Origin of the sequence: Streptomyces sp. NPDC127038 (assembly GCF_042725875.1) — a bacterium.
Lineage (GTDB): Bacteria > Actinomycetota > Actinomycetes > Streptomycetales > Streptomycetaceae > Streptomyces.
The window spans coordinates 46,044-103,714 of the sequence record NZ_JBHXDQ010000022.1; the positions used below are offsets into that span (position 1 = coordinate 46,044).

The following is a 57,671-nucleotide window of genomic DNA, read 5'->3' on the forward strand; positions in this document are numbered from 1 at the left end:
GCACCGGCTTCGAGTCCGCCCCCGGCTTCGGGTCCGGGACCGGCCTCGGGTCCGCCCCCGGCGCGGACCGCGGTGGCGCGCGCGGGCACGACTGGCTCGACCGGGGCGCCCTCTCCTTCCTCGCCGAGGCCTCGGACCTGCTCGCCGGGCAGCTCGACGAGGACCTCGTCGCCGCGCTGGCCGGACAGCTCCTCGTCCCGCGTCTCGCCGACTGGTGCGCCGTATGGCTGGAGGACGAGGCCACCGACCGGGCCGGTGGCTTCGGGCTCGCGCTCGGACCCAGGCTCGCCCGCGTCTGGCACGGCAGCGAGAACCTCATCGAGGGGCTGCGCGACGCCCTGGAGAAGGACCCGCCGCGGCTGCCCGACGCGGTGCGCTCCCGGGCCGTCCCGGTCCCCTGGCCCGGCGAGGTGCTGGGTGCCCGCGGAGCGAGCGGGGCGGCACTGGCGTACCGGCTGATCGCGGGCGGCCGCCCGCTGGGCACGCTCGTCATCGGCAGGGCCGGACCGCCCGACTTCCCCGACGAGGTCACCGGACTGGTCGAGGACCTCAGCCGCCGGATCGCCCTGGCCATCGGCGCGGCCCGGCAGTACGCGCGCCAGGCCACCATCAGCCGGGTCCTCCAGCGCGGGCTGCTGCCCGGCGCGGTCGCCGAGATCCCCGGGGTGCGCAGCGCCCTCGTCTACGAGCCGCTCGACAAGGGCGGGCCGAGCGGCGACTTCTACGACGTGTTCCCGGCCGGTGACGGGCGCTGGTGCTTCGCGGTCGGCGACGTCCAGGGCAAGGGGCCCGAGGCCGCCGTCGTCATCGGGCTGGCCCGGCCCTGGCTGCGGCTGCTGGCCCGCGAGGGCTACGACGTCGCGGACGTCCTGGACCGGCTCAACCAGCTCCTCCTCGACGACGCGACGGAGGCCGCGGACGCGGCGGCCCGCGCGCTCGTGGCCGCGGGCGGACCCGGGCTCGGCAGCGACCTCGGCCCGCAGACACGTTTCCTTTCCATGCTCTACGGCGAGCTCGTCCCCTTCGACGGCGGAGTGCGCTGCACGCTCGCCTCGGCCGGACACCCGCTGCCGCTGCTGCTGGGCCCCGACGGCGTGGTCCGCGAGATGGCCAGGCCGCAGACCCTGCTCGGCGTCTTCGAGGACCCCGAGTACATCTCCGAGTCCTTCGAGCTGTACCCCGGCGACACCCTCCTGTGCGTCACCGACGGGGTGACGGAGCGGCGCGACGGATCCCGTCAGTTCGACGACGACGACGGCCTCGCGCACGCCCTCGCGGGCTGCGCCGGTCTGGACGCCGAGCTGATCGCGGAACGGATCCGCGCGCTGGTCCACGCCTTCGGCCCCCGCCCGCCGGAGGACGACCTGGCCCTGCTGGTGCTGCAGGCGGAGTAACGGGGCTCACCCGGAGCGGGGCCGCCGGACCCCGCCGGTGCTGGACAATGGAACGCATGCCTTCCGCACTTCCCGACGGTGAGCCCGTCCCCGACGACGGGGCGCTGCCCGCGCACGCCCTGGCCGGGGCCGCCGAGCGGCCCCTCGGGTTCTACCTCCACGTTCCGTACTGCGCGACCCGGTGCGGCTACTGCGACTTCAACACCTACACGGCGACCGAGCTGCGGGGCAGCGGGGGCGTGCTCGCCTCCCGCGACAACTACGCGGACACCCTGACCGACGAGATCCGGCTCGCCCGCAAGGTCCTGGGCGACGACCCCCGCCCGGTCCGCACGGTCTTCGTCGGAGGCGGCACGCCCACGCTGCTGGCCGCCGACGACCTCGTACGGATGCTGGGCGCGATCCGGGACGAGTTCGGGCTCGCGGACGACGCGGAGATCACGACCGAGGCGAACCCCGAGTCCGTCGACCCGGAGTACCTCGCGACCCTGCGCGCCGGGGGCTTCAACCGGATCTCCTTCGGCATGCAGAGCGCCCGGCAGCACGTCCTGAAGGTGCTCGACCGCACGCACACCCCGGGCCGCCCCGAGGCCTGTGTCGCCGAGGCCCGCGCGGCCGGATTCGCACACGTGAACCTGGACCTGATCTACGGCACGCCGGGGGAGTCGGACGACGACTGGCGGGCCTCGCTCGAAGCGGCCCTCGGCGCGGGACCCGACCACATCTCCGCGTACGCGCTCATCGTCGAGGAGGGCACCCAGCTCGCGCGCCGCATCCGCCGCGGCGAGGTCCCCATGACGGACGACGACGTGCACGCGGACCGCTATCTGATCGCGGACGAGGTGATGTCGGCGGCGGGCTTCGACTGGTACGAGGTGTCCAACTGGGCGACCGCCGGCTCGCCGGAGAGCCGCTGTCTGCACAACGAGCTCTACTGGCGGGGCGCCGACTGGTGGGGTGCGGGCCCCGGCGCGCACAGCCACGTGGGCGGCGTTCGCTGGTGGAACGTGAAGCATCCGGGGGCGTACGCGGCGGCGCTGGCCGAGGGCCGCTCCCCGGGGGCCGGCCGTGAACTGCTCTCCGACGAGGACCGCCGGGTCGAGCGGATCCTCCTCGAACTGCGGCTGCGCGAGGGCTGCCCGCTGTCCCTGCTGCGCCCCGACGGCCTCGCCGCCTCCCGCCGCGCCCTGGCCGAGGGCCTCCTCGAATCCGGCCCCTACGAAGCCGGCCGCGCCGTCCTCACCCTCCGGGGCCGCCTCCTCGCGGACGCCGTCGTCCGGGACCTGGTGGACTGAGGACCGCCCGGGCCGGGCGCGGCACCGAAGCGGCGCCCGGTCACTCCGGGGCGGCACCGGGGCGCCCGGTCACTCCGGGGCGGTGACGAAGTCGATCAGTTCCTCCACGCGGCCCAGGAGGGCCGGTTCCAGGTCCTTGTAGCTGTGGACCCGGGACAGGATGTGCTGCCAGGCCGCGCCGGTGTTCTCCGGCCAGCCCAGGGCCCGGCAGACGCCCGTCTTCCAGTCCTGGCCGCGCGGGACCCGGGGCCAGGACGCGATGCCCACGGAGGACGGCTTCACGGCCTCCCAGACGTCGATGTACGGGTGGCCGAGGACCAGGGCGTGCTCGCTGGTGACCGCCTCCGCGATCCGGGACTCCTTCGAACCCGGGACCAGGTGGTCCACGAGGACGCCGAGCCGGGCGTCCGGGCCCGGGGCGAACGCGTCGACCACGGCGGGAAGGTCGTCGACGCCCTCCAGGTACTCCACGACGACGCCCTCGATGCGCAGGTCGTCGCCCCAGACCCGCTCGACCAGTTCGGCGTCGTGGCGCCCCTCGACGTAGATGCGCCCGGCGCGCGCAACCCGGGCGCGGGCGCCCGGGACCGCCATCGAACCGGATGCCGTACGGCCGGGGCGGGCCGGTGCCGCCGCGGCCGGGCGGACCAGGGTCACCACCCTGCCCTCCAGGAGGAAGCCGCTCGGCTCCAGCGGGAACACCCGGTGCTTGCCGAAGCGGTCCTCCAGGGTCACCGTGCCCGCCTCGCAGCGGACCACCGCGCCGCAGAAGCCGGTGCCGGGCTCCTCGACGACCAGACCCGGGTCCGCCGGGACCTCGGGAACGGACCGGGGCTTCTTCCACGGCGGGGTCAGGTCCGGAGAGTACTGGCGCATTCGGATGACGATAGGAGAAGCCCGCCGGGGCTCACGGCGACACGCCGAAACGCCCGGCCAGGGCGTCCCGCTGGGACCGGACGAACCCGGCGTTCACCACCGAACCGTGCCCGGGGACGTACAGCGCGTCCTCGCCGCCCAGGGCGAGCAGCCGGTCGAGGGCCGCCGGCCACCGTGACGGCACGGCGTCGGGGCCCGCCTGCGGTTCGCCCGACTCCTCGACCAGGTCGCCGCAGAACACCACCGCCGGGTCGCCCGGCACGACGACCACCAGGTCGTGGGCGGTGTGGCCCTCGCCCGTCCGCACCAGACGGACCCCGACCCCGCCGGCGAGCTCCAGCTCCCGGGTGTCCCGTACGAAGTGCCGCGGGCGTACCAGGGTGTCGGCCGCCTCCTCCGCCGCCCGCGCGCCGAGACCGTTGCGCACGGCGTCCGCGCACAGCTCCTCGCGGCCCCGCTCGTACACCTCCGCGGAGCCGTCCGCGGCGAAGATCTCCGCGCCCGCGAACGCCGCCGCGCCGAAGACATGATCGAAATGCGGGTGGGTGAGCGCGACATGGGTCACACGCGCGCCGGTGAGAGCCCGCGCCTCGGCGCACAGCCGGGCGCCCTCCGCCAGACTCGATCCGGCGTCGATCATCAGCGCCGCCCCGTCGCCGACGACGAGCCCGGCCGTGCAGTCCCAGCCCGGAAGCCGCCGCCGCCCAACCCCGGGCGCCACCCTTTCCCACCCGAGCTCTTCCCAAGTCAGCCTCATGCGGCGACGCTAACGGTGAGGGGGCACCGCGCACGACATCGCAGGCCCGCCCTTGCCCGGGTCGTGCCTCACCGCCGTACACTGGCCGGGGAACGTTGGCACTCGCGTGCGCTGAGTGCCAGGCGAAAGCCACGAAGGCCACGAAGACCACCGAGTCGACTTCTGGAGGTGCGCGATGCTCAGCGAACGCAGGCTCGAGGTACTGCGCGCCATCGTCCAGGACTACGTGGGCACCGAGGAGCCGGTGGGCTCCAAGGCGCTCACCGAGCGGCACCGCCTCGGCGTCTCGCCCGCGACCGTCCGCAACGACATGGCCGTCCTGGAGGACGAGGGGTACATCGCCCAGCCGCACACCAGTGCCGGGCGCATCCCCACGGACAAGGGCTACCGCCTCTTCGTCGACAAGCTCGCCGGCGTCAAGCCGATGACCGCGCCCGAGCGCCGCGCCATCCAGAACTTCCTGGACGGCGCGGTCGACCTGGACGACGTCGTCGGACGGACCGTGCGGCTGCTCGCGCAGCTCACCCGGCAGGTCGCCGTCGTGCAGTACCCCTCGCTGACCCGCTCGACCGTGCGTCACGTGGAGCTGCTCTCCATGGCCCCCGCGCGGGTGATGCTCGTGCTGATCACGGACACCGGCCGGGTCGAACAGCGCATGATCAACTGCCCGGCGCCGTTCGGCGAGACGTCGCTGGCGGACCTGCGGGCCCGGCTCAACAGCCGGGTCGCGGGACGTCCCTTCGCGGACGTCCCGCAGCTCGTCCAGGACCTCCCGGACGCCTTCGAGGCGGACGACCGGGGTACGGTCTCGACGGTGCTCTCCACCCTGCTGGAGACACTGGTCGAGGAGACCGAGGAGCGGCTGATGATCGGCGGTACCGCCAATCTCACCCGCTTCGGACATGACTTCCCTCTCACCATCCGGCCGGTGCTCGAAGCGCTGGAGGAGCAGGTCGTGCTCCTCAAGTTGCTTGGAGAGGCCGGGGATTCGAGCATGACCGTGCGAATCGGGCACGAGAACGCTTACGAGGGACTCAACTCCACGTCCGTGGTCTCCGTCGGCTACGGTTCGGGCGGCGAGGCAGTAGCCAAACTCGGCGTGGTCGGCCCGACCCGCATGGATTACCCGGGAACGATGGGAGCGGTACGAGCGGTGGCACGGTACGTCGGACAGATCCTGGCGGAGTCGTAAGTGGCCACGGACTACTACGCCGTACTCGGCGTGCGCCGCGACGCGTCCCAGGACGAGATCAAGAAGGCGTTCCGGAGGCTCGCTCGCGAGCTGCACCCGGACGTCAATCCCGATCCGAAGACGCAGGAGCGGTTCAAAGAGATCAACGCCGCGTACGAGGTGTTGTCGGACCCGCAGAAGAAGCAGGTCTACGACCTCGGCGGCGACCCGCTGTCCCAGCAGGGCGGCGGTGGCGCCGGCGGCTTCGGCCAGGGCGGCTTCGGGAACTTCTCCGACATCATGGACGCGTTCTTCGGCACGGCGTCGCAGCGCGGACCGCGCTCGCGCACCCGCCGCGGCCAGGACGCCATGATCCGTCTGGAGATCGAGCTCGACGAGGCTGCCTTCGGCACCACGAAGGACATCCAGGTCGACACGGCCGTCGTCTGCGGCACCTGCAACGGCGAGGGCGCGGCCCCCGGCACCGCGGCGCAGACCTGTGACATGTGCCGCGGCCGCGGCGAGGTGTCCCAGGTGACGCGGTCCTTCCTCGGCCAGGTCATGACCTCGCGGCCGTGTCCGCAGTGCCAGGGCTTCGGCACCGTCGTCCCGACCCCGTGCCACGAGTGCGCGGGCGACGGCCGGGTCCGCTCCCGCCGCACCCTCACGGTCAAGATCCCGGCCGGTGTGGACAACGGCACCCGCATCCAGCTCGCGGGCGAGGGCGAGGTCGGCCCCGGCGGCGGCCCCGCCGGCGACCTGTACGTCGAGATCCACGAGCTGCCGCACTCGACCTTCCAGCGGCGCGGCGACGACCTGCACTGCACGGTCACCATCCCGATGACGGCGGCGGCCCTCGGCACCAAGGTGCCGCTGGAGACCCTCGACGGCATGGAGGAGGTCGACATCCGCCCGGGCACCCAGTCCGGCCAGTCGATCCCGCTGCACGGCCGGGGCGTCACGCACCTGCGCGGCGGCGGCCGGGGCGACCTCATCGTGCACGTCGAGGTCATGACCCCGACCAAGCTCGACCCGGAGCAGGAGCGGGTGCTGCGCGAGCTGGCGCAGATGCGCGGCGAGGAGCGGCCCACCGGTCAGTTCCAGCCCGGTCAGCAGGGGCTCTTCTCCCGGCTGAAGGACGCCTTCAACGGCCGATGACCACGGCGGGGCACGGGACGGGAAACCGCCCCGTGCCCTTCGCCGTGAGGGCCGGAATCCGGGCGGACGACCGGATTCGGACTTGCCCGGGGGACGTGACAACATGCCGTCATGTCCACCGCGCTGACCGATCTCTTCCCTCACCCGATCGTGCAGGCCCCCATGGCGGGCGGCGTCTCCGTCCCGCAGCTCGCGGCCGCCGTGTCCGAGGCCGGCGGGCTGGGCTTCCTCGCCGCCGGGTACAAGACCGCCGACGGCATGTACCAGGAGATCAAGCAGCTGCGCGGGCTGACCGGCCGTCCCTTCGGCGTCAACCTGTTCCTGCCGCAGCCCGAGCACGCGGACGCGGCCTCGGTCGAGGTGTACGCCAACCAGCTGGCCGGCGAGGCCGCCTGGTACGAGACCGAGCTCGGCGATCCGGACAGCGGCCGTGACGACGGCTACGACGCCAAACTCGCCGTCCTCCTCGACAACCCGGTGGCGGCCGTCTCCTTCCACTTCGGCGTCCCCAAGCCCGAGGTGCTCCAGTCGCTGCGCCGCGCCGGCACCCTCACCCTGGTCACCGCCACCACCGCCGAGGAGGCCCTGGCCGCGGAACGGGCCGGCGCCGACGTGGTGATCGCGCAGGGCATCGAGGCCGGCGGACACCAGGGCACCCACCGGGACAACCCGGAGACGGACGGCACGGGCGTCGGACTGCTCACCCTGGTCGCGCGGGTCCGCGAGAGCGTGGGCATCCCGGTCGTCGCGGCGGGCGGCATCATGCGCGGCAGCCAGATCGCCGCCGTCCTCGCCGCCGGCGCCGACGCGGCCCAGCTCGGCACCGCCTTCCTCGCCACCCCCGAGTCCGGCGCGAGCGCCGTGCACAAACAGGCGCTGACCGACCCCCTCTACGTACGCACGGAGCTCACCCGCGCCTTCACCGGGCGTCCGGCGCGCGCGCTGGCCAACCGCTTCATGCGCGAGCACGGCCCGTACGCCCCCGCCGCCTACCCCGAGATCCACCACCTGACCCTGCCGCTGCGCAAGGCGGCCGCGAAGGCGGGAGACGCGCAGGGCATGGCACTGTGGGCGGGCCAGGGTCACCGCATGGCGCGTGACCTGCCCGCCGGGCAGCTGGTGGACGTACTGAACGCAGAAATCGCGGCCGCCGAGACAGCGTTGTCGGCCGCCGCCGAGATCCCGGAAGAGGGTGCGCCCCGATGACGGCACCGGTGTTCCTGGTCGAGCACTTCGACACCGACGGCGAAGGACGCCATGTCCTCGACGGACCCGAGGGACGGCACGCCGTCTCCGTGAAACGGCTGCACAGCGGCGAGGACGTGGTGCTCACCGACGGCGCCGGGCGCCGGGCGGACTGCGTGGTCCTCGGCACCGAGGGCAAGGACCGGCTGATCGTACGGATGGGCGCGGTCACCGAGGAACCCGCCGAGGAGCCGCGCATCACGGTCGTGCAGGCCCTGCCCAAGGGCGACCGGGGCGAGCTGGCCGTCGAGACCATGACCGAGACCGGCGTCGACGCGATCGTCCCCTGGGCCGCCTCCCGCTGCATCACGCAGTGGAAGGGCGAGCGGGGCCTGAAGGCGCTCGCCAAGTGGCGGGCCACCGCCCGCGAAGCGGGCAAGCAGTCCCGCCGGGCGCGGTTCCCCGAGGTCGCGGACGCCATGACGACCAAGCAGGTTGCCGCACTTCTCGCCAAAGCCGACCTCGCCGCCGTGCTCCACGAGGACACCGCCCTGGGCACCGAGCCCTTCGCGACCGCCGCGCTGCCCGCCTCCGGCGAGATCGTCCTCGTGGTCGGCCCCGAGGGCGGGATCTCCGCCGACGAGGTCGCGCTGTTCACCGAGGCCGGGGCGAGGACCTTCCACCTGGGGCGCACGGTGCTGCGCACCTCGACCGCCGGGACCGTGGCCACGGCCCTGCTGCTGGCCCGCACCGGCCGCTGGTCCTGACCGCCGCCCGCCGGACCCGCCCCACCGACCGCACCTCAACCGGGGAACCCATGGAACTCGCCCAGGTACGACTGCTCGTCTCCGACTTCGCCGCCTGCTACCGCTTCTACTGCGAAGTCCTCGGCCTCAAGCCCCAGTCGGGCGCCGCCGAGGGCCCGTACGAGAAGTTCAGCCCCGTCATCGGATCGGCGGGCATCGCCCTCCAGGACCGGGCCATGATGACCGAGATCCTCGGAGAGCTCGGCGACACCGTGACCGGACACCGGTCGCTGGTCGTGCTGCGGGTCGACGACCTGGACAGCTACTGCGAGCAGATCGTCGCGCGCGGCGCCACCCTGCTGCACGGCCCGGCCCCCATGACGGACCGCATGCGCGTCGCCCATCTCAAGGACCCCGAGGGCAACCTGGTCGAACTCCAGGAATGGCTGCTGATGCTCGGCTGACGGCAACTCCTTCGGGTGGTTGTGCCCCCGATGGCCGCATGCGGTCTACCGCGCTCCGCCGCGCGGTGGCACGCTGCCGTCCATGGGGGCTTTGAGGCGTTTCAGGAACCGTGGTCGGCAAGGACGGGTACTCACGGCCCTCGGGCTGGGCGCGGCCGGGGCGTTCGCGATGACCGCGTGCCAGCCCGTGGACGGGCTCAGCACCGCGACCGTGTCCTACACGACCGACCGGACGGCGACCAAGGAACTCGAACGGCAGCACGTGGACGTGAGCTGGCTCACCTGCACCGCCCGCGTGGGCGGCGCGGGCAAGGCCTCCACGGCCGGGAGGTCGCCCTCGCCGAGCGAGAACACCGTGGCCACCGTCGACTGCCGGGGCAAGACCCGTGACGGCCGGGCCATCGTCGTCAAGGGCGAGGTCACCCGTGCCGTCAACGGCGCCTGCGTACGCGGGGACCTGCGCGCCACCGTCGGCGGCCGGCAGGTCTTCCACGTGAAGGGCCTCGGCGACTGCACCACGGGACCCACCGCGCCGGTCACCTACCGCCCCACGTACGGCGGGCCCAACCCCACCGTCACCGTCACCGTGACGAAGACGATGTGGTGCAAGGGCGACCCCACCTGCTGGCCCTCGCAGGGCAAGTGACCTGCCGGGTCGTACACGGATCAAGGGATCCAAACCCCTGTCGGGCCGCGCGTGGGCTGCATAGGGTGACCGGGTGACTGAGTCCGCAGCCTCCGCGTACATCCGGTTTCCGCACCTGCACGGCGAGTTGGCCGTCTTCACGGCCGAGGACGACATCTGGGCCGCGCCGCTCGACGGCGGAGGCCGCGCCTGGCGGGTCAGCGCCGACAACACACCGGTCAGCCATCCACGCATCTCCCCGGACGGCACCACCGTCGCCTGGACGTCCACACGGGACGGAGCCCCCGAGGTCCACGCCGCCTCCCTCGACGGCGGACCCGCGAAACGGCTCACGTACTGGGGCAGCGTGAAGACCCAGGTGCGCGGCTGGACCCCCGACGGACAGGTGCTCGCCCTCAGCACCCACGGCCAGGCCAGCCTGCGCCGCACCTGGGCCCGGGCCGTCCCGCTCGACGGCGGCCCCGCGACGACCCTGCCGTACGGGCCCGTCGGCGACGTCGCCCACGGCGCGGGCGGCGTCGTCCTGCTGTCCGCCCCGATGGGACGCGAGGCCGCCTGGTGGAAGCGCTACCGGGGCGGCACGGCCGGCAAGCTGTGGATCGACCGGGACGGCGACGGCGAGTTCGTCCGGCTGCACGAGGACCTCGACGGCAACCTGGAACACCCCCTCTGGGTGGGCGAGCGGATCGCCTTCCTGTCGGACCACGAGGGCGTCGGCGCCCTGTACTCCTCCCTCGCCGACGGATCCGGCCTGCGCCGCCACACCCCGCTCGGGGGCTTCTACGCCCGCCACGCGGCCACCGACGGCACCCGCGTGGTGTACACCTCCGCCGGTGAACTCTGGCTCCTCGACGACCTCGACGGCGCCGAGCCGCGCCGCCCCGGCATCCGGCTCGGCGGCCAGCGCGTCGACCAGCAGCCCTACCCCGTGAGCGCCGCGCGCTGGTTCTCCGCCGCCGCCCCCGACCACACCGGACGCGGCAGCGCGGTCTCCGTGCGCGGCGCCGTCCACTGGGTCACCCACCGCTCGGGACCCACCCGCGCCCTCGCCGCGGAACAGGGCGTCCGCGCCCGGCTGCCCCGCACCTTCCGCGCCGAGGGCGAGGAACACGTGGTGTGGGTGACCGACGCCGAGGGCGACGACGCCCTCGAATTCGCCCCCGCCACCGGGGCCGCCCCCGGAGCCACCCCGCGACGGCTCGCCGCCGGCGCGCTCGGCCGCGTCCTCGGCCTCGCCATGGCACCCGACGGCAGCCGTGCCGCCGTCGCCTCGCACGACGGACGCGTGCTGATCGTCGAGCGCGAGAGCGGCGAGGTCCGCGAGGTCGACCGCAGCGAGGACGGCGAGGCCACCGGACTCGTCTTCTCGCCCGACTCGGCCTGGCTCGCCTGGTCCCACCCAGGACCCCGCCCGCTGCGCCACCTCAAGCTCGCCAACACCACCGACCTGTCGGTCACCGAGGCGACCCCGCTGCGCTTCCGGGACTACGCGCCCGCGTTCACCCTCGACGGCAAGCACCTCGCCTTCCTGTCGGCCCGAGCCTTCGACCCCGTCTACGACGAGCACGTCTTCGACCTGGCCTTCGTCGGCGGCTCCCGGCCGTATCTGATCACCCTGGCCGCCACGACCCCGTCCCCCTTCGGACCGCAGCGCCACGGCAGGCCCTTCGAGGCCCCCGACAAGGACGAGACGCCCGACAGCGAGGGCGCCCCCAGCACCCGTATCGACCTGGACGGACTCGCCGACCGGATCGTGCCGTTCCCCGTCGAGGCCGCCCGCTACTCCACCCTGCGCGCCGCCAAGGACGGACTGCTGTGGCTGCGCCACCCGCTGCGCGGCGTCCTCGGCTCCTCCCGCGCCACCCCGGACGACCCGGAGCCGAAGACCGAACTGGAACGCTACGACCTCGCCCAGCAGCGCATCGAGCATCTCGCCGCCGACGCCGACCACTTCACCGTCACCGGCGACGGCAAGCGGGTCCTGCTGTGGACCGACGGCAAGCTCAAGGTCGTCCCCAGCGACCGGCGCGCCTCGAACGACGACGAGAGCGACACGAACATCACCGTCGACCTCTCCCGGGTGCGCCAGAGCGTCGACCCGGCCGCCGAGTGGCGCCAGATGTACGACGAGACCGGCCGCCTCATGCGGGACAACTTCTGGCGGCCCGACCTCGGCGGAGTCGACTGGGACGGCGTCCTCGACCGCTACCGGCCGGTCCTGGACCGGCTCGCCACCCACGACGACCTCGTCGACCTGCTGTGGGAGGTGCAGGGCGAACTCGGCACCTCGCACGCCTATGTCACCCCGCGCGGCGGCTGGGGCGGCGGCGACCGGGCGCAGGGACTCCTCGGCGCGGACATCTCCCGCCACGAGGACGGCAGTTGGCGCATCGACCGGATCCTCCCCTCGGAGACCTCCGACCCCGACGCGCGGGCCCCGCTCGCCGCGCCCGGCGTCGCGGTGCGCGCCGGGGACGCGATCCTCGCGGTCGGCGGCCGGCCGGTGGACCCGGTGGCCGGGCCCGCGCCGCTGCTCGTCGGAACCGCGGGCAAACCCGTCGAGCTGACGGTCTCGCCCTCCGGCGGCGGCGATCCGCGCCACGCGGTCGTCGTACCGCTCGCCGACGAGGAGCCGTTGCGCTACCACGCGTGGGTGGCCGACCGGCGGGCCCACGTCCACGCGCGGTCCGGCGGGCGTCTCGGCTATCTGCACGTGCCGGACATGGTCGGCGCCGGCTGGGCGCAGCTCCACCGCGACCTGCGGGTCGAGGTGGCCCGGGAGGGCCTGGTCGTGGACGTCCGCGAGAACCGGGGCGGCCACACCTCGCAGCTCGTCGTGGAGAAGCTCGCCCGCCGGATCGTCGGCTGGGACCTGCCCCGCGGTCTGCGCCCCTACAGCTACCCGGAGGACGCGCCGCGCGGTCCCGTCGTCGCCGTCGCCAACGAGTTCTCCGGCTCCGACGGCGACATCGTCAACGCGGCGATCAAGGCGCTCGGCATCGGCCCCGTGGTCGGCACCCGGACCTGGGGCGGTGTCATCGGCATCGACAGCCGCTACCGCCTCGTCGACGGCACCAGCGTCACCCAGCCCAAGTACGCCTTCTGGATGGAGGGTTACGGGTGGAACGTGGAGAACCACGGCGTGGATCCCGACGTCGAGGTCGTCCAGAGGCCGCAGGACCACGTGGCCGGGCGCGACACCCAGCTCGACGAGGCGGTCAGGATCGCGCTGGCCGCGCTGGAGGAGAACCCGGCGAAGACGGCGCCCACGCTGCCACCCCTGTGAGCGTGTCACGGCGGGCGGACGGAGGTGGGCGCGAGCCGCGCACGAGCCGTCCGGCCCGCCGGGCGGCTAGCATGCGGAACGGCAGATGATCGGCTGGCGTGAGGAGGCACACGCATGGCGCAGGAGCCGGGGCGGGACACGGGCGGGGAACCGCAGGACGACTGCCTGTTCTGCAAGATCGTGGCGGGGCAGATCCCGGCGACGCTGGTGCGCGAGAGCGACACGACCGTGGCGTTCCGCGACATCAACCCGCAGGCACCCACGCACATCCTGGTCATCCCCAAGGTGCACTACCCCGACGCCGCGTCGCTCGCCGCCGCCGAGCCCGCCGTCGCGGCGGACGTCCTGCGCGAGGCCGGCGAGGTCGCGGCCGAGGAGAAGCTGGAGAGCTACCGCATCGTGTTCAACACGGGCAGCGGCGCCGGCCAGACCGTCTTCCACGCGCACGCCCACCTCCTGGGCGGCCGCGGCATGCAGTGGCCTCCGGGATAACCGGCCTTGTCCGCACGTGAACTGGTGGTGCTCGGCACCGCCAGCCAGGTCCCGACCCGGCACCGCAACCACAACGGCTATCTGCTCCGCTGGGACGGCGAGGGTCTCCTCTTCGACCCCGGCGAGGGCACCCAGCGCCAGATGCTGCGGGCCGGGGTCGCCGCGCACGACCTGAACCGCATCTGCGTCACCCACTTCCACGGCGACCACGCGCTCGGGCTCGGCGGGGTGATCCAGCGCATCAACCTCGACCGCGTTCCGCACGAGGTGACCGCGCACTACCCGCTCTCCGGGGCGCACTTCTTCGAGCGGCTGCGGTACGCCACCGCCTACCGCGAGACCGTGCGGCTGACCGAGGCGCCCGTCGCGGACGACGGCGTCCTCGCGACGACTCCCGCGTACACCCTGGAGGCCCGCAGGCTCTCGCACCCCGTCGAGTCCTTCGGGTACCGGCTGGTCGAGCCGGACGGCCGGCGGATGCTGCCGGAACTGCTCGCCGAGCACGGGATCAAGGGGTCCGACGTCGGGGTGCTGCAACGGGAGGGCTCCCTGCGGGGCGTCACCCTGGACGACGTCAGCGAGGTCCGGCCGGGACAGAAGTTCGCGTTCGTCATGGACACCCGGCTGTGCGAGGGCGTGGACGCGCTCGCCGCGGGCTGCGACCTGCTGGTCATCGAGTCGACGTTCCTCGACGGCGACCACAAGCTGGCCGCCGACCACGGTCATCTGACGGCCGGCCAGGCCGGCCGGGTGGCCAGGGAGGCGGGGGTGCGGCACCTCGTGCTCACCCACTTCAGCCAGCGCTACCCCGACGCCGGGGAGTTCGAGCGCGAGGCCCGCGCCGCGGGCTTCGAAGGAGAGCTCACGGTGGCACAGGACCTGGTGAGGGTGCCCGTACCGAAGCGGCACTGAGGACCCGGCGGACGGGGGCCGGGACGCCGGTGCCGGGAAGCCGGCGTTTTCGGTACGTCGGGGGAGGAACCGTACGATGCTTCGATGTCCCTCCCCAAGGCTGAACTGCACCTCCACATCGAAGGCACCCTCGAACCCGAGCTGGCCTTCGCCCTCGCCGCGCGCAACGGCGTCACCCTGCCGTACGCGGACACCGAGGAGCTGCGCAAGGCGTACCTCTTCGACGACCTCCAGACCTTCCTGAACCTGTACTACGAGCTCATGGCCGTCCTGCGGACCGAGGCGGACTTCGCCGACCTGGCCGACGCCTACCTCGCCCGCGCTGCCGCGCAGGGCGTACGGCACGCGGAGATCTTCTTCGACCCGCAGGCCCACATCGTCCGTGGCGTGCCGATGGGGACGGTCGTCGAGGGGCTGTGGCGGGCGCTCGGGCGCAGCGAGGAGACCCACGGCGTCTCCACCCAGCTGATCATGTGCTTCCTGCGCGACGAGTCCGCGGAGTCCGCCATGGACACCCTGGAGGCCGCGAAGCCCTACCTCGACCGGATCACGGGCGTCGGCCTGGACTCCGCCGAGGTCGGCCACCCGCCGGTCAAGTTCCGCGCGGTGTACGAGGCCGCCGCCGCGCTGGGTCTGCGGCGCGTCGCGCACGCCGGTGAGGAGGGGCCGCCCGCGTACATCACCGAGGCCCTGGACATCCTCGGCGTCGAGCGCGTCGACCACGGGCTGCGCTGCATGGAGGACCCCGAGCTCGTCGAGCGGCTGGTCCGCGAGCGGGTGCCGCTGACCCTGTGCCCGCTGTCGAACGTACGGCTGCGCGCCGTGGACGTCCTGGCGGAGCACCCGCTGCCGGCCATGATGGACGCCGGTCTGCTGTGCACGGTCAACTCCGACGACCCGGCCTACTTCGGCGGTTACGCCGGGGACAACTTCGGCGCGGTGCGCGAGGCCCTCGGTCTCGGCGAGGAGCGGCTGCGGGAGCTGGCCCGCAACTCGTTCGAGGCGTCCTTCCTGGAGCACGACGAGGAGCGGCGGGCGCGGTACATCGCCGAGGTCGAGGCGTACGTGTTCCCGTAGCCGGACGAGCACCCGGCCACGGGTCCGCTCAGCCGGCGAGCGCCCGCCCGGCCTCCCCTCCATCGGGTCGGGCGGGCGCTCGCGGCGGTCAGGTGGCGACGGGTCCGAGCGCGGCCGTCGCCCGCAGGGGCCCCGCCGCCCCGTACGCCTCCCGCTGGGCGGGCACGCCCTCCAGCGGAATCTCGATGAGCGGGATCTCGGCGAGCGGGATCTCGGCGAGCGGGATCTCGACGAGGGGGATCTCTGCGACGGGGACCTCGGCGACGGAGATCGGGACGACCGGGATCTCCGGCACCGCGCGCACCGCGAGGGGGGTCTCGGCCACGGAGATCTCGATGACGGGGATGTCCGCCACCGTGGCCTCGGCCGTGGGGAGTTCCACGATCTGCGTGGTGGGCCGGGTGCGCAGGGCCACGAAGGTCATCGGGACCCCGACCAGCAGCAGGCCCGCCGCCAGGACCGCTCCCATCGCCGGATAACCCTCCCGGGCCGACAGCAGGCTGCCGGTGAGCGGGCCGCAGGCCGTGCCGAGCGAGGAGGCGGAACCGACGAGGACCGCCCACCGGCCCCGCGGGTCCATGGACGCGGCGAGACCGATCACGTACGACAGCACGACCGGGTACAGCGCGTTCCAGGCGATCTCGCCCGAAGCGAAGGACGTCAGATCGGTGGCCGCGGCGCTCAGCGCGATACAGCCGGCTATCAGCGCCGTGCCCAGGCCGATCGGCAGCGCCCGGCCGAGCCGGGGGCCGAGGGCGCCCGCCACGAGGGTCCCGAGGAGTCCGGCGCCGAGCGCCACCGCGAAGACCGCGCCGACCTCGACCTCGGAGAGACCGGCCTGGGTCAGACCGATCCGGCCGCTCACCCCCCACAGCGAGTTCTGCGCGAGGGACCAGAGGAGCAGGGCTCCGGCGAGGAGCAGACCGGGGCGGCGGTGTGGGAGCGGGGCGGCGGCGCGCCGCGCGTGGGCGGCCGGGGTGCGCGCGGGAAGCCGGCCCGTCAGGGTCAGGGCGAGCAGCGCGGTGCAGGCGATCGCGGCGAGCGGGTAGCCGTGCCCCGGGCCCAGGTGGGGGATGGTCAGGTACAGGGCGCCCGCGAGTCCGGAGACGCCGAACAGGCCCAGGGTGGTGACCCGGTGGGGATCGGGCCGGCCGGCGATCCCGGTCGCGGCGACCGTGGTGGCCGTACCCGATCCGAAGCCGCCGACGATCGCGCCGCCGATCACGAGGGGCAGCGCCGACGCCAGCGCGGCGGTGCCGTAGCCGGCGGCCGCGAGGAGCAGTCCGGCGCGGGCCAGGGCGCGCGGGCCGAAGCGGTCGACGCGGGAGGCGAGCAGGAAGCCGGCCGAGGCCGAGCTCAGCAGCAGGACGCTGCCGACGGCCCCCGCCTGGGTGGCCGACAGCGGGAGGCCCGCGTCGAGGCGGCCGACGGTGGTGGGGAGCAGATACGCGGCGAGGTACCCGGCCGTGAAAAGGGCGACGAGGGGCCAGGGCGTGGGGGTGCGGGCGGACACGGGCGTTCCCAGGGCAGGCGAGGGCGGCTCAAGAAGAGAGGGGGGAGGGGCGGCCGTCGAAGGACAGGAACGCGCGGGCAATTTGTATCAAGGTGGGGGGTCCGCGAAGAAGGCGTGGCGATGTGATCTGGGGCACTCTTTGTTTGCCGTGGGGGACCCGGGGTAGGCGCTGCGCACTCTCCGCCCGGAGGACGGGGAACGGAGCCGGATGCCCGGCCGGTGCGGATGCCGTGCCCGAGGCGGTCGTGGGGTGTCGTGGGGCTGTCCGCGCAGGTGGGCGGCCCGGAGCGGGCCCCGGTCGGAGTCCTGGCACGGGGGCGGGCGCGGAGCGGGCGTGGACGGGCGGGACGCACCCGTGCGCCCCACCGGACGCGGACGCCACGGCGTGATCCGAGGTCCCCGTGGCCGGTGTGGTGCACACTGGCCAGATCCGGACCACCCCCAGGGAGCGCACCGTGATCAACGGCGAGGGACCGTTCCGCCAGGCCCATGTCGACCCGCTCGCCGGGCTGCGCACGGCCGACGACCCGCCCTGGGACGTCTATCTGACCGGCACGGTCTTCCTGGACATCATCTTCACCGGGCTCGACTCCGCGCCGGTGCGCGGCACCGAGTCCTGGGCGCGGGGCATGGGTTCGAGTCCCGGCGGCGTCGCGAACATGGCGACCGCCCTCGCCCGTCTCGGCCTGCGGACCTCCCTGGCCGCCGCGTTCGGCGACGACCACTACGGGGAGTACTGCTGGGACGCCCTGGAGCAGGGCGAGCACATCGATCTCACGCCGTCGCGGACCGTGCCCGGCTGGCATTCGCCGGTCACCGTGTCGATGGCGTACGAGGGCGAGCGGACCATGGTCAGCCACGGTCACGAGCCGCCGCCCGAGGAGGCCGCGCCCGGGTGCCCGCCGCGCGCCCGTGCCGCCGTCGCCTCGCTCACCCCGGGGGTCCGCGCGCCCTGGATCGAGCAGGCCGCGAGCCGGGGCACCCGGATCTTCGCCGACGTCGGCTGGGACGACACCGGCCGCTGGGACCTGGCGGGCCTCGCCGACCTGGCGCACTGCGAGGCGTTCCTGCCGAACGCCGAGGAGGCCATGCGCTACACCGGCGCGGACTGCCCCCGCGCGGCGGCGCACGCGCTGGCCGGACACGTGCCGCTGGCGGTCGTCACCCTCGGCTCCGAGGGCGCCTACGCCGTGGACGGACGCACCGGGGAGAGCGCCGAGGTCCCCGCCATCGCCGTCGAGGCACTGGACCCCACCGGCGCCGGGGACGTCTTCGTCGCCGGTTTCGTCACCGGGACCCTGGCCGGCTGGCCGCTGGCCGACCGGCTCGCCTTCGCCGGGCTGACCGCCGCGCTCTCCGTCCAGGAGTTCGGCGGATCGCTGTCGGCGCCCGGCTGGTCGGAGATCGCCGCCTGGTGGCGCCGGGTGCAGTCGGTCGCGGACCAGGACCCGGCGGCCCTGAGCCGGTACGCCTTCCTGGAGGGCATGCTCCCCGAGGTCACCCGCCCCTGGCCGCTGCGCCGGGCGGTCCCGACGATCGGCTTCGGCCGCTCCGCCTGAGGGCCAGGGGGCCTCCTCAGGTCACGACCTCGTCACCGCGGGAAAAGCCCTACGGGTCCATGAGCACCGCGACGTACGCTGGGAACCGCAAGGCTGCCCGTGTGGCAAGCGTGCCGACCGAGGAGGATACGCAGGCCTACAGAGCCGGCCCATGACTCAGACACCCACAGCTCACGGCCCCGTCCAGGGGCAGGCGCGCGCGCACTTCACCGTCCCGGCCAAGCACCCCATGGTGACCGTTCTGGGTTCCGGCGACTCCCTGCTGCGCGTGATCGAGAAGGCCTTCCCGGCGGCCGACATCCACGTCCGGGGAAACGAGATCAGCGCGGTGGGCGACGCGGGTGAAGTCGCCCTCGTCCAGCGCCTGTTCGACGAGATGATGCTGGTGCTCCGCACGGGGCAGCCCATGACGGAGGACGCAGTGGAACGCTCGATCGCCATGCTCAGGGCGAGCGGGAACGGGGAGGGCGACGGCCAGGAGACTCCGGCCGAGGTGCTCACGCAGAACATCCTGTCCTCGCGAGGCCGCACGATCCGCCCCAAGACCCTCAACCAGAAGCGTTACGTCGACGCCATCGACAAGCACACGATCGTGTTCGGCATCGGCCCCGCCGGCACCGGCAAGACGTACCTCGCCATGGCGAAGGCCGTCCAGGCGCTCCAGTCCAAGCAGGTCAACCGGATCATCCTGACCCGCCCGGCGGTCGAGGCCGGCGAGCGTCTCGGCTTCCTGCCCGGCACGCTCTACGAGAAGATCGACCCCTATCTGCGCCCGCTGTACGACGCGCTGCACGACATGCTCGACCCCGACTCGATCCCGAAGCTGATGGCCTCGGGGACGATCGAGGTCGCGCCGCTGGCGTACATGCGCGGCCGCACCCTGAACGACGCCTTCATCATCCTGGACGAGGCCCAGAACACGAGCCCCGAGCAGATGAAGATGTTCCTCACCCGGCTCGGCTTCGACTCGAAGATCGTGATCACGGGTGACGTGACGCAGGTCGACCTCCCGAGCGGCACGAAGTCGGGTCTGCGGCAGGTCCAGGACATCCTGGAAGGTGTCGAGGACGTGCACTTCTCGCGGCTCACGTCCCAGGATGTCGTCCGGCACAAGCTGGTCGGCCGTATCGTCGACGCGTACGAGAAGTACGACAGCGAGAACGGCACCGAGAACGGCTCCCACAAGAGCCGGGGCCACAAAGGGAAGTAGACCAGCACAGCCATGTCGATCGACGTCAACAACGAGTCCGGAACCGAGGTCGACGAGCAGGCGATCCTCGACATCGCCCGCTACGCGCTCGCACGGATGCGCATCCACCCGCTCTCCGAGCTCTCGGTGATCGTCGTGGACACCGACGCCATGGAGCAGCTCCACATCCAGTGGATGGACCTCCCGGGCCCCACGGACGTCATGTCCTTCCCGATGGACGAGCTGCGTCCGCCGTCGAAGGACGACGACGAGCCGCCGCAGGGTCTGCTCGGCGACATCGTGCTCTGCCCCGAGGTCGCCGAGCGCCAGGGCAAGGACGCCCCGACGGAGCACTCCATGGACGAGGAGCTCCAGCTGCTCACCGTCCACGGAGTGCTGCACCTGCTCGGCTACGACCACGAGGAGGCCGACGAGAAGGCCGAGATGTTCGGCCTCCAGGCCGCCATCGTGGACGGCTGGCGCGCGGAGAAGGGCATCACGGGTCCGTCTCCGGCCCCGACCGTGTCATGAGTCCGCAGCTCGTCGTCGGTGCCATCGTCCTGGTCGTCATCGCCTGGCTCGCCGCGTGCGCGGAGGCGGGCCTCGCGCGCGTCTCCAGCTTCCGCGCCGAGGAGGCGGTCCGCGGCGGCCGGCGGGGCAGTGCCAGGCTCGCGCAGGTCACCGCGGACCCGACGCGCTATCTGAACGTGGCGCTGCTGGTCCGCGTGGTCTGCGAGATGGCGGCCGCCGCGCTCGTCGTCTTCGCCTGCCTCAAGGAGTTCGACAGGACCTGGCAGGCGCTGGCCGTCGCCATCACCGTCATGGTCCTCGTGTCGTACGTGGCGGTCGGGGTCTCGCCGCGCACCATCGGCCGCCAGCACCCGCTGAACACCGCGACCGCGGCGGCGTACGTCCTGCTGCCGCTGGCCCGGATCATGGGCCCGATCCCGCCCCTGCTCATCCTCATCGGCAACGCGCTCACCCCCGGCAAGGGATTCAGGCGCGGCCCGTTCGCCTCCGAGGCCGAACTGCGGGCGATGGTCGACCTCGCCGAGAAGGAGTCGCTCATCGAGGACGAGGAGCGCCGCATGGTGCACTCCGTCTTCGAGCTCGGCGACACCCTGGTGCGCGAGGTGATGGTGCCCCGCACCGACCTCGTCGTCATCGAGCGCTACAAGACCATCCGGCAGGCCCTCACCCTGGCCCTGCGCTCGGGCTTCTCCCGCATACCCGTGACCGGCGAGAACGAGGACGACATCGTCGGGATCGTCTACCTCAAGGACCTGGTCCGCAAGACGCACATCAGCCGCGAGGCCGAGGCCGAGCTGGTCTCCACCGCGATGCGGCCGGCCGCGTTCGTGCCCGACACCAAGAACGCCGGCGACCTGCTGCGCGAGATGCAGCAGGAACGCAACCACGTCGCCGTCGTCATCGACGAGTACGGCGGCACGGCGGGCATCGTCACCATCGAGGACATCCTGGAGGAGATCGTCGGCGAGATCACCGACGAGTACGACCGCGAGCTGCCGCCCGTCCAGGAGCTCGGCGACGACCGCTTCCGGGTGACCGCCCGCCTCGACATCGGCGACCTCGGCGAGCTGTACGGCTTCGAGGCCTACGACGACGAGGACGTGGAGACCGTCGGAGGCCTGCTGGCCAAGGCGCTGGGGCGGGTCCCGATCGCCGGTGCCTCCTCGGTGGTCGAACTGCCCGACGGACGCGAGCTGCGCCTGACCGCGGAGGCCGCCGCCGGCCGCCGGAACAAGATCGTCACGGTACTCGTCGAGCCGGTCGGACCGGCGGGCTCCGAGCAGGAGGAGAAGCCGGAGTGACCCCGCAGCAGCTGCGCGCGTTCTGTCTGTCCTTCAACGCGGTCGTCGAGGACTTCCCCTTCAATCCCGAGACCTCGGTCTTCAAGGTGCTGGGCAAGCTCTTCGCGCTGACGAACCTGGACGGGCGCCCGCTCACGGTCAACCTGAAGTGCGACCCGGACGACGCGCTGCGGCTGCGCGAGCAGCACCCGGGGCTGATCGTCCCGGGCTATCACATGAACAAGCGGCACTGGAACACGGTGACCGCCGACGGCGAGCTCCCGGACTCTCTGGTCCGGGAGCTCGTCGAGGATTCCTACGATCTCGTCGTGGCCGGTCTGCCGCGCGCCGAGCGCCTGCGCCTCGACCGCCCCTGAGGCCGGGGGCCGGCGCCGCCTCAGCGGGTGCGTGCCGGGTCCCGCCGCCCGAGTCCGGCCGCGATCAGCGCCGCCGCCGCGAGCACGATCGCCGCGTCCAGGGCGAGCACCACGTGGACGCCGCCGAGCAGGTCGCCCGACGTGGTCGCGAGGACCCCGAGGAGCGGGATGCCGACGGTGATGCCGACCTGCTGGGTGGAGGTCACCAGACCGGTGGCCAGCCCCTGCTCGTCGTCGGGGACGCCCGAGGTGACGGTCAGGCCGTACGAGATGATCGCGCCCAGGTGGCACATGCTGGCCAGCGACACCCCGGCGACCGCGATCCAGACGGACCAGGGGTGCGCGTTCAGCGGCAGCATCCCCGCCACGAACACCCCCTGTCCGGCCAGGGAGCCCGCCAGCGTGCGCCGGGCGCCGAAGCGGCCGATGACCTTGGGGGCGTAGATCCCGGCGACGGCCGACAGGACGCCCTGCACGCCGAAGACCAGGCCCGTCTCGAAGGCGGAGAGGCCGAGCGTCTCCTGGAGGTAGAGGGTCAGCACGAAGACGACCGTCGACATCATCGAGAAGGTGACCAGACCGCCCAGGTTGCCCCACGCCACCGTGCGGCGGCGCAGCATCCCCAGGCTCACGAGCGGGGCGTCGGCGCGGGACTCGGTCCGGACGAACGCGAGGAGCAGCAGGACGCCCACCACGAGGGTCGTCACGACGTCGGCGCGGCCGAAACCGCTGGCCGCCGCCGTCGACAGGGCGTAGATCAGGGACAGCAGGCCGCCGGTGACGGTGACCGCGCCGGGGACGTCCAGCCGGGGGCGGTCCGCGGTGCCCGTGTTCCGGGGGCCGGACGCGGGCAGCAGGCCGGTCGCGAGCGGCAGCGTGACCAGCGCGAACAGCGACAGCAGGCCCATCGTCGAACGCCAGCCGAGCACGTCGGTCAGGACACCGCCCGCCACCATGCCGACCGTGAAGCCGAGCGACAGGAGCGTGCCGGAGATGCCGAGCGCGCGGTCACGTGCCGGGCCCTCGGGGAACGTCGTGGTCAGCAGCGACATGCCGGTCGGCACGATCGCGGCCGCGGCGAGCCCTTGCAGGGCCCGTCCGGCGAGGAACGACGCCGGGTCCCAGGCCAGGGTCGCGAGCAGCGAGGCCGCCCCGAACAGGGTCAGCCCGGCGAGGAACAGCCTCCGGCGGCCGAACAGGTCTCCGACCCGCCCGAAGAGGAGCAGGAACCCGCCCGAGGGCAGCGCGAAGGCGGTGACGGCCCACTGGAGCGCCGACGGGCTCATGCCGAGGTCGTGGCCGAGGACGGGCAGCGCCACGTTCAGGACGGAGAAGTCCAGCGCGACCATGAACTGGGCGGCGCACAGCACGAACAGCACCAGCGCGTCCCGCCCGGACAGCCGGTCCTGGCGTCGGGGCCGGTCGTCCTTCCCGGGGGCGGGTGACCCGGCGGAGGTCGTGGCCCGGGGGCCGTTCGTGGGGGAGGGATCGATGCCCGGCGTGCCGGCGCCGGGGCCTGGGAGGGTGGACTCGGTGGTCGCGTTCGTGGTCATGGCACGAGCCTGCGGCGGCCGGAATATCCGTGGGGAGCCGGAACTTATGCTGGTGGCCGCACCACCAGTCACCGAAGGGGGAGACACGTGACGGAGGACGCGCCGAAGGCCCAACGACGTCCGGAACTCCGCGAGTTCCTGATGAGCCGGCGGGCGCGGGTGTCACCGGCCGAGGCCGGGCTCCCGGACGGCGGTGCCCGCCGCCGCACACCGGGGCTGCGCCGCGAGGAGGTCGCCGTCCTCGCGGGCGTGGGCGCCTCCTGGTACCAGTGGCTGGAACAGGGGCGGGACATCTCCGTGTCGCCGCAGGTGCTGGACGCCGTGGCGCGCGTGCTGCGGCTCAGCAACACCGAGCGGCGCCATCTGTACACGCTGGCGGGACTGAACCCGCCCGCGCCCGAAGTCGCCCCCGGGCAGCGGGACATGTGCGACGGGCTGAGGCGGCTGATCGACACGTGGATGCCGTATCCGGCGCACATCATGGACCCGTACTACAACTGCGTCATGTACAACGACGCCGCCGCCGTGGTCCTCGGCATGCGTCCGGAGAACACCCAGAACTGCATCGTCGACTTCTTCACCGACCCGCTGTACAGGGGCCGTTCACGGACCTGGGAGCACAACGCCCGTACGGTCGTGGCCCAGTTCCGCGCCTCCTGCGCCGCGGCCCCCGACGACGAGGGCTTCCGTGAGCTGCTGGCCGAACTGACCGGGGCCAGCCCGGAGTTCGCGGAGCTGTGGGAGCGGCGGGACATCGAGGACGCCGGGCAGATCCGCAAGGAGCTGGACCATCCGCTGGTGGGGCTGCTCGCCGTCGAGTCCACCGCGATGAAGGTGCCGGCCAGGCCCGACCTCACGATCGTGCTGCACACCCCGCTGCCGGAGGAGAACACGGCCGCGAAGCTGGAGTGGCTCGCCTCGCCCGAGGGCCGCCGCGGCTCGATGTACCCGGTGGCGGGGTGACCCTTCGGCGGGGGACGGCGCCGGGACTTCGTATGCTCTGGTCATGACCGACAGCAGCGCGCTCGACCCCGAGGACCGCAAGATCGTCACCCTGGCCCGTTCCGCGCGGGCCCGCAACGGCGTGCCCGAGGGCGCGGCCGTACGCGACGAGACGGGGCGTACGTACGTCGCCGGGACCGTGGAGCTGGAGTCCCTGCGGCTGAGCGCCCTGCGGACGGCCGTGGCGATGGCCGTGGCGTCCGGGGCGAAGTCGCTGGAGGCCGCGGCCGTGGTCTCCGAGGCCGGGGCCGTCGCCGACGAGGACCGCGCGGCCGTACGGGATCTCGGCGGGCCCGGGACGCCGGTGCTGCTGGCCGGACCCGACGGCGTCGTGCACACGACCGTCACCGCGGGCTGAGCATGACGGTGCCCCGGGGGGACTGATCTCCCCCGGGGCACGGCCGTGCCTCTTCGGGCCGCCTCAGAAGCCGAGCTTGCGCAGCTGCCGGGGGTCGCGCTGCCAGTCCTTGGCGACCTTCACATGGAGGTCGAGGAAGACCGGCGTGCCCAGCAGGGCCTCGATCTGCTTGCGGGACTTGATGCCGACGTCCTTCAGGCGCTTGCCCTTGGGGCCGATGATGATCCCCTTCTGGCTGGGGCGCTCGATGTAGACGAAGGCGTGGATGTCCAGGAGCGGCTTGTCCGCGGGACGGTCCTCGCGCGGCAGCATCTCCTCGACCACGACGGCGATGGAGTGCGGGAGCTCGTCCCGGACGCCCTCCAGGGCGGCCTCGCGGATCAGCTCCGCGATCATGACCTGCTCCGGCTCGTCCGTCAGGTCGCCCTCGGGGTAGAGGGCGGGCCCCTCCGGCAGCAGCGGCACGATCAGGTCGGCCAGCAGACCCACCTGCTTGTCGCCGACCGCCGACACCGGGACGATCTCGGCCCACTCGAACCCGAGCTCGCGGCCGAGCTGGTCGACCGCGATGAGCTGCTCGGCGAGCGTCTTGCTGTCGACCAGGTCGGTCTTCGTGATGATCGCGATCTTCGGCGTCTTCTTGATCGACGCCAGTTCCTTCGCGATGAAACGGTCGCCCGGGCCGAGCTTCTCGTTCGCGGGCAGGCAGAAGCCGATCACGTCGACCTCGGCCCAGGTGGTGCGCACGATGTCGTTGAGCCGCTCGCCCAGCAGCGTGCGCGGTTTGTGCAGGCCGGGGGTGTCGACGAGGATCAGCTGCGCGTCGGGCCGGTGCACGATGCCGCGGACGGTGTGCCGCGTGGTCTGCGGCTGGTTGGCGGTGATCGCCACCTTCTGGCCGACCAGAGCGTTCGTGAGGGTGGACTTGCCCGCGTTGGGGCGGCCCACGAAACAGGCGAAGCCGGCGCGGTGGTTCCCCATCGCCTCGGAGGCGTCAGGGATGCCCCCGTCCTCGGACGGCTCGGATGACTGGTTGCGAACGCTCATGGCGCCCATTGTCCCTGATCGTCGGGTGCCCGCCGTACCAAGCTGTTCGAGAGCCGCGAAGCCGTCGCCCCGGCGCCGCTGAAGCCTTCGTTCCGCTCCTCGCGCGGGTGTCGTCCCGGGGGCCGGGAGCACGCACCTCCCCGGTGAGGAATCGGAAATCACGGCGCAATGAAACACGGCGGAAACGCCGGTGTGCGCAACCGGAAACGCGGGACCACGACGCTCTGACGACACCCCGCCCCGTGCCCCCCACTCCGTTGGAGAGACCGTGACTCTGGCCGCTTCCCGGATCGACACCGGCGACACCGCCTGGCTGCTCGCCGCCACCGCGCTCGTCCTCCTGATGACCCCGGGCCTCGCCCTGTTCTACGGCGGCATGGTCCGTGCGAAGAGCGTGCTCAACATGCTGATGATGAGCTTCGTCTCGATCGCCCTGGTCACGGTGGTGTGGCTGACCGCCGGCTACTCCCTCGCCTTCGGCCCCGACGCCTTCGGCGGGCTCGTCGGCGGTCTTGAGCACGCCGGAATGGCCGGGATCGGGCCCGACAGCGTCCACGGCACCGTCCCCACCCTGCTCTTCGCCACCTTCCAGCTCACCTTCGCGATCATCACCGCCGCGCTGATCAGCGGCGCCGTCGCCGACCGGACGCGGTTCGGGGCCTGGCTCGTGTTCGTGCCGGTCTGGGCCCTGCTCGTATACGTTCCCGTCGCGCACTGGGTCTGGGGCCCGGGCGGCTGGATCCACGACGGTCTGGGCGCCCTCGACTTCGCGGGCGGTATGCCGGTCGAGATCGCCTCGGGGGCCTCCGGGCTCGCGCTGTGCCTGGTGCTCGGACCGCGGCTCGGCTTCAAGAAGGACGCCATGCGGCCGCACAACCTTCCCATGGTCGTGCTCGGCGCCGGTCTCCTGTGGTTCGGCTGGTTCGGCTTCAACGCCGGCTCCGCCCTCGGCGCCAACGGCCTGGCCGCCGCGGCCTTCCTCAACACCCTCGCCGCCGGCTGCACGGGCCTGCTCGGCTGGCTCCTCGTCGAGCAGCGCCGCGACGGCCACCCGACCACGCTGGGCGCGGCCTCGGGCGCGGTCGCCGGCCTGGTGGCCATCACCCCGTCCTGCGGGGTCGTGTCCCTGCTGGGAGCGCTCGTCGTCGGGCTCGCCGCCGGTGTCGTCTGCTCGTACGCGGTGGGCTGGAAGTTCAGGTTCGGCTACGACGACTCGCTGGACGTCGTCGGCGTCCACCTGGTCGGCGGGGTCATCGGCACGCTGCTCATCGGCGTCTTCGCCGTGCACGGGATGACCGGCGGGGCCGAGGGGCTGCTGTACGGCGGAGGGCTCGGACAGCTCGGCCGGCAGCTGGTCGCCGTGCTGGCCGTCGGGGCGTACGCGTTCGGCGCCACGTACGGCATCGGCACCGCGATCGACCGGTTCCTCGGGCTGCGCGCGGACGAGGAGCAGGAGCGGACCGGCCTGGACCTTACGGTGCACGCCGAGAGCGCCTACGATCACGGGGTCCTGGGCCACGGCGCCCCGGTGTCCTCGTCCCTTCCCGTCGCGCAGAAGGCCAAGCCCCAGGCATGAAACTCATCACCGCGATCGTCAAGCCCCACCGGCTGGACGAGGTCAAGACCGCCCTCCAGGAGCTCGGTGTGCACGGCATGACCGTCACCGAGGCCAGCGGCTACGGCCGCCAGCGCGGGCACACCGAGGTGTACCGCGGCGCCGAGTACCGCGTCGACCTGGTGCCCAAGGTCCGGATCGAGGTCGTCGTCGGGGACACCGAGGCCGACGCGGTCATCGACGCGGTGGTCAGGGCCGCGCAGACCGGGAAGATCGGAGACGGAAAGGTGTGGTCCGTACCCGTGGAGACGGTCGTACGCGTACGGACGGGCGAACGCGGGCCCGACGCGCTCTGAGCGCCACCACCACCGCGGCGGCCGCGACCGCCGCGAGCACGGCCACGAGCCACGGCAGCGCGAGGAACGACACCCGCGCCGACTCCTTCGTCCCCGGCGCGCTGGCGGTCAGCGTCAGGGCGCACCGGTCGAGCTGGGGCGAACCGTGCCAGGACGCGGTGAGCCGCACCCGCTGGCCCGGGAGCAGCTCCGAGGGGAGCCCCGTGAGCTCGCGGGACAGCAGGGTGCGCCCGAACAGGCCCTCGGCCCGCAGCCGCACCTTCGGGTTCAGCGTCACGTTGCCCGTGTTGTGGAGGGTGTACGAGACGGTCGCCGTGGAGGAGCCCGTGCCGGGGATCAGCGGCTGGTGGTGGGTGACCCGCACCTTCTCCACGGCGAGGGCGGGCACGGCGGGACCGCCGACCCGGAGGTAGACGCGGGCGGCGACGGCCCGCCGGACCCCGATGGACAAGGAACCCGAGCCCTTCTCGATCCGCTCGTCGAGCGCCACCAGCGCGCCCGGGTGGTCGCCCGGTTCGGCCCGTTCGGGGACCCGCAGCGTGAACGGCACGGTGACCCTGCCGTGCGCGGGCACGGTGACCCGGGAGCGCGCCGGCCTGGCCCACGCCCCCACCCCGCGCTGCTTCTCGGCCAGGGTGCGGACGGCGAAACCGCCGTCGCGGGCCGTGTTGTAGGCGTCGGCCGCGTACAGCCGGAACGTCATCGGCGCGCCGGTCTTGTTGGCGACGGTGACCTCGTCCCTGAGGGTCTGGCCCGGGTCGGCGGAGAGATAGAAGTAGGGCCGCGCGGCGATGCGCGAGGAGACCGGGTAGACCGACCAGCTGCCGTTGTCGGCCGCGTACGAGGGCGTGGCCACGAGGGCCAGGAGAGCGGGCAGGACCAGGAACACGCTCAGGAGGAGGGCGTACGGCTTGCGCATGGGTGCGGACCCCCGCGGACGGCATCGGCGGACTTGCGGCTGTCGTCGTGCGTGAACTCCCCTGTGTGGACGGGCGGGTGCGCGCCCGGCCACGGGGGTGCGGACGACCGGTCGAGTGGCGGACCGGTCAGCTGAGCGTCAGCGTGAGCACACCGGAGTACGAGCCCGGGGGCGTGAACTGCGGCACGTTCAGCGACAGTCCGGCGTCGACGGTGAACTCACCGCCGGTGACCGCCCCGTTGGGGGTGGACGCCAGGGTCGCTCCCGAGGTGCCCACCGTGCCGGACGAGCCGGCCTGGCAGGTGCTCGGGCTGCCGGCCTTGGTGGAGCAGGCCGGGGTCCAGCTCAGGGCACCGGCGTCGATCTTCGCGCCGGGGCCGGTGAAGTCGGTGACCTTGCCGGTCAGGGACCAGCCCGCGGGTCCGCCGCGGAAGTCCTTGACCGTCACCGTCTGGAGCGCGCCCGTGGAGGCGCCGCCCTTGCCGTAGTCGACCGCCGACAGCGCGACGGCGTCCCCGGCCTGGGTCATCGACAGCGTTCCCGCCCTCACCGTGGTGGTGAGCTTCTGACTGCCGTCGGGGACGGGCGTGTTGTCGATGACGACGTACGCGGCGGGGCCCGCTCCGGTGTCCGCGTTCCAGCTTCCTCCCTCGTAGGCGACCACGCCCGTCGTCGTCTTGTCGTTGACGACGAGCGAGCCGCTGATGGAGCCCTGGGAGTCGGCGGTCACGCTCGCCGTGTCGGCGGTCTGGGTGGACCCGGACCGTCCGGCGAGGGTGACACCGGCACCCGGGGTGAAGCCGCTGCCGGTGACGGTCACGCTGTCACCGGGGTTCCCGGAGGCCGAACCGAGCTGGATGGCCCGTGTGTTGGTCTGTCCGCCGGTCGCGGTGACCGTCTCCGACACCGGGGCGGGCGGGTTGGTGACCGTGCACGGGGTGTCCAGCTCCATGATGTAGCTGGTGTGGATGTTGTAGTCACCGGGCGACAGGGTGATCGCGCCGGGCGCGGTCACGGTGAACGTTCCGGTCATGCTGAACGACGGGAAGGCACCCTTGGCGGGCACCGGGTCGTTCTTCTTGGGACCGGCGACGGTGACGCTTCCGGTCTGTGCCCCGCCCAGCTGGACCTTGCCGGTGGGGGTCATGATGTCGGCCGGCAGCGCCAGGTCGACGGGGTTGCTGGCGGCGGGGCTGACCACCGTGTAGGTCACGGTGACCGTGTCGCCGACCTTGGGACTGGCGTTGTCCACCGCGATCTTCGCGGTGGTGGTGCCGTCGATCGGCGGGATGCCCGCGATCGCCGGCGGGATGCAGTGCGTGGCGAAGTCCACGTTCGCGGGTGCGGCTCCGGCCGGGGCGGCGGCCAGTGCCCCTCCCGCGGTGAGCGCGAGTACGGTCGCCCCGAGCAGGGCCGCGACGCGGCGTCTTCGGGTGGTCGGACCCTTGGTTTGCATGGTTGGTGCCCCCTCCTGAGGGATGCGGGCGCAGCGGCTCGTCTGCGCCGCCAGGGGGACATTGATGTGCCGGTTGTGTGAGAAGTCAATGGAGTCCCGGCGCAGTGACTGATGGCCCATCAGTTTCTGTCATGGTCACCGGCCGGGCCGGGCCGCCGGGTGTCGGGTGCCGGGTGTCGGGCCGGTGCCGCTGCGCGCGGGCGGTACCGGCCCTCCTCACGTCAGGGCGTCGAGGATCAGTCGAAGACGAACGGACCCGGGGACTGCGGTGCGTCCGCGGTGCAGGTGATCGTGATGCCGAAGATCGTCATCTTCAGCGAGCCGCCGTAGAACTCCAGGCTGTCGCCGGAGGCGACGGTGCCGTCGAGGGGACCCACCGACACTCCGCTGCCGGTGGCCATCGCGGGGTTCTTCTTGCCGGTGAAGGCGGTGGTCCCGCCGCTCGCGTTCACCAGGGAGAGCGTCGAGGTGACCGAGTTCGCGGCGATCGGGATCGGCGCCGTGATGGCGGTGGAGCTGAGGGTGATGGTCGCGGCCGTGCCGTCCTGGGTGGCCGTGAGGGTGGCCGCACCGCCGCCACCGATGGTGCAGGTCGCGTTGATGGTGGCCGTCTGGGGAGTGACGGCCGCGGCGGCCGGCGCGAACGCCAGTCCGGCCGCGGCGAGGGTGCCGGCGGCTAACGCCGAGACCGTTGCGAGTTGCTTGCCTCTCATCGAAATCCCTTCCCTTATGGGGGAATTGCCATGTGGGGATGGTCGGGACGGGCCCGTCCGCCCGGGTCCGGGCACACGGACTCCTCACCTTCGTGCCGGTGAGGTGCGGGGAGACCTGTACGCGGACCGTCCGCTCGTGGGGTGCGGGACGCCGTGCGGAGGCGTGACCGACGGTCCGTCGGAATGTGCGGTTCCATTGAGACGCGGGTGCCTCGCGATTACAAGGGAAGAGAGCCGGTTCCTTCAACGGTCATGAAAAGTGGCCGAAGTTGGACCCGGGCGGGGGAGCGAGGTCCTGGAGCCCCACGACCCGCAGCAGCCGCAGCCGCTCGTGCGACTCGGTGCCGGGTCGCGCCGTGTGGACGACGAGGAGCTGGTTGTCGCCGGAACTGAGCAGGATCTCGCAGTCCAGTTCCAGCAGACCGACCGCCGGGTTCAGGAACCGCTTCGTGGCGGAGCGCCGTACGGCGACCGCGTGGGACTCCCACAGCCCCGCGAACTCCTCGCTCACGGAACGGAGTTCGGCCACCAGCGCGGCCGGGACCGGGTCCGTGGGGCGGGCCGCGGTGACCGCGCGCAGGTTGGCGACATGGGAGCGGGCGTGCCCGGCGCGGTCCTCGGGCGGGAAGAGGGACCGGGAGGCCGGGTCGGTGAAGAACCGGCGTACGAGATTGCGCCCGGGCTCGGCCCGGCCCGTCAGCGCCGCCGCCATCGCGTTCTGCGCGAGCAGCTCGCCGTAGTCGGTCACGACCTGGGCGGGCGCGTCGTGCAGCCGGTCGAGGATCAGCAGCAGCCCGGGGCGCACGTGCGGCGAGGCGCTCGCGGCCCGGGGCGGCTGTTCTCCCGCCAGATGGAACAGGTGGTCCCGCTCGTCGCCGGTGAGCCGCAGCGCACGCGCCAGCGCGCCGAGCATCTGGCGCGAGGGGTGCGGTCCGCGGGACTGTTCGAGCCGCGTGTAGTAGTCCACGGACATGCCCGCGAGCGCCGCCACCTCCTCGCGGCGCAGCCCGGGCGTGCGGCGCCGGGATCCGGCCGCGAGCCCCACGTCGGAGGGGTCCAGACGGGCGCGGCCGCGGCGCAGGAAATCGGCGAGTTCGGGTCGGTCCACCTCTCCAGGGTGACGCGGGCCGCCGGTGTTATCCAGGGACCGCCGGTCCCTGGACCGGGAGGCCCCACCCGCCCCGCCCGCCACGCCCGGCTCCCGGCGCCCGCCCGGGAAGGGCCGCCGGTTCGGCCGCCGGTCAGTCCACCCCCTTGATCCGCACCACCAGCACCGCACCCGCGAGGCCGATCACCGCCGCGAGCAGGTACAGGACCCGGTAGCCGCCCAGATACGTCACGACCGGGGCCGCCAGCACCGGGGCCGCCACCTGGGGCAGGGCGTTGGCGATGTTGATGACGCCGAGGTCCTTGCCGCGGTCGATGGCCTTCGGCAGGACGTCGGTCATCAGGGCGAAGTCCACGGAGGTGAAGACGCCGAAGCCGACGCCGAGGACGGCCGCGGCGGCGATCGCGCCGGGCCAGGTCTGCCAGCAGGCCAGGGCCGCCGTGGCCACCGCCATCAGGACGCCGGACCAGATCACGAACGGCTTGCGCCGCCCCAGCCGGTCCGACCACACCCCGCCCACCACGACCGTGGCCAGCAGCGTGATCCCGTTCACCGCGGTGAGGACGAGCACCCCCTGCTCGGGGTCGTCGAGGCGCAGCCGGTCGCGCAGGTAGTAGAGCAGGTACAGCAGCACGAGGGCGTTGCTGAGGTTGATCAGGAAGCGGGTCAGCCAGGCCCAGGCGAGGTCGGGGTGTTCACGCGGGCTCAGCCGGAAGGAGGCGAGGAACGCCCGCCCCGACCAGGGCGGCCGGGCCGACGCGGGCAGCCGCAGGTCCTCGTACCGCAGGACGTACGGCAGGACGCCCACCAGGGTGAACACCGCGCACGCCGCGTACCCGCCGCCGGTGCCCCCGGCCACCGTCGCGAGCCCCGTGCCGCCGACCACGCCGAGGATCTGCGCCGCGCCCAGCCAGCCGCCGACGCTGCCGCGCTGGAGCCTGGGCACCCGGTCGGGCACGGCGGCGGTGACCGCGGCGAACGCGGCGTTCAGGGTGAGCTGGACCAGACACCAGCCCGCCGCCATCGTCCACACCCCGCCCGCGCCCGCGAGCAGCAGCAGGGACAGCGCGCCGCCGGCCGCCCCGGCCACGATCCACGGCGTACGGCGGCCCCACCGCGCGGTCGTCCGGTCGGACAGCGCGCCGAACAGGGGGTTGGCGACCAACGAGACGACCGCGCCCGCACCCGTCACCCAGGCCAGCATCGTCTCCTTGGACATGCCGGAGCCGGGCGCGAAGTCCTCCGCCTGGGAGGCGAGGAGGATCTGGAGGGGGCCGTACCAGCCCACCCAGATCGCCCCGTTGGCGAGCGAGAGCGCCGAGGTCCAGCCCCGGCCGACCCGTTCGACGGGCTCGGCGAGCGCCGACACGGACACGGGCACCGGCACGGCGGGGTCGGCCGCGGTCATCTCTGCGCCCGCAGCGCGTCCCGCAGCCAGGCGTACGAGGCCTTCGGGGTCCGCTCCAGGGTGTCGTAGTCCACGTGCACGAGGCCGAAGCGGCGCGCGTACCCCTCCGCCCACTCGAAGTTGTCCATCAGCGACCAGACGAAGTAGCCGCGTACGTCGACGCCCTGCTCCAACGCCCCGTGCAGCGCCCGTATGTGGCCGTCGAGGAAGGCGATCCGCTCCTGGTCGTCGATCCCCTCGTACGAGCAGCCGTTCTCGGTGATGACGACGGGCGGGAGCCGGTCGCCGTAGCGCTCGCGGAAGCCGGTGAGCAGTTCGGTGAGCGCCCCGGGCACCACCGGCCAGCCGAAGTCGGTGACCGGGTACCCCTCCAGTTCCTTGACGGTGAAGGGCAGTTCGGCGGGCAGGGTGAGTCCGCCGAACTCGATCTCCGCGCCCTCGGGGGCGCCGACCTTCGTCGGCTGGTAGTAGTTGATCCCGTACCAGTCGACCGGCTCGCCGATGATCTTCAGGTCCGCCTCGACGTCACCGGGCATCAGCGCGTCGATTCCCTCCGGGTAGCGGCCCAGCAGGACGGGGTCGGCGAAGAGCCGGTTGAGCAGCAGGTCGTAGAAGTCGGCCGCCTCCACGTCCTCGGTGCGGTCCGAGGCCGCCCAGGTCGGGCCGTGCGAGTTGGCGATCCCGATGTCGTCCGCCCCGGCCGCGCGCAGGGCCCGTACGGCCAGACCGTGGGCGAGGAGCTGGTGGTGGGCCACCGGCAGCGCGTCGAACATGAGCTGCCTGCCGGGGGCGTGGGCGCCGAGGGCGTGGCCCAGCAGGGTGTGCTCGGCGGGCTCGTTGAGGGTGATCCACTTCTTGACGCGGTCGCCGAGGCGTCCGGCGACGACGGAGGTGTACTCGGCGAAGCGCTCGGCGGTGTCCCGGTCCGTCCAGTCCAGCTCGGCCGGCAGGTCCCAGTGGAAGAGGGTCGGCACGGGCCGTACGCCCGCCGCGCACAGCGCGTCGACCAGGCGGTCGTAGAAGTCGAGGCCGCCGGGGGAGTTCACCCGGGGCCAGGAGACGGAGAAGCGGTACGCGTCCACGCCGAGGCCGGCGAGGAGCGCCACGTCCTCGGGGTAGCGGCGGACGTGGTCGCAGGCCACCGTCGCCGTGGAGCCGTCCTTGACGTGTCCGGGCACCGCCGTGAAGGTGTCCCACACCGAGGGGCCGCGTTCGTCCACGGCCCCCTCGATCTGGTGGGCCGAGGTGGACACGCCCCAGAGGAAACCGGAGGGGAACTGCGGGAGAGGGTTCGTCGCCATGCGCGATCATCCGTACCCGGGGTAACGGAAGTCAACGGTTCGGCGTGAACCCGTGGCCGGCGGTCTTCAGGCCCGCCTTCGGGCCCCCTCCGCCAGTGCCCCTCCCTTCAGGCCCCTTCCTTCAGGCCCCTTCCTTCAACACCCGGGAGATCAGCTCGCGCTGGTCGTCCGTGAGCCGCGGGTCGGCGGCGTGGACCGTCCTGCCGTCCACGGTGATCTCGTACCGGAACCCGTCCGGGACGCCTGCCGGGGGCGTGCCGTGGCCCGCGGCGAGGGCCCGTTCGGCCAGGGCGTGCCACTCGGGGGCGTCGGGCCGTGCCGAGGTGTCCACCTCGGCACGGCGCTCGATGCCCGCGAACCCGCCCGTGCGCCGCACTTCGATACGCATGGGGTCCTGTCTAGTACGAGTCGGGCGTCCGGGCCAGCGGGCCGGCCGGTCCTAGGAGGACGGGACCCCGACCTGTTCCCAGGCCTTCGTCACGGCCTGGAGCTCGTCGCCCTCGTTGTACCGGGCCCGTGCCGCGGCGAGCGTGAGCCGCGCGAAGTCGGAGAAGAGGGCCTGCTGCGGCAGCTCCCCGCCGGTCAGCACGTCGTACCAGATCTGCCCGGCCCGCTCCCACGCGTGGCCGCCGAGGGCGCTGGCGACGAGGTAGAAGGCGTGGTTGGGGATGCCGGAGTTGATGTGCACGCCGCCGTTGTCCCGGCCCGTGCTGACATAGCCGTCCATGGTCCCGGGCTGCGGGTCCTTGCCGAGCGCGTCGTCGTCGTACGCGGTGCCGGGGGCCTTCATCGAACGCAGCGCGGTGCCGGTGACCCGCGGGGCGAGCAGCCCGGCGCCGATCAGCCAGTCGGCCTCGGCGGCGGTCTGGCCGAGCGCGTACTGCTTGATCAGCGAGCCGAAGACGTCCGACATGGACTCGTTCAGGGCGCCCGGCTGGCCGAAGTAGGTGAGGTTCGCCGTGTACTGGGTGACGCCGTGGGTCAGTTCGTGGCCGATGACGTCGACCGGGATGGTGAAGTCGAGGAAGATCTCGCCGTCGCCGTCGCCGAACACCATCTGCTCGCCGTTCCAGAAGGCGTTGTTGTAGTGCGTGTCGAAGTGCACGGTGGCGTCCAGCGGCAGGCCCTCGCCGTTGATCGAGGTGCGCTGGTAGGCGTTCAGGTACAGGTCGAAGGTCGCGCCGAGGCCCGCGTAGGCGCGGTTGACGGTGGCGTCCTTGCCGGGCTTGTCGCCCTCGGACCTGACCTTCTTGCCGGGGAGGTCCTGACGGTGGCGGGCGTCGTAGATCGTGCGGTGCGGCGTGGGGGCGCCGGTCCCCGCGGGCGCGGCGACGGAGGGTGCGCCGACGACGGTGGTCAGCCTGCGGTGGGTGCGCTCGTACGCGTCGCGCTCCAGGGTCTGGCGCGCGGGGCCGGAGAGCGCGGGGTCCTCGTGCCGGGCGAGCCGGTCGAGGACGTGGGGCGGGACGATGGTGCAGTGGACGGGCTCGAAGCCCCCGTTGGTCGTCATGCCCGGCACCCTTGCACTGAGTGATCCTCTTGTCACTACGCGCAACCATGATTGGTGAAATGGCGCGAAAAGGAGTCTGAGGTTCCGCATGGAAGTGGTATGGCGCACTTTTTGTCCCTTTCGGGGCATGCGATCCCGCATACTGATACAGCCCTCCGCACGAGGCGCGGCTCCGCTAGGCTGCGGAGCATCATGCGTTTCGGGCTGCTTCTCCTTAGCTGCCGCGGCGAGGGCCTGTAGTCGAGGCCGACCCCCTCCCCGCGGAGTCTGGCGTTGCGCCGTCGGCCGTCCTTTCGGACATCCTGAGGAGCCTACGCATCATGGCGGACAGCCAGATCAGCCAGCACGCCCGTACCAACCGTCAGCGGCCCACGTCGATGCCGGTCCACAAGTACGGCCAGTACGACCAGGTCGACATCCCCGACCGGAACTGGCCGGACAACCGGATCACCGTCGCCCCCCGCTGGCTCTCCACGGATCTGCGCGACGGCAACCAGGCCCTGATCGACCCCATGTCGCCCGCGCGCAAGCGTGAGATGTTCGACCTGCTGGTCAAGATGGGCTACAAGGAGATCGAGGTCGGCTTCCCCGCCTCGGGCCAGACGGACTTCGACTTCGTCCGCTCGATCATCGAGGACGAGACCGCGATCCCGGACGACGTGACGATCTCCGTACTGACCCAGGCCCGCGAGGACCTGATCGAGCGGACCGTCGAGTCGCTGAAGGGCGCCAGGCGCGCCAACGTGCACCTGTACAACGCCACCGCCCCGGTCTTCCGCCGCGTGGTCTTCCGCGGCTCCAAGGATGACATCAAGCAGATCGCCGTCGACGGCACGCGCCTGGTCGTCGAGTACGCGGAGAAACTGCTGGGCCCCGAGACCGAGTTCGGCTACCAGTACAGCCCCGAGATCTTCACCGACACCGAACTGGACTTCGCCCTGGAGGTCTGCGAGGCGGTCATGGACGTCTGGCAGCCCGGCCCGGGCCGCGAGATCATCCTCAACCTGCCCGCCACGGTGGAGCGTTCGACCCCCTCCACGCACGCGGACCGCTTCGAGTGGATGGGCCGTCACCTGTCCCGCCGCGAGTACGTCTGCCTGTCGATCCACCCCCACAACGACCGCGGCACCGCCGTCGCCGCCGCCGAACTGGCCCTGATGGCCGGCGCCGACCGCGTCGAGGGCTGCCTGTTCGGCCAGGGCGAGCGCACCGGCAACGTCGACCTGGTCACCCTGGGCATGAACCTGTTCTCGCAGGGCGTCGACCCGCAGATCGACTTCTCCGACATCGACGAGATCCGTCGTACGTGGGAGTACTGCAACCAGATGGAGGTCCACGCGCGCCACCCGTACGTGGGCGACCTGGTCTACACGTCCTTCTCCGGCTCCCACCAGGACGCCATCAAGAAGGGCTTCGACGCCATGGAGGCCGAGGCGAAGGCCAAGGGCGTCACCGTCGACGACATCGAGTGGGCCGTCCCGTACCTGCCCATCGACCCCAAGGACGTCGGCCGCTCCTACGAGGCCGTCATCCGGGTCAACTCGCAGTCGGGCAAGGGCGGTATCGCGTACGTCCTGAAGAACGACCACAAGCTGGACCTGCCCCGCCGGATGCAGATCGAGTTCTCGAAGATCATCCAGGCGAAGACCGACGCCGAGGGCGGCGAGGTCACGCCGAAGGACATCTGGGCGACCTTCGAGGACGAGTACCTGCCGAACCCGGACAACGCCTGGGGCCGCATCCAGGTCCGCACGGGCCAGTCGACCACCGACACCGACGGCGTGGACACGCTGAAGGTCGAGGCCACCGTCGACGGCCGGGACACCGTCCTGGCCGGTACCGGCAACGGTCCGATCTCCGCCTTCTTCGACGCCCTGCAGTCCATCGGCATCGACGTACGCCTGCTGGACTACCAGGAGCACACGATGAGCGAGGGCGCCTCCGCGCAGGCCGCGTCCTACATCGAGTGCGCCATCGGCGACAAGGTTCTGTGGGGAATCGGCATCGACGCGAACACGACACGCGCCTCGCTGAAGGCCGTCGTCTCCGCGGTCAACCGCGCGGCCCGCTGACCTCGTTCACCTGGTTCTTTCCGGCCCCGTCCGCCTTTCGAGGCGGGCGGGGCCCGGTCGTGTCCCGGCCAAATCGTGTGCAGGTCACAAGCAGGTCTCGTCCGGGGTACTGACTACACCTCACCTATGTGGCTAACATCACGCCAGCGCGGCGATGTTGCCGTGGCACTACGGAGGTGTGCGACGTGCTGCCAGGATGGGGACGAAACGGTCGTGCAGTTCAGGTTCCCCGCATCCTGGGCACCCGTACGGCGTGGACCACCGTGGGCGACGGCGAGTTCTTCTGCCCCGGCTGCGGCGGCGACCGCAACTACCAGCGGCTCACCGGACGGCGCCGCTTCACTCTTCTGGGTGTTCCCGTCCTCCCGCGGGGCGAGACGGGGCCCGTGGTCGAATGCGCGGCCTGCCGCAGCCACTACGGCGCCGACGTCCTGGACCACCCGACCACCAACCGCTTCTCCGCGATGCTCCGCGACGCCGTCCACACCGTCGCCCTCGCGGTCCTCGCGGCGGGCGGCTGCTGCGCCCGCTCGTCCCTGGAGACCGCCGCCGCCACCGTCCGCTCGGCCGGCTTCGAGGACTGCACCGAGGACCAGCTGGGCGCCCTCGTCGAGGCACTCGCCGCCGACACCGGCCGCTTCCTCGGCGAGCCCTGCGGGGCGAGCCTGGCCATAGAGCTCCACGAGGCCCTGGACCCCCTGGCCCCGCACCTCGCCGCCACCGGCCGCGAGGCGATCCTCCTCCAGGGCGCCCGCATCGCCCTCGCCGACGGGCCCTACACCCCCGCCGAACGCGACGCCCTCGCCACCGTGGGCGCGGCCCTGACCATCTGCTCGGACGACGTGACCCGCCTCCTGGCCACGGCCCGCACCCCCTCGTAACCGCGCATCCGGCCGATCCCCTTCCTGGGGCGCCCGCGCTCCCCCACAATTGCCCCGTGCGGCAAGGGGGGAGCGGCATGGGGACAGCAGCGCGCTGGGCGGTGGCGATCGCCCTGGCCCTCGTCGGCTTCGGCGCCACCTTCGTGGTCCTCTTCGCCGCCGGACTGCCCCTGCTGCCCTCCGCGGAAGGGGATCGCGCCTCGGTCGCCGCCGGTGCCGGCACGGTCGTCGCGGCGGCGATCACCGCGTGGAGCGCCTGGTACGCCACCCACCGCACCGAACCGGCCGGCGCCCAGGACGCCCCGCTGCGGTTCGACTTCGCCCACTCGACCATCTCCGTCACCGCGAACGGACACCCCGCCGGTCCGGCGGGAACCGTCGTGCGCATGGGTGACCTGCCCCGCCGCCCCGTCGGCTTCCAGCCCCGCGAGGACCTCGTCGCCGAGCTCGCCCGGACCGCGGCCGACCACCCACTGGCCGTCGTCCGCACGGTGACCGGCACCAGGGGGGTCGGCAAGACCCAGCTGGCCGCCGCCTACGCCCGCCGCCGCATCGAGGACGCCTGGGCGGTCATCGCCTGGATCAACGGCGAGACCCGGGGCCAGTTGGTCTCCGGACTGGCCGAGTTGGCGGGCCAGCTCGGTGTGCGCGCCTCCGGTGAGGACGCGGAGACCTCGGCCCGCGCCGCGCTGACCTGGATCGGCCGCAGCGACGAGCGGTGCCTGCTGGTCGTGGACAACGCCACCGACCCGGACGAGGTCGCGGGTTGGCTGCCCACCGTGGGCCGGGCCGAGGTGGTGGTCACGACCACCTCGCGGGCCTTCGGGCACATCGCTGCGGGCGGACAGGTCGACGTGGGTGTCTTCAGCCCGCAGGAGGCGCTGTCCTTCCTCCGGGAACGCACCGGGCTCGACGACCCGGAGGGCGCCCGTGAACTGTCCGAGGAACTCGGCCGGCTGCCCGTTGCCCTCGCCCAGTCCGCAGCCGTGATCAGAAGTGAGCAGATCGGGTACGACGGCTGTCTGCGCCGGCTGCGGACGATGCCGGTGGCACAGCTCCTGGCCGCCGTCCCCGGCGAGCGGTACCCGCACCGGATGGCGGAGGCCGTGCTCCTGTCCGTCCAGCAGGTGGAGTCCCACGACGACACTGCCCTGGTCAGGTCGCTGCTGGACGCGCTCGCCCTGCTGTCGCCCGCGGGCGTGCCGCACCCCCTGCTGCACGCCGTCGCCCGGCACCACGCCCAGGACTCCGCCCCGGCCGCCGAGCGCGCCGTGGGCCGCCTGGTCGAGGCCTCGCTCGCCACCCGGATGGGCACCGACAGTGTCGCCGTCCACCGGCTCACCCAGCGAGTGCTCCAGGACCGGGCGCGGGCCGAGGGGACGCTCGCCGGAGCGGCCGTGACGGTGGGGGAGTGCCTGCTTGACGAGGTGTTCGACCTCGGTGAGGCGTGGGACCGGCGCGAGGAGGGAGGCCGGCTCGCCGACCAGATCGACGCGCTGTGGAACGCCACCGTCACCGATCTCACCACGCTCGACGAGGCCTGCACCGCCCGGCTCGCCCTGCTCCGCGACTGGACGGCCCGCTATCGGTACCAGGTCGGGGAGTCCACCCGCGCCCTCGACGCCGCCGAGGAGACCCTGTTCTGTCTGGAGACGGCCCTGGAGCCCGGATGCGAGGCGGTACTCGCCGCGCTGCGCTCGCTGGCCCTCGTCCGAGAACGCGCAGGCCGTGCCGAAGGCGTCGTCTCGGTCCGGCGACGGCTGCTCGACCTGTACGAACACAGCCACGGACCGCACGCCGAGGAGACCCTCGACGCCCGCTCCGACCTGGCCTGGGCGCATCGCTGGGCGGGGCACTTCGATCTCGCCGTGGCCATGTTCGAGGCGCTGGCCGAGGACAGGGAGGGCTCCGACGGACCGGATCACGTCCGCACCCTCGCGGCACAGGGCGACCTTGCGGAGGTCTACGCCTCGGCGGGCCGGCTTGCGGAGGGGTTCGCCGTGTCGGAGTCCCTGCGGGCACGCCTGATGCCGGCGGACGCGGCCGACCCGTTCCGCAACGCCGACGAGCTGAGCCGCCTCGCGGAGTTCTACGACTCCGCCGGGCGGGCCACGGAGGGGGTGGAACTGCTGCACCGGCTGCTGTCGGAGCAGGAGGCGGGCGAGCATCCGGACGAGTCGGAGACCTTGTGGCTCAGGAACCGGTTGGCCTGGAACTGCGTGTCCGCCGGACTGTTCGATGAGGCCCTGGACGTCGCCACCCGCGCGCTGCGGGACGCCGAACGCGTCCTCGCCGACGATCTGCAGGCCGTCGCGACCGTCAGGGAGACCTATGCGAACTGCCTGGCGCAGTTCGAGCGCAACGACGAGGCCCTGACGGAACTGCGCAGGAACGTGGAGGATCTCACCGCCCTGCACGGGAGCGACCACCCCGATGTCCTCGCCGCCCGCAGGTCCCTCGTCAGCGTACTGGGGAGCGCCTCGCGGTACCGCGAGGCGTACGAGGAGGCGGGGCGGCTCCTCGCGGACTACGAGCAGTCCCTGGGCGCCGACGACACGGTCACCCTGCGAGTGCGGAGCGCCTTCGTCACCGCCTGCGGCGCGGCGGGACAGCATGCCGAGGGGCTCGACGCGGCGCGGCGGTCCCTCACGGACGCGCTGCGTGTACACGGCCCCGGGCATCCGTGGACGCTGGGCTGCCGGATCGACCTGGCCCGCGCCCTGAACCGGGCCGCTCGGTACGAGGAGGCCGAGGCCCTGCTCCAGGAGACGCGCGAGGAGATCGCGAGCCGCCTGGGCGCCCGACACCCCCTGCTCCTGCGCGCCGAGGACGTGCTGGCCACGGTGCTCCTTCAGCAGGCGCGCCGGCAGGAGGCCCGAGACCTGCGGGCCCGCGCCCTGGAACAGCGCATCGACCAGCACGGGTCCGACGACGGGGCCGTCCCGTGGGCGTCCGTCGCCCTCGGTGAAGCCGAGCTGTGGCTCAAGGATTTCGACAGCGCACTGCCGCGATACCGGGAAGCGCTGGCCGCCGTGGAGGCCCGCATGGGCACCCGGCACCGCCACACCATCGTCATGCGACACCGGCTCGCCGACGCCTACGCGTCGGCCTACCGCATACCGGAATGGCTGGCGACGATCACGCATGTGGTCGAGGACTACCGCGAGTTCTACGGCGAGCGGCACCACTGGACCCTGGTGGCCCGGTCGGAGCAGGCGAACGCCTTCCGGCGGTCCGGGAAGACCCGGCGGGCGCTGCGGCTGAGGCGCGCACTGCACTCCGAGTACGTCCGCACCCTCGGAGCGGAACACCCTTATACGGTCGCGCTGTTGGAGTACATGGCGTACGACTGCCGCACGGCCAACCGCCGCTTCGAGGCACTCCGGCTCCGCCGCCGGGTCCTGGCTCTCAACGTCGCCACGACCGGACCGGACAGTGTGGCGAGCCTACGGGCGCACCGGTTACTCGGAGGCGCCTACTGGTCGGTGGGGCTGGTGTGGAAAAGCGTCGGTGTGCAGCGTCGCCTGATGGACACCGTGGTGCGCCTGTACGGTCCCGACCACCCCGAGGCACTGGAGCAGCGCCGGTTCCTGGCCGGGAGCCTGCGCGCCACCGGCAGACTCAACAGGTCGCTCGCCGCCTACCGGGCCAACGTCCTCGCCCACGAAAGGCTGTACGGCGCCGATCACGGCGAGACGCTCGACGCCCGTCAGCAGGAAGCCCACGCTCTCCGGCTGACCGGCCACGTCCGCAGAGCCGTCGCCGCTCAGGCGGAACTCGTCGCCGACTGTGCCCGGGTCTTCGGCCTCGATCACCCCTTCACCTGGTACCGCCGACTTGGCTACGCCTATGCCGTCCTGTGGTCCGGTCACCCCCGCCGCGCCCACCGTCTGTGCGGGCCCGTCCTCGAAGCGGGCCGGAACATCCTCGGCCCGGACCACCCCGACGTCCGGCGGGGAACACGCAGGTTCGCGCTGCTCGCGCTGGCCACCGGCCACCCGCGCACGGCCCTCGCCGCCCGCCGCCGCGCTACTCCCCCGGGAGTAACGGTCCCCGTGGGACACCCTCCGCAGTAGCGGTCGGCTCGGTCCCGGGGGCGACGCGGGGTGGTTCCTGGGCCGGGAGTCTGGATGGGAAGCAGACATCCGGACCGAAGGGAGGCCCTGTCCATGGGGGCCGGAGGAACACGTACGCGATGGCGGGCCGTGCCGTGGGCGGTGCTCGCCCTGTGGGTCGGGCTGCTCGCCGTCGCCGGGCCGTTCGCGGCGAAACTGTCGGACGTACGGCACGACCGGGCCGTCGACTACCTGCCGTCGAGCGCCGACTCCACCCGAGTCGCGAGGATCGAGGACCGGCTGCCCGGCGGCGAGGCCACCGAGCTGGTGCTCGTCTACCACCGCGACGGGGGCCTCCGCCCGGCCGACCGGGACACCGCGGCCCGCCAGCTCGCCGCGATCACCCGGGCGAACCCGCTCACCGGCACCCCCAGGGCCGTACCGTCCCCCGACGGCACCACCCTGATGTACCCCCTCGCCACCACCGCGCCCGGCACCGACGAGAAGAAGCGCGACGCGTTCGTGAACGGCGTCCGTGACCTCGCCAGGCCGACGGACGGGATGAGCGTCGTCGTCGGCGGCCCCGCGGCGCTCGCCACCGACGCGGGCGAGGTCTACGACTCCCTCGGCGGCCCGCTGCTCTACACCACCGTCGCCGTCGTCGCCCTCCTGCTGATCCTCATCTACCGCAGCCCGCTGCTGTGGCTCGTCCCGCTCGCCGTCGCGGGCGTCGCCGACTATTTGTCGATGGCCGTCACCTACGGCCTGCACCAGGCGTTCGGCACCAGCGTCTCCGGCCAGAGCACCGGCGTCATGACGATCCTCGTGTTCGGCGCCGGAACCGACTACGCCCTGCTGATCATCTCCCGCTACCGGGAGGAACTGCGGCGCGTGGAGCGCCCCTACGACGCCATGAAGGAGGCCCTGCGCGGCTGTGGGCCCGCCGTGCTCGCCTCCTCCGGGACCGTCGCCGCCGGACTGCTCTGCCTGCTCGCCGCCGACCTCAACAGCAGCCGGGGCATGGGCCCGACCGGCACCGTCGGCGTGCTCTGCGCCCTCCTCGCCATGCTGACCCTCCTGCCCGCCGTGCTCGTCCTGCTCGGACGGCGGGTGTTCTGGCCGCTCGTCCCCGCCCACGGCAGCGAACCCCGCCGGCGGCGGAGCCTGTTCGCCGCCATGGGATCCTCCGCGGGACGCAGGCCGCTCGTCGTCCTGGCGGCCGGAGCCGCCCTGCTCGGCGCCCTCGCCCTCGGCACGCTGAACCTGCCGGGACCGCTCAAGCAGCAGGACTCCTTCGCCCACCGGCCCGACTCGGTCACCGCGATGCGGACCCTCGCCCGCGCCTACCCCGGACGGGGCACCCAGCCGATCACCGTCATCACCCCCACCGGACGGGCCGACGCCACGCTGTCCGCCGTACGCGGGCACACCGGGGTCGCGAGCGCCGCCCGCGGACGCAGCGGCGGAGGCTGGACGGAGCTCTCCGTCATCGCCCGCGGCGCCCCGCAGTCGGCGGCCGAGACCGCCACCATCAAGGCCCTGCGCGCCGACCTCGCCGGCTCTTACGTCGGCGGGCCCAGCGCCCAGCAGATCGACCTCCAGGACACCGACGCCCGCGACCGGCTCGTCGTCGTGCCGATCGTGCTCGTCTCCGTGCTGCTGATCCTCGTCCTGCTGCTGCGCTCCCTGGTGGCACCGCTGCTGCTCGTCGCCGCCGTCATCGCCGTCTGGGGCGCGGCCCTCGGCATCGGCGGCCTGGTCTTCGGCCCGCTGCTCGGGTTCGCGGGCACCGATCCCGGCCTCGGACTGCTGTCCTTCGTGTTCCTGGTCGCCCTCGGCGTCGACTACGGAATCTTCCTGATGCACCGGATGCGCGAGGAGTCCCTGTCCGGCGCCGAACCGGCCGCCGCCGCGCTGACCGCGCTGCGCACCACCGGGGGAGTGATCGCCTCGGCCGGTCTCGTCCTCGCGGCCACCTTCGCCGTGCTCACCAACATGGGCCTCCTCCAGCTCGTCCAGCTCGGCTTCGTCATCTCGGCCGGAGTGCTGCTCGACACCTTCCTCGTCCGTACGTACCTGGTGACCAGCGCGAGCGTGGCACTGGGCCGGAAGATGTGGTGGCCGGGCGGCCTCTCCCGGGAGCCGGAACCCGCCACCGCCGGACGGCGGGACCGCGTGCCCGTCGGCTGAGCCGCGCACCGGACAACGCGCACCGGGCGCCCCCGTCTCCCGCGGGGGCGCCCCCTCACGGAAGATGAAGCGGTGGACGTCAAACGCATGCTGCACCTCACCGGCTTCGGGTACCGGGGCGAGGTCGACCCGGCGCGGGTCCTGCGCCAGGACGCGCTGCTCGCCGCCGCGCTCCTGGCCGTCGACGTCCTCGTGGCGCTCACCGTGCACACAGGCGGCCGGCGGCCGGACCCGCTCGGCTGGACCCTGCTGATCGGCGCGCACCTCCCGGTGGTCCTCCGGCGGCATGCCCCGCTCCCCGCGTTCCTCGGGCTCGTCGCCTGTGTCGCCCCGTACCACGCGCTCGGCTTCGACCACAGCGCGCCGCAGGCCGTCTCCATGACGGCGCTGTTCACCGTCGCCGTCACGGGGACCCCGCTGCGCTCCCTGGTCATCGGCGGCGGGGTCGTCGGGATCATGCTCACGGTCAAGTTCGCGCAGGGCAGCGCCGAGGGCACCCAGGCGCTGCGCGTCACCGGCTGGATCGTCTCGTTCATCGTGCTCGGGGTGTCCGTCCGGGTGCACGGGCAGTACCTGGCCTCGGTCGTCGAACGGGCCGAGCGCGCCGAACGCACCCGCGAGGAGGAGGCCCGGCGCAGGGTCGCCGAGGAACGGCTGCGCATCGCCCGCGACCTGCACGATCTGCTCGCCCACAGCATCACCCTGATCGGGGTGCAGACCTCCGTCGCCGCCCACGTCCTGGCCGCCGACCCCGACCGCCTCGACCGGACGGCCGTCGCCAGGGCCCTCGACGACATCTCCGAGACCTGCCGCAGCGCGCGCGGCGAACTGCGGACCACGCTTGAGGTGCTGCGCGACTCCGAGCCCGGCGGCGAGGGCAGGGGGCCGCTGCCCGGCCTCGACGGGCTGCCCGACCTGGTGGAGGCGGCCCGCGCCGCGGGCACGGAGGTGGAGCAGCCGGCCGCGGTGGGGGCCGACGGCGTCCCCTCCGCCGTGGGCGCCGCCGCCTACCGCATCGTCCAGGAGGCCCTGACCAACGCAGTACGGCACGCCGGTCCCGGGGCCAGGGTCCGCGTGGACCTGGGCACGGACGGCTCGGCGCTGCGGGTGAGGGTCACCGACGACGGCATCGGCGACACCGGCGGCCCGCCCGGCTTCGGCCTGGTGGGGATGCGGGAGCGGGCCCGCAGCGTGGGCGGCACCCTGGAGACCGGCACCCGGCAGGAGGGGGGATTCGCCGTGCTGGCGGTCCTGCCCCTCCAGGGCGGGGTCCGATGACCATCCGGGTGGTCCTCGCCGACGACCAGAACCTCGTACGGGCCGCGTTCGCCATGCTCGTGGAGTCGGCCCGGGACATGGAGGTGGTCGGGCAGGCGGCCACCGGGCGGGAGGCCGTCGAACTGGCCCGCTCCGGGAACGCCGACCTGGTGGTGATGGACATCCGCATGCCCGACCTCGACGGCATCGAGGCGACCCGGCTGATCGCGGCCGACCCGGAGCTCGCCGGCGTCAGGGTGCTCGTGCTCACCACGTACGACACCGACGAGCACGTCGTGGAGGCGCTGCGCGCGGGCGCCTCCGGCTTCCTGGTGAAGGACACCCGGCCCGCCGAACTCCTCGACGCGATCCGCACGGTGGCCGCCGGGGACGCGCTGCTCTCGCCGGGCCCCACCGCCCGCCTGGTGGCCCGCTTCCTGCGCGCCCCGTCCGCCCCCGCGCTCACGGCGGGCGGCCCCGAGGGACTCTCCGAACGGGAGCGCGAGGTGCTCACGCTGGTCGCCCGCGGCCTCAACAACGCCGAGATCGCCGCGGCGTTGGGGCTGAGCCCGCTCACCGCCAAGACCCATGTCAGCCGCATCATGGGCAAGCTGGGCGCCCGCGACCGGACCCAGCTGGTCATCGTGGCCTACGAGTCGGGCCTGGTGACTCCGGGTTCCTGACGGCCCATCACCGGGCCCTGTGAACACGGGTATCGCCGTGGCCCCCGGGGCACATTAGGTGCACGGGACGTCCCACGTCCCATGTCCGCGACCGACGCCCGGCCCACCCGGCCCGGCCGACGCAGTCCAGGGAGTGCCATGACCAGCATGAGCCGCGTGCTCGCGTTCGCCGCCGCCACCGGACTCCTCACCGCCCTCGCCACGACCGGCGGCACCGCCGCGGCCGCCTCCCGGGCCGGCGGTGGCTGCGCGTCCTCCGTCCCGTACACCGCGGGCCAGGACGGCTACGACACCTACCGCATCCCGGCGGTCGTCACGAGCGGGGCCGGCACACTGCTCGCGTTCGCCGAGGGCCGGCACGGCGGAGCGGGCGACACCGGGAACATCGACGTGGTCCTCAGACGCTCCCACGACGGCGGCTGCACCTGGGGCCCGCTGCGGGTCGTCGCGTCCGGGGACGGTGACACCCGCGGCAACCCGGCGCCGGTGGTGGACCCCGTGACCGGCCGGATCGTCCTGCTCACGACCTACAACAGCGGAGCGGTGACCGAGGCGCAGATCATGCGGGGCGAGGTCACCGCGGAGCAGAGCCGGCGCGTCTTCGTCCAGAGCAGCCGGGACGACGGGCTGCACTTCACCACCCCGCGGGAGATCACCGGCCGGGTGAAGCGGCCGGACTGGCGCTGGTACGCCACCGGGCCCGGCCACGCGATCGCCCTGCGCCACGGACCGCACGCGGGGCGCCTGGTGGTGCCCGCCGACCACTCCGCCGCCCCGCCCGCCGGGTCCCCCGACACCGGCCAGGAAGCCAGGTACTTCGGGGCGCACGCGCTCTACAGCGACGACGGCGGCCGCACCTGGCGGCTCGGCCTCGTCGACGCCACCTACGACGGACTCGACAACGCCAACGAGACCTCCGTGGCCGAACTCCCCGACGGAAGGCTCTACTTCAGCTCGCGCGACCAGAACGGCACCCGTCCCGGCAACCGCCTCGACTCCTACTCGAGCGACGGCGGCCGGACCCTGGACCGCCCGTTCGCCGTCCAGCCCTCCCTTGACGACGTCCCCGTCGTCCAGGGAAGCGTCCTCCAGCTCACCGGCCGCTCCGCCCCGCTCCTCTTCTCGGGCCCCTCCGTCCCCACCGCCCGCCGGTCCCTGGCCGTCTGGCGCAGCACGAGCGCCGGCGCCGGCTTCGTGAAGGCGGCCACCCTGACCGCGCGGCCGGCCGCCTACTCGGACCTGGTCCAGCTCGGCCCCTCCCGGGTCGGCGTCCTCTACGAGACCGGTGACACCGGACCGTACGAGTCCATCGCGTTCCGGCGCCTGCCGGTCGCCGGACTCCTCGGGTAGCTCACAGCAGCCCGGCCGAGGCCAGGTACTTCCCGACGCGTTCCACCTCGCCCGGCGACAGCGGCACCTGGGGCTCCGCCGTCGCCGGGCAGTCGATGACCCCCCGCAGATGCAGCGCGGCCTTGAAGGCGCCGAGCGCCGAGGAACTCCCGCCCATCCGGGCCGGGTCCCCGACGCCCACCAGGCCGAACAGCTCGCACAGCCGCTCCTGTTCGGCCCGCGCCCGCTCCGTGTCGCCCGCCGCGCACAGCTCGTACAGCCGTACGTAGCCCACCGGGTCCACATTGGCCAGACCCGGGACCACGCCGTGCGCGCCCAGCGCCAGCGCCGAGTCGACGACCACCTCGGAACCGGTGAGCACGGTGAAGCCCCCGGCTCCGGGGAGCGTACGGGCGCCGGTGACGACGGCGCGGAAGGAGCCGAGGTCGCCGCTGGAGTCCTTGAGGCCCGCGAGGACACCGTCGGCCGCGAGTCCGAGGACGAGTTCGGGGCTCAGCTTGCTGTGGACGGAGGCCGGCAGGTCGTACGCGAACACGGGCAGCCCCGCGCGGGCGGCGACGAGACGGAAGTGGCGGGCGATCTCGGCTGGATGGGTGCGGGTGTAGAACGGGGCCGTGATGACGACCGCGTCCGCGCCCGCGGCCCGGGCCGTGCGCGCGTGGTCCAGCACGCGGGGCGTCGTCATGTCGATGGCACCGGCCAGGACCGGCAGCCTGCCCCCGACGTGCGCCACCGCCGTCTCGACCACGAGAGCGCGCTGCGCGTCCGTCAGATAGGCCACCTCCGACGTCGAGCCGAGGACGAACAGACCGTGCACCCCCGCGTCCGTCAGATGGTCGATCAGCCGGGTGAGCGACGGGACGTCCACCTCGCGGTCCGGTGTCAGGGGTGTGCAGACGGGCGGTACGACACCGGTCAGCGGGGCGGGCAGGGTCATGAAGGCTCCCGGGTGTGCTGCTGGGGCGGAACGTCGGCCGGGGCGGCGGCCTCCGCGGCGGACCCGGCCTGCGCCACGAGGGTGCGCGTCGACCGGCCCTCCTCCACAGGATGGTGGCACCGGAAGCGGTGCCCGGGGGCCGACGCGGCCGTGAACTCCGGCATCCGGGTCGCGCATTCCCCGTCCGCCCGCCAGCACCGGGTGCGGAAGGGGCAGCCGCTCGGCGGGCGCGTCGCCGAGGGCACGGGCCCCGACAGCGGGATCGGCTCGACCGGGTCGAGCAGGCTCGGCGTTGCCGAGAACAGCGCCCGGGTGTACGGGTGACGGGAGCCCTCGGTGACCTCGGCCGCCGGGGACTCCTCGACGATCCGCCCGAGGTACATCGTGATCACCCGGTCGCTCATCCGGCGCACCGTCTGGATGTCGTGGGACACGAACACCAGGGCCAGACCGAGGCGTTCCCTCAGATCGAGGAGCAGGTTGAGGATCTGCGCGCGCACCGACACGTCCAGCGCGCTCGTCGGCTCGTCGGCCACCACGAGACCCGGATCGAGGGCCAGCGCGCGGGCGATCGCCACCCGCTGGCGCTGACCGCCGGAGAGCTGGCCGGGCAGCGCGTCCGCGAGGGCCCGGGGCAGACCGACCAGGGACATCAACTCCCGCACCCGGCCCTCGCGTTCGGCGGCGCTGCCGCGCCGGTGCACATCCAGCGGGTCGCGCAGGATCCGCCGCACGGACAGCCGCCGGTTCAGGGCCGTGGACGGATCCTGGAAGATCATGCCCGTGCCGGCGCCGACCGCCGTGCGCCGCTCGTCCGGCGTCAGGGACCACAGGTCACGGCCGCCGAAGGACACCGTGCCCGACGTCGGCCGCTGCACCCCCACCAGCACCTTCGCCAGGGTCGACTTGCCGCAGCCCGACTCGCCGACCACGCCGATCGTCTCGCCGGGCGCGACCGTGAGATCGGCGCCCGTCAGCGCGTACACCCGGTCCCGGGTGAAGACGCCGCCGCTGCGCGCCTTGTGGACCACGTGCGCGTCGGTGAGCCGGACGAGCGCCTCGTCCGCCGGGCGGACGGCGGCCCCGGGTCCCGGCCCGGTCATGCGACGCTCCCGGGCCCGAGGTGACGACGGGGTCCGGCCGCCGCCGGGGAGATCCTCACTTCACTGCCTCGCTCTCCGTGGTCACCAGGTCGACGGCCGGGTGGTGGCAGGCCGCCGTGTGGGTGCGGGGGCCGACCAGTCCGGGCGCCGTCGTCCGGCACGTCCCGTCCGCCATCGGGCACCGGTCCGCGAACCGGCAGCCGGCCGGGAAGTCGGCGGGGGAGGGGACGACCCCCCTGATCTGCGTCATGCGCTCCGCCGCCGACTCCAGGGACAGGACGCTGCCCAGCAGCCCGCGGGTGTAGTGGTGCGCCGGGGACTCCACCAGGTCCGCCGTCACCCCCGTCTCGACGATCTGGCCGCCGTACATCACGACCACCCGGTCGGTGACCGCCGAGACGAGCGCCAGGTCGTGCGAGACGAGGACGAGGGCGAAGTCCAGTTCCGCGCGCAGCCGCAGCAGCAGCTCCATGACCTGCGCCTGGACCGTCACGTCCAGGGCCGTCGTCGGCTCGTCCGCCACGATCAGCGCGGGCTCCCTGGACAGCGCCATCGCGATCAGCACCCGCTGGCGCTGGCCCCCGGACAGCTCGTGGGGGTAACTGCGCAGGGTGCGCTCGGGGTCGAGCCCGACCAGGGCCAGGAGTTCGGCCGCCGTGCGCCGGCCGCCCCGCCGTATCACCTGCCTGAGCTGCGCCCTGATCGTCATCGCCGGGTTCAGGGACGACAGCGCGTCCTGGTAGACCATCGCCATCTCGTGGCCCAGCAGCCGGCGCCGAACCCGCATCGGCTCGCCGACCAGCGGCCGCTCCCGGAACCTGACCTGTCCCCGTACCCGGGCGCCCTTGGGTTCCAGGCCCATCACGGTCAGGGCCGTCAGCGACTTCCCGCAGCCCGACTCGCCCACCAGGCCCAGGACCTCGCCGGGATACACCTCGAAGCTGATGCCGTCGACGATGTCCACGCCGCCGTGCCTGCCGTCGAAGCCGACGGCCAGACGTTCGACGGCGAGCACGGGCCGCCCGTCCGTGACCGGTGGCCGGGCGCCCGCGCGCAGCCGGGCCGCGGCCCGCGCCAGGCCGGGCAGTTCGACGACCGTGCCACTGCCCGGCTCAGGGGCTTCGAGCCGGTCCTCGGCGGGCGGCACGGACACCTCGCGGGCGGCCGGCGCGGCCCAGGCGTCGGAGACGCCCTCGGAGAGGATGTTCAGCGACAGCACGGTGAGGAGCATCAGCAGGCCGGGGAAGACGGTGGCCCACCAGCCGCCGGTGAGGACCATGTTCTTGCCGTCGGCGATGACACTGCCCCAGGACGGGTCGGGGGGCCGGACCCCCGCGCCGATGAAGGACAGCGAGGCCTCGAAGACGATCGCCTCGGCGACCTGCACGGTGCAGAACACGAGCACCGGGGCCGCGCAGTTGACGGCCACGTGCCGCAGGACGATGTGCGGGGTGCGGGCGCCGATCACGCGCTCGGCGGTGACGTAGTCCTCGCCGTACTGGGACAGCACGTTGGCCCGTACGACCCGGGCGACGGGCGGGGTGAACAGGAACGCGATCGCGCAGATCAGGACGGTGATCCCGCCGCCGAACACGGCGACCAGCACGGCGGCGAGCGCGATGCCGGGGAACGCCATCACCACGTCCAGGGAGCGCATCAGCGTCTCGTCGACCGCCTTGCGCGAGGTCGCGGCGAGCGCGCCGAGCAGCGCGCCCACGACCAGGGCGAGGGCGGTCGCGCCGAGGCCGATGGCCAGGGACCAGCGGGCCCCGTACATCAGCCGGCTGAGGATGTCCCGGCCGAGGCTGTCCTGCCCCATCCAGTGGTCCGCCGACGGATGGCCGGTGCCGTCCGTCTGCGGCTGCTGGTCGAGCGGGTCGTGCGGCGCGAGCAGCGGGGCGAACACCGCCGTCACGAGGACCACGGCCAGGAAGCAGAGCGCGATCCTGGACGGCGGCGGCAGTCCGCGCAGGCCGCGGAGCCGGATTCCGGGCCGGGCGAGGGCCCCCGCGAGTTCCTTCCGCGTGATCACCGGGTCGACTCCCTCAGCCTCGGGTTGACCAGCAGATACAGGATGTCGATGACGAGGTTCACGACCACGAAGCCGATGGCCGTGGTCAGGACGACGCCCTGCACGACGGCCGGGTCGCCGTTCTGCACGGCGTCGATCATCAGCTTGCCCATGCCGGGCAGCGAGAAGATCGTCTCGATGACGACCGCCCCGCCCAGCAGGTAGCCCACGCGCAGACCGAGCACGGTCAGCGGGTTCATCAGGGCGTTGCGCAGGACGTTGCGGCCGACGACCACCCGGGGCGGCAGCCCGCTGCCGATCGCGGTGCGCACGTAGTCCTTGTCGAGCTCCTCGACCACCGAGGTCCGCACGATCCGGGTGAGCTGGGCGGCGACCGGCAGGGACAGGGCGAGCGCGGGCAGCGCCATGGTCTTGAGCCAGCCGGTCGGCGAGTCGGCCGGGTTGATGTAGCCGCCGGTCGGGAACCAGCCCCGGTCGACGGCGAGGTACTGGATCATCAGCAGGGCCAGCCAGAAGCCGGGTGCGGCGACCCCGGTCAGGGACACCACCCGGATGATCTGGTCGGGCAGCCGGTCGCGGTGGATCGCGGCCGTGACCCCGCCGAGCAGCGCCAGCACCACCGCGATGCCGAGCCCCAGGAAGGTGAGCTGGAGGGTGAGCGGCAGCGCGGTGGTGACCTGGTCGGCGACCGGTGCCCTGGTCAGGGCACTGGTCCCCAGGTCGCCGTGCAGCAGGTTCCCCACGAAGTGGACGTAGCGCACGGGCAGCGGATCGAGCAGCCCGTTGCGCTCCCTGAAGTCGTGCAGCTGCCGCGGGGTCGGATTGGCTCCCTGGAAGAACGCGGACGCGGGGTCGACGTCCGAGAACCGCATCACCAGGAACACGAACAGGACGATCCCGAGCATCAGCGGTACGAGCAGCGCGATCCGGCGCAGCAGGATCCTGACGATGGCGACCACGTGCGAACTCCCCCGTCGCCTAGACCCACTTGGCTTGCAGCAGGTTGATGCCGGGATAGGGCTGCGGCCTTATCCCGGCGAGCCGGCGCGGGTTCCACGCCGTCATCAGCTCGTTGTGCACGACCGGGTAGAGCACGGCCTGCTCGGCGACGACGTCGATGTAGTCCTGGATCATCGTCTTCTTCTTGTCGGCGTCCGGTTCCTGAGTGGCCCGGTCCATGTCCTTGAAGAGCTGCCTCGCGACCGGGTCGCCGGCCCAGCGGGCGTAGCCCATCCAGAGGTTCTGGGGGCCGTAGTTGTAGTGCATGATCAGGTCGGCGTCGAGGCCGAACTGGTTGGGGTTCGAGGCGGCGGCGACGACCTGGTAGTCCTGTTTCTGGTCCATCTTGGTGAAGACGGCCGTGGTCTCCTGCGGGGACAGGGTCGTCTCCACGCCGATCGCGTCCCAGGACGCCTTGACGGTCGGCAGGCAGTCGACGATCCAGCTCACGTTCACCGACAGGATCTCGATCCTCAGCCCCTTGACCCCGGCCGCCTTCAGGAGCTTCTTCGCCTTCTCCGGGTCGTAGGAGTAGACGGTCTTCGCGGGCCGGTAGGAGGGGTTGGCCTCGTTGAGGAAGGAGGTCGACGGCTTCCCGTGCCCCTTGAGGGCGACCTCGACCATCTTGCCGGTGTCGATGGCGTAGTGCAGCGCCTGCCGCACGCGGACGTCGTCGAACGGCTTGTGCCTGGTGTTGAACATCAGGAACAGGTTGTTCATGCCCGCGCCGCCCTGGACCGTCATGCCGCCCCTGCGGAGCTGGGCGATGTCGGCGTACGGGATGTTGTCGGCGATCTGGGCCCCGGCGCTCGCCCCGGAGATCCGGGCGACGCGGGGCGCCGCGTCCACTACGGTCAGCCAGTTCATCCGCTTGAAGGCGGGCCTGCGCGGTCCGTTGTAGGCGGCGAACGCCTCGAACGTGGTGTTGGACTTCGGGTGGTGCGCGGTCTGCCGGTAGGGGCCGGAACCGATCGCCTTTCCCTTGATCGCGTCGTCCCAGGCGCCCGGCAGCGAGAAGACGTGCTTGGGCATGATCTTCGCCAGGGTGAGCCGGGAGATCCCCTCGGGGAACGGGAACTTGAGCACCAGCTCGACGTTCCGCGCGTCGGTCGCGCGGACCTCCTTCAGCCAGGGCGCGAAGAAGCCCTTGGCGAGCGTCTGGGTGTTCGGGTCGAGTATCCGGCCGAAGACGAAGACCACGTCCTCGGCGGTGACCGGTTTCCCGTCGTGGAAGGTGGCCCCGGACCGCAGCGTGAACTTCCAGGACGTGCCGGTGAGGTCGGCGGGCACCTGGGTGGCGAGGGCGGGGTAGGGCTCGCGGGAGATCGGGTCGGTGTCGAGCAGGCCCTCGTAGATGTGGTTGTTGGCGGCCATGGAGAAGGCGGACGCGGTCTGCGTCGGGTCCCAGCTGCCGTCGTTCCCGTAGCCGATGACGGCGGTCAGCGTGGCGTTGCGGCCGCTGCCCGCGTGGCCGGTGTCGTTCGTCGACTCGGGTCCCGAGGAGCAGGCGGCGAGGGCCGGGGAGAGGGCGGCGGCCGCGCCCAGGGCCCCGGTGTACTTCAGGAACGACCGGCGGTGCGGCGCCGAGGTGGGGTTCACGTCGCGCACGGTTCCTCCAGCAAGGAGTGGTCCAGTGGAACGGTCCGGTGGGGCGGTGGAGCGGTCGGTGCGCTCCGGTGGGACGGCCGGCGCGCTCCGGTGGGGGAGCGGCCGGATCGGTGGGAGCGGCCGGTCAGGTCGGCCGGACGGCAGGAGATACGACGTCCTACGTCATAGGGGGCAGCGTGACCATAAGAGGGGGCAAGGAGAGGGTCAAGGGCCCGCACACGAATGGCGTATCTTCCACAGGCGCGACCAATGACGGTAAGAATCAGGGGCAGTTGGCCGAACTTGGCGTTTAATCAGCCCGGAGGTGGGACGTCCGATGTCCAGCGAGCGTACGATGCGGCGCATGCCTGAGGAGACCGGGAACCGGCGCAGGCCCGAGCGCCGGGTGAGCAGTCATATCCAGCGCGAGGTCATGCAGCTGATCCTCGACCAGGGGCTTCCGGCCGGCGCGCCGCTGCCCACCGAGACCGAGTTGATGAACGACCTCGGGGTGAGCCGCAATTCGGTCCGTGAGGCGCTCAAGGCCCTTCAGGCGCTGGACATAGTCGAGATCCGGCACGGCTACGGCACCTATGTGGGCGAGGCGTCGATGACCCCGTTCGTCGACGGACTGACCTTCCGCACGCTCGCCCGTCCGGACGATCCGACCGGGGCGCTCGCCGAGATCCTCCAGGTCCGCGAGGTGCTGGAGGAGGGGCTGATAAGCCGGGTCGCCGAGGTGCTGACCGAGGAGGAGCTGGACCGGCTGGAAGCCGTCGTCACGGAGATGGAGACGGCGGGCGACGACGGCCGCTCCTTCCCCGAACTCGACAGCGAGTTCCACGAGTTGCTGTACGCCTCGCTCGGCAACCCGCTCGTCCCCCAGCTGCTCGGCGCGTTCTGGACTGTCTTCCGGCGGGTCGCCGTGGTGCGCGGCTGGAGCGACGACATCACCCCGGAGGTGACGGCCCGCCGCCACCGCGACATCCTCACCGCCCTGCGGGACCGCGACGTCGAGGGCGCCCAGCGGGCGATGGCCGACCACTTCCGGGGCATCGAGGCACGTGCGGCCCAGGGCTCCCGCGGAGTGGGCTGACCGGACACTCTGTTCGCCCCCGCCCGCGGGCGAACGGTGTCGACCCCGGTCGTACGTCCCCGGTCCGATGTCCACCCCGGGCCGCCTGCCTACGATCGGGCACATGCATGTCACGCCGTCGCTCCCCCCGCTCAAGCGTGTCCCGCCCGGCGCCTGGGTCGCCCTGGCCTGGTGCGCCAGCACTCTCTTCACGGTCCTCGCCCGGATCCGGCTGCCCGGCCAGAACGGGCCGAACGAAGTGGCCGCCGCCCAGTTCTACCGCTGGGACGGCCTGCTGCTCTTCACCGTGGCATGCGTCCTGGCCCTGGCCGGCAGCGCCTGGCTCGGCCGCCGACCCCTGGCCGCGCTGACCCTCCTGCTGGCGGCGGGCGCCCTGTTCACGACCAACCTCGCCGTCACGGCGATCCAGCTCGCCCAGTACCTCGCCGTCGACGTCGCCCTCTACTTCATCGCGGCCGGCCGCTCCCGCCGCACCGGGACGACCGGGCTGGCGATGGCGCTCGCCGTCCTGGCCGCCTGGCTGACGGGACGGCTGGTGCAGGGCTGGGGCATCGGCACGCTCGTCGAGCTGACCGTGGCGCTGACGGTCGTCGTCGCCTGGCTGCTCGGGGACGCCTCCCGCCGCACCCGGGTCCACGCCGAGCAGCTCCGCGCCCGGGCCGCGGGCCAGGCCGTCACCGACGAACGCCTGCGCATCGCCCGCGAGATGCACGACATGGTCGCCCACAGCATCGGCATCATCGCCCTCCAGGCGGGCGCCGCCGCCCGGGTCGCGCACACCCAGCCGGACGCGGCCCGGGAGGCGATGGCGGCGGTCGAGACGGCGGGCCGGGAGACCCTCGCCGGGCTGCGCCGCATGCTCGTCGCGCTGCGCGAGGCGGACCACGGGGACGGCCGGGACCTGCTGCCCGGGACGGCCCCGGACGGGCACCCCGGCTCGTCCGGAGACATCGGCGGGCACTCCGGCCCGTCCGGAGATCCCGGCGGGTACCGCGGCTCGACCGGAAATCCCGGTGACCGGATCTCCGGCACGATCCACGGGGCCCACGAGGCCCAAGAGGCCCACGGGCCCCAAGGGCTGGGAGGGGACGGCGAGTCGGCCCCGCCGGGCCCGTTCGGCGGGGCCGGCTCCGGCTCCGGCTCCGGCTCCGGTCCCGGGGAGACGGACCTCCCCGGAGCCGCCGCAGGCGATCGCTTCGGCACCGCCCGGTCCGCGGCGACGCGCCCCGCCGAGG

The 57,671-nt window shown here is 72.9% G+C and carries 48 protein-coding genes (1 of these 48 only partly in view); 30 read left to right on the top strand and 18 right to left on the bottom strand.

The window, feature by feature from the left end:
* Together ACFWI4_RS17725 and hemW are read left to right on the top strand one after the other, a co-directional pair.
* The coding region (locus tag ACFWI4_RS17725) for a PP2C family protein-serine/threonine phosphatase (protein ID WP_387196841.1) at positions 1–1,394 on the top strand (1,394 nt) is incomplete at its 5' end.
* A 56-nt stretch (positions 1,395–1,450) separates the two neighbouring features.
* On the top strand, positions 1,451–2,689 hold the full coding sequence (hemW, locus tag ACFWI4_RS17730; RefSeq protein ID WP_387196844.1) for a radical SAM family heme chaperone HemW: 1,239 nt from the start codon (positions 1,451–1,453) through the stop codon (positions 2,687–2,689).
* Positions 2,690–2,758: 69 nt separating this feature from the next.
* Here the strand turns inward: hemW and ACFWI4_RS17735 are convergent, their stop codons facing one another.
* Positions 2,759–3,565 carry a DUF3097 domain-containing protein gene (locus ACFWI4_RS17735; protein WP_387196847.1) on the bottom strand — a complete coding sequence of 269 codons (807 nt, stop codon included), beginning with the start codon at positions 3,563–3,565 and terminating at the stop codon, positions 2,759–2,761.
* 31 nt (positions 3,566–3,596) lie between these two features.
* The gene (locus ACFWI4_RS17740) at positions 3,597–4,322 is read right to left on the bottom strand and encodes an MBL fold metallo-hydrolase (protein WP_387196850.1); all 726 of its coding nucleotides are present in this window, start codon (positions 4,320–4,322) and stop codon (positions 3,597–3,599) included.
* A gap of 175 nt (positions 4,323–4,497) precedes the next feature.
* Here ACFWI4_RS17740 and hrcA point away from each other — a divergent pair, with 175 nt between their 5' ends.
* From hrcA to ACFWI4_RS17790, 10 genes are all read left to right on the top strand, one after another.
* The gene (gene hrcA, locus ACFWI4_RS17745) at positions 4,498–5,514 is read left to right on the top strand and encodes a heat-inducible transcriptional repressor HrcA (protein WP_385397175.1); all 1,017 of its coding nucleotides are present in this window, start codon (positions 4,498–4,500) and stop codon (positions 5,512–5,514) included.
* Complete coding sequence (dnaJ, locus tag ACFWI4_RS17750) at positions 5,515–6,651, top strand: molecular chaperone DnaJ (protein WP_339129279.1); 1,137 nt, start codon at positions 5,515–5,517, stop codon at positions 6,649–6,651.
* Between the two features lie 111 nt (positions 6,652–6,762).
* Positions 6,763–7,857, top strand: a complete 1,095-nt coding sequence (locus tag ACFWI4_RS17755; RefSeq protein WP_387196853.1) for a nitronate monooxygenase — start codon at positions 6,763–6,765, stop codon at positions 7,855–7,857.
* Entirely contained in the window at positions 7,854–8,603 is a 750-nt protein-coding gene (locus tag ACFWI4_RS17760; protein WP_385397171.1) for a 16S rRNA (uracil(1498)-N(3))-methyltransferase, read from the top strand. The genes ACFWI4_RS17755 and ACFWI4_RS17760 overlap by 4 nt, the downstream gene beginning before the upstream one ends.
* A 50-nt stretch (positions 8,604–8,653) precedes the next feature.
* Positions 8,654–9,046 (top strand): VOC family protein, encoded by a 393-nt coding sequence (locus tag ACFWI4_RS17765; protein ID WP_385397169.1) that lies wholly within the window; start codon positions 8,654–8,656, stop codon positions 9,044–9,046.
* Between the two features lie 169 nt (positions 9,047–9,215).
* The gene (locus tag ACFWI4_RS17770) at positions 9,216–9,692 is read left to right on the top strand and encodes a hypothetical protein (RefSeq protein WP_387196858.1); all 477 of its coding nucleotides are present in this window, start codon (positions 9,216–9,218) and stop codon (positions 9,690–9,692) included.
* A gap of 73 nt (positions 9,693–9,765) precedes the next feature.
* A complete protein-coding gene (locus ACFWI4_RS17775) occupies positions 9,766–12,978 on the top strand; it encodes a S41 family peptidase (protein ID WP_387196861.1) in 3,213 nt (1,070 codons plus the stop codon).
* A gap of 114 nt (positions 12,979–13,092) precedes the next feature.
* Positions 13,093–13,470 carry a histidine triad nucleotide-binding protein gene (locus ACFWI4_RS17780; RefSeq protein ID WP_387196864.1) on the top strand — a complete coding sequence of 126 codons (378 nt, stop codon included), beginning with the start codon at positions 13,093–13,095 and terminating at the stop codon, positions 13,468–13,470.
* A gap of 6 nt (positions 13,471–13,476) precedes the next feature.
* Entirely contained in the window at positions 13,477–14,382 is a 906-nt protein-coding gene (locus tag ACFWI4_RS17785) for a ribonuclease Z (protein ID WP_387196867.1), read from the top strand.
* Between the two features lie 84 nt (positions 14,383–14,466).
* On the top strand, positions 14,467–15,459 hold the full coding sequence (locus ACFWI4_RS17790) for an adenosine deaminase (RefSeq protein WP_387196870.1): 993 nt from the start codon (positions 14,467–14,469) through the stop codon (positions 15,457–15,459).
* A gap of 88 nt (positions 15,460–15,547) precedes the next feature.
* On the opposite strand, the gene ACFWI4_RS17795 is transcribed toward ACFWI4_RS17790, so the two are convergent.
* Positions 15,548–16,972: an MFS transporter gene (locus tag ACFWI4_RS17795; RefSeq protein ID WP_387196873.1), complete on the bottom strand. Its 1,425-nt coding sequence runs from the start codon at positions 16,970–16,972 to the stop codon at positions 15,548–15,550.
* A 455-nt stretch (positions 16,973–17,427) separates the two neighbouring features.
* Here ACFWI4_RS17795 and ACFWI4_RS17800 point away from each other — a divergent pair, with 455 nt between their 5' ends.
* The 5 genes from ACFWI4_RS17800 (at position 17,428) to ACFWI4_RS17820 (ending at position 21,908) form a co-directional block, all read left to right on the top strand.
* Entirely contained in the window at positions 17,428–18,531 is a 1,104-nt protein-coding gene (locus ACFWI4_RS17800) for a carbohydrate kinase family protein (RefSeq protein ID WP_385397155.1), read from the top strand.
* Between the two features lie 151 nt (positions 18,532–18,682).
* Positions 18,683–19,741 carry a PhoH family protein gene (locus ACFWI4_RS17805; protein WP_339129269.1) on the top strand — a complete coding sequence of 353 codons (1,059 nt, stop codon included), beginning with the start codon at positions 18,683–18,685 and terminating at the stop codon, positions 19,739–19,741.
* Between the two features lie 12 nt (positions 19,742–19,753).
* Complete coding sequence (gene ybeY, locus ACFWI4_RS17810; protein WP_037618724.1) at positions 19,754–20,251, top strand: rRNA maturation RNase YbeY; 498 nt, start codon at positions 19,754–19,756, stop codon at positions 20,249–20,251.
* A complete protein-coding gene (locus tag ACFWI4_RS17815; RefSeq protein ID WP_385397150.1) occupies positions 20,248–21,552 on the top strand; it encodes a hemolysin family protein in 1,305 nt (434 codons plus the stop codon). Before ybeY ends, ACFWI4_RS17815 begins: the two co-directional genes overlap by 4 nt.
* The gene (locus tag ACFWI4_RS17820; protein ID WP_385397148.1) at positions 21,549–21,908 is read left to right on the top strand and encodes an MmcQ/YjbR family DNA-binding protein; all 360 of its coding nucleotides are present in this window, start codon (positions 21,549–21,551) and stop codon (positions 21,906–21,908) included. Before ACFWI4_RS17815 ends, ACFWI4_RS17820 begins: the two co-directional genes overlap by 4 nt.
* Before the next feature lie 20 nt (positions 21,909–21,928).
* Here the strand turns inward: ACFWI4_RS17820 and ACFWI4_RS17825 are convergent, their stop codons facing one another.
* Entirely contained in the window at positions 21,929–23,461 is a 1,533-nt protein-coding gene (locus tag ACFWI4_RS17825; protein ID WP_387196878.1) for an MFS transporter, read from the bottom strand.
* A 141-nt stretch (positions 23,462–23,602) separates the two neighbouring features.
* Between ACFWI4_RS17825 and ACFWI4_RS17830 the strand changes: the two genes are divergently transcribed.
* Positions 23,603–24,424: a helix-turn-helix transcriptional regulator gene (locus ACFWI4_RS17830; protein WP_387196960.1), complete on the top strand. Its 822-nt coding sequence runs from the start codon at positions 23,603–23,605 to the stop codon at positions 24,422–24,424.
* 43 nt (positions 24,425–24,467) lie between these two features.
* Positions 24,468–24,821: a cytidine deaminase gene (locus ACFWI4_RS17835; protein WP_387196881.1), complete on the top strand. Its 354-nt coding sequence runs from the start codon at positions 24,468–24,470 to the stop codon at positions 24,819–24,821.
* 63 nt (positions 24,822–24,884) lie between these two features.
* Here the strand turns inward: ACFWI4_RS17835 and era are convergent, their stop codons facing one another.
* Positions 24,885–25,877 (bottom strand): GTPase Era, encoded by a 993-nt coding sequence (gene era / locus ACFWI4_RS17840; RefSeq protein ID WP_385397144.1) that lies wholly within the window; start codon positions 25,875–25,877, stop codon positions 24,885–24,887.
* Between the two features lie 259 nt (positions 25,878–26,136).
* Between era and ACFWI4_RS17845 the strand changes: the two genes are divergently transcribed.
* Together ACFWI4_RS17845 and ACFWI4_RS17850 are read left to right on the top strand one after the other, a co-directional pair.
* A complete protein-coding gene (locus ACFWI4_RS17845; protein ID WP_387196884.1) occupies positions 26,137–27,444 on the top strand; it encodes an ammonium transporter in 1,308 nt (435 codons plus the stop codon).
* The gene (locus tag ACFWI4_RS17850) at positions 27,441–27,779 is read left to right on the top strand and encodes a P-II family nitrogen regulator (protein WP_385397140.1); all 339 of its coding nucleotides are present in this window, start codon (positions 27,441–27,443) and stop codon (positions 27,777–27,779) included. The genes ACFWI4_RS17845 and ACFWI4_RS17850 overlap by 4 nt, the downstream gene beginning before the upstream one ends.
* Here ACFWI4_RS17850 and ACFWI4_RS17855 read toward each other — a convergent pair.
* The 8 genes from ACFWI4_RS17855 to ACFWI4_RS17890 all read right to left on the bottom strand — a co-directional run bounded on the left by ACFWI4_RS17855 (position 27,673) and on the right by ACFWI4_RS17890 (position 36,194).
* A complete protein-coding gene (locus ACFWI4_RS17855) occupies positions 27,673–28,698 on the bottom strand; it encodes a WxL protein peptidoglycan domain-containing protein (RefSeq protein ID WP_385397138.1) in 1,026 nt (341 codons plus the stop codon). The genes ACFWI4_RS17850 and ACFWI4_RS17855 overlap by 107 nt on opposite strands.
* Before the next feature lie 127 nt (positions 28,699–28,825).
* A complete protein-coding gene (locus ACFWI4_RS17860; protein WP_387196887.1) occupies positions 28,826–30,154 on the bottom strand; it encodes a beta-xylosidase in 1,329 nt (442 codons plus the stop codon).
* Positions 30,155–30,390: 236 nt separating this feature from the next.
* Positions 30,391–30,867 carry a hypothetical protein gene (locus ACFWI4_RS17865; protein WP_387196890.1) on the bottom strand — a complete coding sequence of 159 codons (477 nt, stop codon included), beginning with the start codon at positions 30,865–30,867 and terminating at the stop codon, positions 30,391–30,393.
* A 250-nt stretch (positions 30,868–31,117) separates the two neighbouring features.
* A complete protein-coding gene (locus tag ACFWI4_RS17870; protein ID WP_387196893.1) occupies positions 31,118–31,975 on the bottom strand; it encodes a helix-turn-helix transcriptional regulator in 858 nt (285 codons plus the stop codon).
* A gap of 133 nt (positions 31,976–32,108) precedes the next feature.
* Complete coding sequence (locus ACFWI4_RS17875) at positions 32,109–33,383, bottom strand: MFS transporter (protein WP_387196896.1); 1,275 nt, start codon at positions 33,381–33,383, stop codon at positions 32,109–32,111.
* Positions 33,380–34,684 carry a GH1 family beta-glucosidase gene (locus ACFWI4_RS17880; RefSeq protein ID WP_385397127.1) on the bottom strand — a complete coding sequence of 435 codons (1,305 nt, stop codon included), beginning with the start codon at positions 34,682–34,684 and terminating at the stop codon, positions 33,380–33,382. The genes ACFWI4_RS17875 and ACFWI4_RS17880 overlap by 4 nt, the downstream gene beginning before the upstream one ends.
* A gap of 121 nt (positions 34,685–34,805) precedes the next feature.
* Positions 34,806–35,072 carry a protealysin inhibitor emfourin gene (locus ACFWI4_RS17885; RefSeq protein ID WP_385397125.1) on the bottom strand — a complete coding sequence of 89 codons (267 nt, stop codon included), beginning with the start codon at positions 35,070–35,072 and terminating at the stop codon, positions 34,806–34,808.
* A 51-nt stretch (positions 35,073–35,123) separates the two neighbouring features.
* A complete protein-coding gene (locus ACFWI4_RS17890; protein ID WP_387196900.1) occupies positions 35,124–36,194 on the bottom strand; it encodes a M4 family metallopeptidase in 1,071 nt (356 codons plus the stop codon).
* 320 nt (positions 36,195–36,514) lie between these two features.
* Between ACFWI4_RS17890 and leuA the strand changes: the two genes are divergently transcribed.
* The 7 genes from leuA (at position 36,515) to ACFWI4_RS17925 (ending at position 48,682) form a co-directional block, all read left to right on the top strand.
* Positions 36,515–38,266 (top strand): 2-isopropylmalate synthase, encoded by a 1,752-nt coding sequence (gene leuA / locus ACFWI4_RS17895; RefSeq protein ID WP_385397121.1) that lies wholly within the window; start codon positions 36,515–36,517, stop codon positions 38,264–38,266.
* Between the two features lie 185 nt (positions 38,267–38,451).
* The gene (locus ACFWI4_RS17900) at positions 38,452–39,147 is read left to right on the top strand and encodes a TerB family tellurite resistance protein (RefSeq protein WP_385397119.1); all 696 of its coding nucleotides are present in this window, start codon (positions 38,452–38,454) and stop codon (positions 39,145–39,147) included.
* Positions 39,148–39,224: 77 nt separating this feature from the next.
* Positions 39,225–43,223, top strand: coding sequence for a tetratricopeptide repeat protein (locus ACFWI4_RS17905; protein ID WP_387196904.1), 3,999 nt, complete (start codon positions 39,225–39,227; stop codon positions 43,221–43,223).
* Positions 43,224–43,316: 93 nt separating this feature from the next.
* A complete protein-coding gene (locus tag ACFWI4_RS17910) occupies positions 43,317–45,392 on the top strand; it encodes an MMPL family transporter (protein WP_387196963.1) in 2,076 nt (691 codons plus the stop codon).
* A gap of 87 nt (positions 45,393–45,479) precedes the next feature.
* Complete coding sequence (locus ACFWI4_RS17915) at positions 45,480–46,670, top strand: sensor histidine kinase (protein ID WP_387196966.1); 1,191 nt, start codon at positions 45,480–45,482, stop codon at positions 46,668–46,670.
* A complete protein-coding gene (locus tag ACFWI4_RS17920; RefSeq protein ID WP_387196907.1) occupies positions 46,667–47,332 on the top strand; it encodes a response regulator in 666 nt (221 codons plus the stop codon). The genes ACFWI4_RS17915 and ACFWI4_RS17920 overlap by 4 nt, the downstream gene beginning before the upstream one ends.
* 138 nt (positions 47,333–47,470) lie before the next feature.
* Positions 47,471–48,682, top strand: a complete 1,212-nt coding sequence (locus tag ACFWI4_RS17925) for an exo-alpha-sialidase (protein ID WP_387196910.1) — start codon at positions 47,471–47,473, stop codon at positions 48,680–48,682.
* Position 48,683: 1 nt separating this feature from the next.
* On the opposite strand, the gene ACFWI4_RS17930 is transcribed toward ACFWI4_RS17925, so the two are convergent.
* From ACFWI4_RS17930 to ACFWI4_RS17950, 5 genes are read right to left on the bottom strand one after another with little or no spacing between them, the layout of a single operon-like run.
* Entirely contained in the window at positions 48,684–49,619 is a 936-nt protein-coding gene (locus tag ACFWI4_RS17930; protein ID WP_387196913.1) for a dihydrodipicolinate synthase family protein, read from the bottom strand.
* Complete coding sequence (locus ACFWI4_RS17935) at positions 49,616–50,722, bottom strand: oligopeptide/dipeptide ABC transporter ATP-binding protein (RefSeq protein ID WP_387196916.1); 1,107 nt, start codon at positions 50,720–50,722, stop codon at positions 49,616–49,618. The genes ACFWI4_RS17930 and ACFWI4_RS17935 overlap by 4 nt, the downstream gene beginning before the upstream one ends.
* A gap of 55 nt (positions 50,723–50,777) precedes the next feature.
* Complete coding sequence (locus ACFWI4_RS17940) at positions 50,778–52,754, bottom strand: dipeptide/oligopeptide/nickel ABC transporter permease/ATP-binding protein (protein ID WP_387196919.1); 1,977 nt, start codon at positions 52,752–52,754, stop codon at positions 50,778–50,780.
* Positions 52,751–53,713 carry an ABC transporter permease gene (locus ACFWI4_RS17945; RefSeq protein ID WP_387196922.1) on the bottom strand — a complete coding sequence of 321 codons (963 nt, stop codon included), beginning with the start codon at positions 53,711–53,713 and terminating at the stop codon, positions 52,751–52,753. The genes ACFWI4_RS17940 and ACFWI4_RS17945 overlap by 4 nt, the downstream gene beginning before the upstream one ends.
* A gap of 19 nt (positions 53,714–53,732) precedes the next feature.
* Complete coding sequence (locus ACFWI4_RS17950) at positions 53,733–55,361, bottom strand: ABC transporter substrate-binding protein (RefSeq protein ID WP_387196925.1); 1,629 nt, start codon at positions 55,359–55,361, stop codon at positions 53,733–53,735.
* 334 nt (positions 55,362–55,695) lie between these two features.
* Between ACFWI4_RS17950 and ACFWI4_RS17955 the strand changes: the two genes are divergently transcribed.
* Positions 55,696–56,436 carry a FadR/GntR family transcriptional regulator gene (locus ACFWI4_RS17955; RefSeq protein WP_387196969.1) on the top strand — a complete coding sequence of 247 codons (741 nt, stop codon included), beginning with the start codon at positions 55,696–55,698 and terminating at the stop codon, positions 56,434–56,436.
* Positions 56,437–56,539: 103 nt separating this feature from the next.
* Positions 56,540–57,671: the 5' portion of a sensor histidine kinase gene (locus ACFWI4_RS17960; protein WP_387196928.1), read on the top strand. It continues 395 nt past the right edge of the window; only the first 1,132 of its 1,527 coding nucleotides appear in the window; it begins with the start codon at positions 56,540–56,542; its stop codon lies beyond the right edge, outside the window.

What these genes read in the sequence shown, in the direction of transcription:
- hemW (WP_387196844.1), top strand. Translation starts at nt 1,451, where the DNA reads ATGCCTTCCGCACTTCCCGACGGTGAGCCCGTCCCCGACGACGGGGCG.
- ACFWI4_RS17735 (WP_387196847.1), bottom strand. Translation starts at nt 3,565, where the DNA reads ATGCGCCAGTACTCTCCGGACCTGACCCCGCCGTGGAAGAAGCCCCGG.
- ACFWI4_RS17740 (WP_387196850.1), bottom strand. Translation starts at nt 4,322, where the DNA reads ATGAGGCTGACTTGGGAAGAGCTCGGGTGGGAAAGGGTGGCGCCCGGG.
- hrcA (WP_385397175.1), top strand. Translation starts at nt 4,498, where the DNA reads ATGCTCAGCGAACGCAGGCTCGAGGTACTGCGCGCCATCGTCCAGGAC.
- ACFWI4_RS17755 (WP_387196853.1), top strand. Translation starts at nt 6,763, where the DNA reads ATGTCCACCGCGCTGACCGATCTCTTCCCTCACCCGATCGTGCAGGCC.
- ACFWI4_RS17760 (WP_385397171.1), top strand. Translation starts at nt 7,854, where the DNA reads ATGACGGCACCGGTGTTCCTGGTCGAGCACTTCGACACCGACGGCGAA.
- ACFWI4_RS17765 (WP_385397169.1), top strand. Translation starts at nt 8,654, where the DNA reads ATGGAACTCGCCCAGGTACGACTGCTCGTCTCCGACTTCGCCGCCTGC.
- ACFWI4_RS17770 (WP_387196858.1), top strand. Translation starts at nt 9,216, where the DNA reads ATGACCGCGTGCCAGCCCGTGGACGGGCTCAGCACCGCGACCGTGTCC.
- ACFWI4_RS17780 (WP_387196864.1), top strand. Translation starts at nt 13,093, where the DNA reads ATGGCGCAGGAGCCGGGGCGGGACACGGGCGGGGAACCGCAGGACGAC.
- ACFWI4_RS17790 (WP_387196870.1), top strand. Translation starts at nt 14,467, where the DNA reads ATGTCCCTCCCCAAGGCTGAACTGCACCTCCACATCGAAGGCACCCTC.
- ACFWI4_RS17805 (WP_339129269.1), top strand. Translation starts at nt 18,683, where the DNA reads ATGACTCAGACACCCACAGCTCACGGCCCCGTCCAGGGGCAGGCGCGC.
- ybeY (WP_037618724.1), top strand. Translation starts at nt 19,754, where the DNA reads ATGTCGATCGACGTCAACAACGAGTCCGGAACCGAGGTCGACGAGCAG.
- ACFWI4_RS17815 (WP_385397150.1), top strand. Translation starts at nt 20,248, where the DNA reads ATGAGTCCGCAGCTCGTCGTCGGTGCCATCGTCCTGGTCGTCATCGCC.
- ACFWI4_RS17825 (WP_387196878.1), bottom strand. Translation starts at nt 23,461, where the DNA reads ATGACCACGAACGCGACCACCGAGTCCACCCTCCCAGGCCCCGGCGCC.
- ACFWI4_RS17830 (WP_387196960.1), top strand. Translation starts at nt 23,603, where the DNA reads ATGAGCCGGCGGGCGCGGGTGTCACCGGCCGAGGCCGGGCTCCCGGAC.
- ACFWI4_RS17835 (WP_387196881.1), top strand. Translation starts at nt 24,468, where the DNA reads ATGACCGACAGCAGCGCGCTCGACCCCGAGGACCGCAAGATCGTCACC.
- era (WP_385397144.1), bottom strand. Translation starts at nt 25,877, where the DNA reads ATGGGCGCCATGAGCGTTCGCAACCAGTCATCCGAGCCGTCCGAGGAC.
- ACFWI4_RS17850 (WP_385397140.1), top strand. Translation starts at nt 27,441, where the DNA reads ATGAAACTCATCACCGCGATCGTCAAGCCCCACCGGCTGGACGAGGTC.
- ACFWI4_RS17855 (WP_385397138.1), bottom strand. Translation starts at nt 28,698, where the DNA reads ATGCGCAAGCCGTACGCCCTCCTCCTGAGCGTGTTCCTGGTCCTGCCC.
- ACFWI4_RS17860 (WP_387196887.1), bottom strand. Translation starts at nt 30,154, where the DNA reads ATGCAAACCAAGGGTCCGACCACCCGAAGACGCCGCGTCGCGGCCCTG.
- ACFWI4_RS17865 (WP_387196890.1), bottom strand. Translation starts at nt 30,867, where the DNA reads ATGAGAGGCAAGCAACTCGCAACGGTCTCGGCGTTAGCCGCCGGCACC.
- ACFWI4_RS17875 (WP_387196896.1), bottom strand. Translation starts at nt 33,383, where the DNA reads ATGACCGCGGCCGACCCCGCCGTGCCGGTGCCCGTGTCCGTGTCGGCG.
- ACFWI4_RS17880 (WP_385397127.1), bottom strand. Translation starts at nt 34,684, where the DNA reads ATGGCGACGAACCCTCTCCCGCAGTTCCCCTCCGGTTTCCTCTGGGGC.
- ACFWI4_RS17885 (WP_385397125.1), bottom strand. Translation starts at nt 35,072, where the DNA reads ATGCGTATCGAAGTGCGGCGCACGGGCGGGTTCGCGGGCATCGAGCGC.
- ACFWI4_RS17890 (WP_387196900.1), bottom strand. Translation starts at nt 36,194, where the DNA reads ATGACGACCAACGGGGGCTTCGAGCCCGTCCACTGCACCATCGTCCCG.
- leuA (WP_385397121.1), top strand. Translation starts at nt 36,515, where the DNA reads ATGGCGGACAGCCAGATCAGCCAGCACGCCCGTACCAACCGTCAGCGG.
- ACFWI4_RS17905 (WP_387196904.1), top strand. Translation starts at nt 39,225, where the DNA reads ATGGGGACAGCAGCGCGCTGGGCGGTGGCGATCGCCCTGGCCCTCGTC.
- ACFWI4_RS17910 (WP_387196963.1), top strand. Translation starts at nt 43,317, where the DNA reads ATGGGGGCCGGAGGAACACGTACGCGATGGCGGGCCGTGCCGTGGGCG.
- ACFWI4_RS17915 (WP_387196966.1), top strand. Translation starts at nt 45,480, where the DNA reads ATGCTGCACCTCACCGGCTTCGGGTACCGGGGCGAGGTCGACCCGGCG.
- ACFWI4_RS17920 (WP_387196907.1), top strand. Translation starts at nt 46,667, where the DNA reads ATGACCATCCGGGTGGTCCTCGCCGACGACCAGAACCTCGTACGGGCC.
- ACFWI4_RS17925 (WP_387196910.1), top strand. Translation starts at nt 47,471, where the DNA reads ATGACCAGCATGAGCCGCGTGCTCGCGTTCGCCGCCGCCACCGGACTC.
- ACFWI4_RS17930 (WP_387196913.1), bottom strand. Translation starts at nt 49,619, where the DNA reads ATGACCCTGCCCGCCCCGCTGACCGGTGTCGTACCGCCCGTCTGCACA.
- ACFWI4_RS17935 (WP_387196916.1), bottom strand. Translation starts at nt 50,722, where the DNA reads ATGACCGGGCCGGGACCCGGGGCCGCCGTCCGCCCGGCGGACGAGGCG.
- ACFWI4_RS17955 (WP_387196969.1), top strand. Translation starts at nt 55,696, where the DNA reads ATGCGGCGCATGCCTGAGGAGACCGGGAACCGGCGCAGGCCCGAGCGC.